The 56,495-nt window shown below is 65.8% G+C and carries 50 protein-coding genes (2 of these 50 cut by a window edge); 30 read left to right on the top strand and 20 right to left on the bottom strand.

Annotated elements, in window-relative coordinates; translation table 11 throughout:
- Positions 1-97: the start of a selenoneine synthase SenA gene (senA, locus tag BM341_RS11865; RefSeq protein WP_089796190.1), read on the bottom strand. It extends 1,268 nt beyond the left edge of the window; 97 of the gene's 1,365 nt are visible here — the first part of the coding sequence; its start codon is at positions 95-97; the stop codon falls past the left edge of the window.
- A 29-nt stretch (positions 98-126) separates the two neighbouring features.
- Between senA and senB the strand changes: the two genes are divergently transcribed.
- The gene (gene senB, locus BM341_RS11860) at positions 127-1,116 is read left to right on the top strand and encodes a selenoneine biosynthesis selenosugar synthase SenB (protein WP_089796346.1); all 990 of its coding nucleotides are present in this window, start codon (positions 127-129) and stop codon (positions 1,114-1,116) included.
- Between the two features lie 30 nt (positions 1,117-1,146).
- Here senB and selD read toward each other — a convergent pair whose 3' ends face one another.
- On the bottom strand, positions 1,147-3,480 hold the full coding sequence (gene selD, locus BM341_RS11855; protein ID WP_089796188.1) for a selenide, water dikinase SelD: 2,334 nt from the start codon (positions 3,478-3,480) through the stop codon (positions 1,147-1,149).
- Between the two features lie 87 nt (positions 3,481-3,567).
- Between selD and egtD the strand changes: the two genes are divergently transcribed.
- Complete coding sequence (egtD, locus tag BM341_RS11850; protein ID WP_089796186.1) at positions 3,568-4,563, top strand: L-histidine N(alpha)-methyltransferase; 996 nt, start codon at positions 3,568-3,570, stop codon at positions 4,561-4,563.
- A gap of 13 nt (positions 4,564-4,576) precedes the next feature.
- Here the strand turns inward: egtD and BM341_RS11845 are convergent, their stop codons facing one another.
- The 4 genes from BM341_RS11845 to BM341_RS19660 all read right to left on the bottom strand — a co-directional run bounded on the left by BM341_RS11845 (position 4,577) and on the right by BM341_RS19660 (position 10,169).
- Positions 4,577-7,678 carry a molybdopterin-dependent oxidoreductase gene (locus BM341_RS11845; protein WP_089796184.1) on the bottom strand — a complete coding sequence of 1,034 codons (3,102 nt, stop codon included), beginning with the start codon at positions 7,676-7,678 and terminating at the stop codon, positions 4,577-4,579.
- A complete protein-coding gene (gene nrfD / locus BM341_RS11840) occupies positions 7,671-8,879 on the bottom strand; it encodes an NrfD/PsrC family molybdoenzyme membrane anchor subunit (protein WP_089796182.1) in 1,209 nt (402 codons plus the stop codon). The genes BM341_RS11845 and nrfD overlap by 8 nt, the downstream gene beginning before the upstream one ends.
- A complete protein-coding gene (gene dsrO, locus BM341_RS11835) occupies positions 8,863-9,639 on the bottom strand; it encodes a sulfate reduction electron transfer complex DsrMKJOP subunit DsrO (RefSeq protein WP_089796180.1) in 777 nt (258 codons plus the stop codon). The genes nrfD and dsrO overlap by 17 nt, the downstream gene beginning before the upstream one ends.
- 251 nt (positions 9,640-9,890) lie before the next feature.
- Complete coding sequence (locus tag BM341_RS19660) at positions 9,891-10,169, bottom strand: XRE family transcriptional regulator (RefSeq protein WP_089796178.1); 279 nt, start codon at positions 10,167-10,169, stop codon at positions 9,891-9,893.
- A 224-nt stretch (positions 10,170-10,393) separates the two neighbouring features.
- Between BM341_RS19660 and lhgO the strand changes: the two genes are divergently transcribed.
- The 4 genes from lhgO (at position 10,394) to BM341_RS11810 (ending at position 15,313) form a co-directional block, all read left to right on the top strand.
- Complete coding sequence (gene lhgO / locus BM341_RS11825; RefSeq protein ID WP_089796176.1) at positions 10,394-11,590, top strand: L-2-hydroxyglutarate oxidase; 1,197 nt, start codon at positions 10,394-10,396, stop codon at positions 11,588-11,590.
- A gap of 206 nt (positions 11,591-11,796) precedes the next feature.
- Positions 11,797-12,756 carry a TAXI family TRAP transporter solute-binding subunit gene (locus tag BM341_RS11820; RefSeq protein ID WP_089796174.1) on the top strand — a complete coding sequence of 320 codons (960 nt, stop codon included), beginning with the start codon at positions 11,797-11,799 and terminating at the stop codon, positions 12,754-12,756.
- 6 nt (positions 12,757-12,762) lie between these two features.
- Positions 12,763-13,281, top strand: coding sequence for a DUF1850 domain-containing protein (locus BM341_RS11815; protein WP_089796172.1), 519 nt, complete (start codon positions 12,763-12,765; stop codon positions 13,279-13,281).
- A gap of 25 nt (positions 13,282-13,306) precedes the next feature.
- A complete protein-coding gene (locus tag BM341_RS11810; RefSeq protein ID WP_089796169.1) occupies positions 13,307-15,313 on the top strand; it encodes a TRAP transporter permease in 2,007 nt (668 codons plus the stop codon).
- 71 nt (positions 15,314-15,384) lie between these two features.
- On the opposite strand, the gene BM341_RS11805 is transcribed toward BM341_RS11810, so the two are convergent.
- Positions 15,385-15,861, bottom strand: a complete 477-nt coding sequence (locus tag BM341_RS11805) for a prolipoprotein diacylglyceryl transferase (protein WP_089796167.1) — start codon at positions 15,859-15,861, stop codon at positions 15,385-15,387.
- A 250-nt stretch (positions 15,862-16,111) separates the two neighbouring features.
- On the opposite strand from BM341_RS11805, the gene purE reads away from it, so the two are divergent.
- The 5 genes from purE (at position 16,112) to BM341_RS11780 (ending at position 20,836) form a co-directional block, all read left to right on the top strand.
- Positions 16,112-16,618 (top strand): 5-(carboxyamino)imidazole ribonucleotide mutase, encoded by a 507-nt coding sequence (purE, locus tag BM341_RS11800; protein ID WP_089796165.1) that lies wholly within the window; start codon positions 16,112-16,114, stop codon positions 16,616-16,618.
- A 24-nt stretch (positions 16,619-16,642) separates the two neighbouring features.
- Positions 16,643-17,755 (top strand): 5-(carboxyamino)imidazole ribonucleotide synthase, encoded by a 1,113-nt coding sequence (locus BM341_RS11795; protein WP_089796163.1) that lies wholly within the window; start codon positions 16,643-16,645, stop codon positions 17,753-17,755.
- A gap of 168 nt (positions 17,756-17,923) precedes the next feature.
- Entirely contained in the window at positions 17,924-19,216 is a 1,293-nt protein-coding gene (locus BM341_RS11790) for a ferredoxin reductase family protein (protein ID WP_089796161.1), read from the top strand.
- The gene (locus BM341_RS11785) at positions 19,213-19,566 is read left to right on the top strand and encodes a cytochrome b5 domain-containing protein (RefSeq protein WP_089796159.1); all 354 of its coding nucleotides are present in this window, start codon (positions 19,213-19,215) and stop codon (positions 19,564-19,566) included. Before BM341_RS11790 ends, BM341_RS11785 begins: the two co-directional genes overlap by 4 nt.
- Before the next feature lie 67 nt (positions 19,567-19,633).
- Positions 19,634-20,836 (top strand): cation:proton antiporter, encoded by a 1,203-nt coding sequence (locus BM341_RS11780; protein WP_217646226.1) that lies wholly within the window; start codon positions 19,634-19,636, stop codon positions 20,834-20,836.
- Positions 20,837-20,875: 39 nt separating this feature from the next.
- Here BM341_RS11780 and BM341_RS11775 read toward each other — a convergent pair whose 3' ends face one another.
- Both BM341_RS11775 and BM341_RS11770 read right to left on the bottom strand, forming a co-directional pair.
- Positions 20,876-22,894 (bottom strand): PhoX family protein, encoded by a 2,019-nt coding sequence (locus tag BM341_RS11775; protein WP_089796342.1) that lies wholly within the window; start codon positions 22,892-22,894, stop codon positions 20,876-20,878.
- 133 nt (positions 22,895-23,027) lie between these two features.
- On the bottom strand, positions 23,028-23,843 hold the full coding sequence (locus BM341_RS11770) for a TraX family protein (protein ID WP_089796157.1): 816 nt from the start codon (positions 23,841-23,843) through the stop codon (positions 23,028-23,030).
- 160 nt (positions 23,844-24,003) lie between these two features.
- On the opposite strand from BM341_RS11770, the gene BM341_RS11765 reads away from it, so the two are divergent.
- The 9 genes from BM341_RS11765 (at position 24,004) to BM341_RS11725 (ending at position 33,891) form a co-directional block, all read left to right on the top strand.
- Positions 24,004-24,963 (top strand): LysR family transcriptional regulator, encoded by a 960-nt coding sequence (locus BM341_RS11765; RefSeq protein ID WP_089796154.1) that lies wholly within the window; start codon positions 24,004-24,006, stop codon positions 24,961-24,963.
- Between the two features lie 183 nt (positions 24,964-25,146).
- Positions 25,147-25,659 (top strand): TRAP transporter small permease subunit, encoded by a 513-nt coding sequence (locus BM341_RS11760; RefSeq protein ID WP_089796340.1) that lies wholly within the window; start codon positions 25,147-25,149, stop codon positions 25,657-25,659.
- Positions 25,656-26,978, top strand: a complete 1,323-nt coding sequence (locus BM341_RS11755; RefSeq protein ID WP_089796152.1) for a TRAP transporter large permease — start codon at positions 25,656-25,658, stop codon at positions 26,976-26,978. The genes BM341_RS11760 and BM341_RS11755 overlap by 4 nt, the downstream gene beginning before the upstream one ends.
- A 110-nt stretch (positions 26,979-27,088) precedes the next feature.
- On the top strand, positions 27,089-28,150 hold the full coding sequence (locus BM341_RS11750) for a TRAP transporter substrate-binding protein (protein ID WP_089796150.1): 1,062 nt from the start codon (positions 27,089-27,091) through the stop codon (positions 28,148-28,150).
- Between the two features lie 102 nt (positions 28,151-28,252).
- The gene (locus tag BM341_RS11745; RefSeq protein ID WP_089796148.1) at positions 28,253-29,632 is read left to right on the top strand and encodes a glutamine synthetase family protein; all 1,380 of its coding nucleotides are present in this window, start codon (positions 28,253-28,255) and stop codon (positions 29,630-29,632) included.
- A 10-nt stretch (positions 29,633-29,642) separates the two neighbouring features.
- Positions 29,643-31,028: an aldehyde dehydrogenase family protein gene (locus BM341_RS11740; RefSeq protein ID WP_089796146.1), complete on the top strand. Its 1,386-nt coding sequence runs from the start codon at positions 29,643-29,645 to the stop codon at positions 31,026-31,028.
- Positions 31,029-31,041: 13 nt separating this feature from the next.
- Complete coding sequence (locus tag BM341_RS11735) at positions 31,042-32,223, top strand: iron-containing alcohol dehydrogenase (RefSeq protein WP_089796144.1); 1,182 nt, start codon at positions 31,042-31,044, stop codon at positions 32,221-32,223.
- A 2-nt stretch (positions 32,224-32,225) separates the two neighbouring features.
- Complete coding sequence (locus tag BM341_RS11730; protein ID WP_089796142.1) at positions 32,226-32,975, top strand: glutamine amidotransferase-related protein; 750 nt, start codon at positions 32,226-32,228, stop codon at positions 32,973-32,975.
- Positions 32,959-33,891, top strand: coding sequence for a prenyltransferase (locus BM341_RS11725; RefSeq protein ID WP_089796141.1), 933 nt, complete (start codon positions 32,959-32,961; stop codon positions 33,889-33,891). Before BM341_RS11730 ends, BM341_RS11725 begins: the two co-directional genes overlap by 17 nt.
- A gap of 63 nt (positions 33,892-33,954) precedes the next feature.
- Here BM341_RS11725 and BM341_RS11720 read toward each other — a convergent pair whose 3' ends face one another.
- The 5 genes from BM341_RS11720 to BM341_RS11700 all read right to left on the bottom strand — a co-directional run bounded on the left by BM341_RS11720 (position 33,955) and on the right by BM341_RS11700 (position 38,238).
- Complete coding sequence (locus BM341_RS11720; protein ID WP_425431998.1) at positions 33,955-34,683, bottom strand: transporter substrate-binding domain-containing protein; 729 nt, start codon at positions 34,681-34,683, stop codon at positions 33,955-33,957.
- 187 nt (positions 34,684-34,870) lie between these two features.
- Positions 34,871-35,602, bottom strand: coding sequence for an ABC transporter permease (locus BM341_RS11715; protein WP_089796136.1), 732 nt, complete (start codon positions 35,600-35,602; stop codon positions 34,871-34,873).
- A complete protein-coding gene (locus tag BM341_RS11710) occupies positions 35,602-36,306 on the bottom strand; it encodes an ABC transporter permease (protein WP_089796134.1) in 705 nt (234 codons plus the stop codon). Before BM341_RS11710 ends, BM341_RS11715 begins: the two co-directional genes overlap by 1 nt.
- Before the next feature lie 19 nt (positions 36,307-36,325).
- A complete protein-coding gene (locus BM341_RS11705) occupies positions 36,326-37,096 on the bottom strand; it encodes an ABC transporter ATP-binding protein (RefSeq protein ID WP_089796132.1) in 771 nt (256 codons plus the stop codon).
- Between the two features lie 128 nt (positions 37,097-37,224).
- Complete coding sequence (locus BM341_RS11700) at positions 37,225-38,238, bottom strand: succinylglutamate desuccinylase (protein WP_089796130.1); 1,014 nt, start codon at positions 38,236-38,238, stop codon at positions 37,225-37,227.
- Positions 38,239-38,469: 231 nt separating this feature from the next.
- On the opposite strand from BM341_RS11700, the gene wrbA reads away from it, so the two are divergent.
- Positions 38,470-39,066, top strand: coding sequence for an NAD(P)H:quinone oxidoreductase (wrbA, locus tag BM341_RS11695; protein ID WP_089796128.1), 597 nt, complete (start codon positions 38,470-38,472; stop codon positions 39,064-39,066).
- 150 nt (positions 39,067-39,216) lie between these two features.
- Here wrbA and BM341_RS11690 read toward each other — a convergent pair whose 3' ends face one another.
- Positions 39,217-40,290 carry a tartrate dehydrogenase gene (locus tag BM341_RS11690; RefSeq protein WP_089796126.1) on the bottom strand — a complete coding sequence of 358 codons (1,074 nt, stop codon included), beginning with the start codon at positions 40,288-40,290 and terminating at the stop codon, positions 39,217-39,219.
- 133 nt (positions 40,291-40,423) lie between these two features.
- On the opposite strand from BM341_RS11690, the gene BM341_RS11685 reads away from it, so the two are divergent.
- Complete coding sequence (locus tag BM341_RS11685) at positions 40,424-41,404, top strand: LysR family transcriptional regulator (protein ID WP_089796124.1); 981 nt, start codon at positions 40,424-40,426, stop codon at positions 41,402-41,404.
- Positions 41,401-42,723 carry a glycosyltransferase gene (locus BM341_RS11680; RefSeq protein WP_089796122.1) on the top strand — a complete coding sequence of 441 codons (1,323 nt, stop codon included), beginning with the start codon at positions 41,401-41,403 and terminating at the stop codon, positions 42,721-42,723. Before BM341_RS11685 ends, BM341_RS11680 begins: the two co-directional genes overlap by 4 nt.
- A gap of 90 nt (positions 42,724-42,813) precedes the next feature.
- Here BM341_RS11680 and BM341_RS11675 read toward each other — a convergent pair whose 3' ends face one another.
- On the bottom strand, positions 42,814-43,764 hold the full coding sequence (locus BM341_RS11675) for an ABC transporter substrate-binding protein (RefSeq protein WP_089796120.1): 951 nt from the start codon (positions 43,762-43,764) through the stop codon (positions 42,814-42,816).
- A gap of 47 nt (positions 43,765-43,811) precedes the next feature.
- Positions 43,812-45,005 carry a TauD/TfdA family dioxygenase gene (locus BM341_RS11670; protein WP_245784261.1) on the bottom strand — a complete coding sequence of 398 codons (1,194 nt, stop codon included), beginning with the start codon at positions 45,003-45,005 and terminating at the stop codon, positions 43,812-43,814.
- Positions 45,006-45,120: 115 nt separating this feature from the next.
- Here BM341_RS11670 and BM341_RS11665 point away from each other — a divergent pair, with 115 nt between their 5' ends.
- The gene (locus tag BM341_RS11665) at positions 45,121-45,996 is read left to right on the top strand and encodes a LysR substrate-binding domain-containing protein (RefSeq protein ID WP_089796118.1); all 876 of its coding nucleotides are present in this window, start codon (positions 45,121-45,123) and stop codon (positions 45,994-45,996) included.
- Here BM341_RS11665 and BM341_RS11660 read toward each other — a convergent pair.
- The 3 genes from BM341_RS11660 to BM341_RS11650 are packed head-to-tail and all read right to left on the bottom strand — an operon-like array spanning position 45,930 to position 49,100.
- Positions 45,930-46,697, bottom strand: coding sequence for a TVP38/TMEM64 family protein (locus BM341_RS11660; RefSeq protein WP_089796116.1), 768 nt, complete (start codon positions 46,695-46,697; stop codon positions 45,930-45,932). The two genes, BM341_RS11665 and BM341_RS11660, sit on opposite strands and share 67 nt — an antisense overlap.
- Positions 46,694-47,509: a M90 family metallopeptidase gene (locus tag BM341_RS11655; protein ID WP_089796114.1), complete on the bottom strand. Its 816-nt coding sequence runs from the start codon at positions 47,507-47,509 to the stop codon at positions 46,694-46,696. The genes BM341_RS11660 and BM341_RS11655 overlap by 4 nt, the downstream gene beginning before the upstream one ends.
- A gap of 4 nt (positions 47,510-47,513) precedes the next feature.
- Entirely contained in the window at positions 47,514-49,100 is a 1,587-nt protein-coding gene (locus tag BM341_RS11650; RefSeq protein ID WP_089796112.1) for a bifunctional GNAT family N-acetyltransferase/carbon-nitrogen hydrolase family protein, read from the bottom strand.
- Between the two features lie 269 nt (positions 49,101-49,369).
- On the opposite strand from BM341_RS11650, the gene BM341_RS11645 reads away from it, so the two are divergent.
- From BM341_RS11645 to BM341_RS11620, 6 genes are all read left to right on the top strand, one after another.
- Positions 49,370-50,566 carry an ABC transporter ATP-binding protein gene (locus BM341_RS11645; RefSeq protein WP_089796337.1) on the top strand — a complete coding sequence of 399 codons (1,197 nt, stop codon included), beginning with the start codon at positions 49,370-49,372 and terminating at the stop codon, positions 50,564-50,566.
- 34 nt (positions 50,567-50,600) lie between these two features.
- Positions 50,601-51,902 (top strand): ABC transporter substrate-binding protein, encoded by a 1,302-nt coding sequence (locus tag BM341_RS11640; RefSeq protein WP_245784260.1) that lies wholly within the window; start codon positions 50,601-50,603, stop codon positions 51,900-51,902.
- Positions 51,903-52,091: 189 nt separating this feature from the next.
- Entirely contained in the window at positions 52,092-52,952 is an 861-nt protein-coding gene (locus BM341_RS11635; protein WP_089796333.1) for a carbohydrate ABC transporter permease, read from the top strand.
- Positions 52,949-53,794, top strand: a complete 846-nt coding sequence (locus BM341_RS11630; protein ID WP_089796109.1) for a carbohydrate ABC transporter permease — start codon at positions 52,949-52,951, stop codon at positions 53,792-53,794. The genes BM341_RS11635 and BM341_RS11630 overlap by 4 nt, the downstream gene beginning before the upstream one ends.
- Before the next feature lie 79 nt (positions 53,795-53,873).
- Positions 53,874-54,341, top strand: coding sequence for a (2Fe-2S)-binding protein (locus BM341_RS11625; RefSeq protein WP_089796107.1), 468 nt, complete (start codon positions 53,874-53,876; stop codon positions 54,339-54,341).
- Positions 54,342-54,361: 20 nt separating this feature from the next.
- Positions 54,362-56,495, top strand: the 5' portion of a protein-coding gene (locus BM341_RS11620; protein ID WP_217646225.1) for a xanthine dehydrogenase family protein molybdopterin-binding subunit. Its footprint extends 176 nt past the window's final position; only the first 2,134 of its 2,310 coding nucleotides appear in the window; it begins with the start codon at positions 54,362-54,364; its stop codon lies off the right edge, out of view.

Below are 56,495 nucleotides of genomic sequence, written 5' to 3'. Positions count from 1 at the left end.
GCGCCAGGCTGCGTTGGCGGGCATCGGTGAGCATGGCCGCCAGATCGTCGGCGGCGCGCGGGGGTGTGGGGGGTGTGCTGAAGGTGGTAGAGAGCATGCCGACCTCGTCGAGGAGAAACGCCAGTGGTGAAAATAGCGCTGATCACCCCGGCGGGTCGAGGCTCGCGTGCCGGCAATCGTGCTACGGCGACGCGCTGGGCAAGGCTGCTGCGCGAGCTAGGCTGCCGGGTGCGGGTGGTCGGCTCCGACGAAGACGCCGATGCGTGCCGCCTCGATGGCAGGCCGCCGGACCTGGTGGTGGCGTTGCACGCCCTGCGCAGCCACGCGGCCATTCGCGCTTGCCGCGAGGCCTTCGCGAACACCCCGCTGGCCGTGGCGCTCACCGGCACCGATATCTACCGCTTCCAGCACAGCCACCCCGAGGCGTTTCTCGAGAGTCTCACGTCGGCCGACGCGCTGGTGGGCCTGCACGACGAGGTGAAAGCGGATATCCCGCCGTGCTTTCATGCGCGTCTGCATGTCGTGCATCAATCGGCATTGCCCTTGCCGCCAGGCGCGCCGGGGCCGATCAAGGGCCACTACGAGGTGCTGGTAGCCGGCCATCTGCGCGAGGAGAAGGACTCGCTGCGTGCCGCACTGGCCGTGCGCGAGCTGCCGGCGGCGTCGCGCCTGCGGGTCATCCAGCTGGGGGGCGTTCACGACGAGACATGGGCTGAAAATGCCCGTGACGAGATGGCGCGCAATCCGCGTTACCGTTGGCTCGGCGACCTGCCCCATTGGCAGGTGCGCCGCTGGATGGCCAGGGCGCGGCTGATGGTGATCAGCTCGCGCATGGAGGGCGGCGCCAACGTGGTTAGCGAGGCCTGCGTGGCAGGGCTGCCGGTGCTGGCCTCCGACATTGCCGGCAACCGCGGCCTGCTCGGCGAGGACTACGCCGGCTACTTTGCGGTGGCCGATACCCAGGCGTTGCGCGAGGGCCTGCTGCGCGCCGAGGCGGAGCCCGCCTTCGTCGAGGGGCTGCGCCGCCAGGTTCAGGCACGAGCACCGCTGTTTCATCCCGATGCCGAACGCGCGGGGTTGGCGCGGGTCATCGCCGCCTGCGGCCTCACCCTTTAACACTATCCACTATCCACTATCCACTATCCACTATCGACTGCCATCGGTCAGGCGGATGGGTTCCAGCGCCTCACCCGAGGCGTGAACCTGACCGATGATCGCCGCCTGGCCGTAGCCGAGAGCGTGCAGGGCGCTCAGGCAGGCCGCCGCGCGCTCGGCGGGGACGCTGGCCAGCAGGCCGCCGGCGGTCTGCGGGTCGAACAGCAGCGGATAACGGGGGTGGTCGACCCACGCCGCCTGATCGTGGATGGCCCGGCGCAGGCGCACGTTAGCCGGCTGCAAGGAGCTGAGAATGCCTGCGGCGACGGTCTCCTCCGCGCCATCGAGAAGCGGCAGGGCGGCGAGGTCGAGTTCGGCATCGACGCCCGAGGGGCGGGTCATCTCGACCAGGTGCCCCAGCAGGCCGAAGCCGGTGAGATCGGTGCAGGCGGTGGCCCCATGCTCGCGCAGGCAGGCCGCGCCCTGGCGATTGGACTGGCACATGTGCGTGAGCGCGGCGTCGATCCAACGCCCCTTGGCGCCCAGCCGGGCGTGGGCGGCGAACAGGGTACCGGTGCCGATGGGCTTGGTGAGGATCAGCGCCTGGCCGGGACGCAGGCCGCCCTTAGTCAGTATGGAATCGGTCAGGGCGCTATCGCCGCCGGCATCGATCAGGCCGTTGACTGCGAACCCGAGTGCCAGCTCCTGGCCCTCGCCGGTGTGTCCGCCGACCAGCGAGCAGCCGGCCTCGTTCAGCACCTCCAGGGCGCCGCGCATCATCTGGTACACCGTATCCTCGACCTTGGCCTCGAGCCCCTGCGGCACGGTGGCCACGGCGGTGGCGGTCTGCGCCTCGGCGCCCATGGCGAAGATGTCACCCAGCGCATGATTGGCCGCGACCTTGCCGAACACATAGGGGTCGTCGATGAAGGCGCGAAAGAAATCAACCGTGTGCACCATGTCCTTGCCCGGCGGGACGCGCACCACCGCAGCGTCGTCCGGGGCGTGCAGACCGACCAGTATCTCTTCGCGCGGGAAGGGCTCAAGCGTCGACAGCGCCCGCGACAGCACCGAGGCGCCGACCTTGGCGCCACAGCCGCCGCAGCGCATGGCGATCGCCGAGATCGCCTGGGCGCTCTCTTCCTCGTCGAGCGCCACCCGGCTGGGTTTCGCCGTCTTGCCCTGGTGCGCTGGCATGGGGAGCAGGTCGTTGAGCTGGGTCGTGAATCGGGCCATGAAGCGCCGGTCGATCCAATCCTTCCAGCGCCAGACCCAGTCGCCGGCCAGATACAGGTCGCCGCGCGAGGCCACGGCAGACTGGTCGCCGGTGCTGATCAGGGCCAGCCAGCGGCGCTGGGGGCGATAGGGCCTGAGTGGCCGGCCGGTGATGGCGGCGCGCAGGTTGTCGGCCAGCGGACGGCCCTGACGCACGGCGAACACGCCGGCCTTCTCGCGGGAATGGTTGACCTGGCTGGCGATATCGCCGGCGGCGAAGATGCCGGGGTCGCTCAGCGACTGCAGGGTGTCGCCGACCTGGATGAAACCGTCGTCGTCCAGCACCAGGCGCGTCTCGCGCAGCCAGGCCGCGCCGCCGGCGTTGGTGACCCAGACGATCTCGTCGGCGTTGTGCCAGTCGCCTGAGGCGCTCTGCAGCCGGCCCGCCTCGACGGCGACCACCTCGGTCGCGGTGTGCAGCTCGACGCGGCGCTCGGTGAGGGTGCGCTGGAAATGCTCGCGCACGCGGGCATTGTGGGTCGGCAGGATCTGGCTGCCCCGAGTGTAGAGCGCGAACACCAGTTCGTCGGGGTCGCGCCCTTGGCGGGCAAGCTCGCCACGCAACCGGGTCTGCATGGCCAGCAGCAGTTCGACCCCGCCCGCGCCACCGCCGACCACCGCCACGCGGGTCCTGCCGGGATGGTGCCTTGGGTGATGGTGCGTAAGTCGCTCGATGAGCGCCTGCCAGCGGTCGTTGAACTGGTGGATGGGCTTGACCGGCACGGCATGCTCGCCGGCGCCCCGCACCGCATCGACCCGCGGCGTCGAGCCGATGTTGATCGATAGCTGGTCGAAGGGCACCGGCGGGCGCGACCGGCACAGCACGGTTCGCGCGTCGTGGTCGATGCCCAAGGCCTCGTCGCTGAAGAAGCGGGCCCCAGCGTACTGGGCGAGTCGACGCAGGTCGATATGCACCTGGTCGTAGGTGTAATGCCCGGCCACATAGCCCGGCAGCATGCCGGAATAGGGCGTGTGGGTGTCGCGGCAGATCAGCGTCAGGCGCACACCGGGTTCGGGCCGCATGGCAAAGCGCTTGAGGACACCGACATGACTGTGACCGCCGCCGACCAGCACGATATCGCGCAATACCGGGGAATCCGGTTGCTGCATGGGAAGACTCTCTCTAGATTGAAGGATCACGCTCAGCAGTGTTCACGAAGACAGTGTTCATGAGGACAGTGCTCACGAGGATACGCCATGACCCAGGCCGTGCGCTTTCACGATCAGCATGTTGACGACGCCGATCCGTCCTTTCTCGATGACGTGATGTCAGGCCTGAGCGCCCGACCCAAGGCATTGTCGCCGAAATACTTCTATGACCGGCGGGGTTCGGCGCTCTTCGAGCGCATCTGCACCCAGCCCGAGTATTACCTGACCCGCACCGAGGAGCAGATTCTCGCCGCGGCCACCGCCGAGATCGCCGAGCTTGCCGGCCCCGAGTCGCTGCTGGTCGAGCTTGGCAGCGGGGCGAGTCGCAAGGTCCGCTTGCTGCTCGAGGCGATGCAGCCGGCGCGCTATCTGGGCGTCGATATCTCACGCGAGTTCCTGCTGGAAAGCACGCGGCGTCTCGCCGCTGATTACCCTTGGCTCGAGGTGCATGCCGTCTGGGCAGACTTTTCACGACGCCTGTCCTTGCCTCAAGGAGTGAGCGGGGGACGTGCGGTGGCTTTCTTCCCCGGGTCGAGCATCGGCAACTTCGAACCGGTGGCGGCCGAGGCCTTCCTGGCCGGGCTGCATCGTCTGCTGCCGAAGGGTAGCGGGCTTTTGATCGGGGTCGACCTGATCAAGCATCGCGACATCCTCGAGGCGGCCTACAACGACGCCGCGGGCGTGACGGCGGCGTTCAACCTGAACCTGCTCAAGCGCCTGCGCGATGAACTCGGCGCCGAACTCGTCCCGGCAGGTTTCCGGCACCTGGCGTTTTATCACGAGGCGGCGTCGCGCATCGAGATGCACCTGGAGAGCCTGCGCGAACAGGCGATCCGCGTCGGAGGGCGGGACTTTATGCTTGCGGCGGGCGAAACGCTGCATACCGAGAATTCGTGCAAGTACAGCGTCGAAGGGTTCCAGGCGCTGGCGCAACGCGCCGGCTTTGCCCCGACGGCGGTGTGGACCGATCCGCAGGCGCTGTTCAGCGTTCATTATTTATTGAGCGAACAGGCGGTCGCATATTCAAGCCGCCTAGTTCGCTGAACAACCCTACCTATCAGGTATCTATACGGGTTACCCGAATTGGCAGACCCTGGCGCACGGCGGCGCCGCTGATAGGCTCCAGCCAAGTGCCGTCCACGCTGCGAGTGGGATCCTTGAAGCCCAGGTCGTTGATGTTGATACCGGCGCGAAGCCACTCGAGATCGGGCTGGGACTCGCCGTCAATCACGTGGGGAGTGGCCCCCAGGTCGCGGTGGCCGTAGCCGTGCTCGATGCCCAGTGCTCCCGGCATCACACCCTCGCCGATCAACGCCAGGCCCACTACGCTGCCGCCGGGGCTCTCGATGCGGATGGTGTCGCCGTGCTGGATGCCGAAGCGCTCGGCGTCCTGGCGGTGCATCATCACCGGGTTGTAGGGCTTGATCATGCGCAGCCGCTCGAGGCCGATGGCGTAGGAGTTCATCAGGTTGGACTTGAACGAGAACGCCAGCAGCGGCCACTCCTCCTCGGTGAACACCTCGCGCATGCTGCGGCCGTCGGCCAGTGGTGGCAGGCCGTGGCAGGGCACGCCGCGGTTGGGCTGGCCACTCTGGGTGTTGATGCTGGTGCCCACCTGCTCGTTGTAGACGCACAGGGTGCGCTTCCAGACGCTGGTGAGGTTCTCGCCCTTGAAGTGGTCCTTGAAGTCCTCGAAGCGCCCGCCGCGGGCGTAGAGGTAGGCCACCGGGCCGCGCTCCTCGGGCTTGAGGGTGCGCTCCAGCCTGGGCAGCAGCGGGGCCAGGCCGGCGTGGGCGATGTCGCTCTCGTCGGCCGCGGGCAGCGCTTCACCCTGCATGGCCACGTTGGCGGCGGCGCTCAGGAAGAAGTCCTCGGCACGGTTGAGCGGGTGCAGGTTGCCGTCGGCGTCGGGGATCGCCTCGTCGCCGAAACCGGCCAGGCCCAGGCGCTTGGCGGTGGCGATGAAGAAGCTCTCCATGGAGACCGGCTCGCCTTCTTCGGTCTTCTGCTGGCGCGGCTCCACCACCGGCCAGCAGGCGGTGGTCATCTTGCCCAGGGTGCCTTTCCAGGCGCCGGTGAAGCCCCACACCTCATACATCACCGAGTCGGGCACGATGTAGTCGGCGTAGCGGTTGGTCTCGTTGAGGAAACCGTCGATGGCCACGAACAGCCCCAGGCGCTTGGGGTCCTTGATCTTCTCGGCGATCAGCGTCTCGAGGCCCGCCTGGCCGTAGATGGGGTTGGCCATGCAGCCGATCAGCGCCTTGATCGGGTAGGGGTAGCCGTCCAGCGCCGAGGGCAGGTGCTCGGTGAGGGTGGGCGGCGCCAGCGAACGCCAGGGGGCGCGGGCCGGGTAGGGATTCTCGCCGGCGGACACCTTGCGCTGGTACTCGGAGGACTTCTCGTAGGGGAAGCGCGAGCGGGAGAGAAAGACCCCCTGAGGGCCGCGCTTGCCGGGGAAGTTGGCCAGGTCGTAGCGGGGACCGGTGCCGACGCCGTTGAACTGGCCGCCGCCAGCGGCGCTGCCGCCCTTGCGGTTGTGGTTGCCGGCCAGCACGTTGAGCATCTGCATGCCGAAGGCGGCGTAGAAGCCGTTGCCGGACATCATGCCGCCATGGGAGTTGGCCACTGCGCGACGGCCGTGGCGGGCGAAGCGGGTGGCCAGGTCGACGATGGTGGCCTCGGGGATGCCGCAGTGTTCGGCATACTCGGCCAGGCTGTACTCGTTGGCGGACTCGCGCAGCAGGGTCATGCTGCTCTTTACCCGCACGCTCTCTCCGTCGGCGAGCTCCACCTCGCGGTCGACGAACAGCTCGGCGGCCATCACCGCGTTGCCCTGTGCCAGTTCTCCGTCGGCCACCACCATGGGCACGTCGGCGTCGCTGCCGGCCTCGGCCTGGCCTAGGTCGCTGGCGCGCAGGAAGCGGCCGCGGCGCGGGTGCTCATCGTTCGTGATCACCAGGTGGCTGGCGTTGGTGTGGGTCGCCTCCCCGGCGGCCTCGGCGGCGGGCTGGCCGGGAAGCTCCAGGAACTCCTTGGCGTAGCCCCCGTTGTCGAGCAGCCACTGGATCATGCCCATGGCCAGGGCGCTGTCGCTGCCCGGGCGGATCGGTACCCAGCGGTTGTGGTCGGCGGCATGCGAGGCCGAGGCGTTGAGGCCCGGGTCGACCACCACGTACTCCAGGCTGCCCTCGGCGCGGGCCTGGGCGATCAGGCGGCCCTGGCGCTTGAAGGGGTTGCCGGCCTGGCTGGGGGCGGTGCCCACGTAGAGGATGAAGCGGGCGTTCTGGATGTCCGGCTTGGTATGGGCGTTCTTGGCCAGATCGTCCATCACCGCGCCGGAGCCCATGCGATAGGCCAAGCCGCAGTAGGAGCCGTGGTGGCCATAGTTGCGGGTGGCGAAGGCGTTCATGGTGAAGCGCTTGAGCAGCGCGGAGCGGCCGTAATCGGTGGCCTCCATCACCATCAGCTGGTTGGCCTTCGGGCCGTACTCGGGGTTCTCGGGGTCGATCAGGGTGTCGTGGTCATGGATGGCGCGCAGGCCGTCCACTGCACCCTCGCCGAACAGGTCGCCGCCCTCGCAGATCTCCTCGATCAGCTGCTCGAAGCTGATCTTCTGCCATTCGCGGCCGCCACGCTCGCCGACCCGCTTGAGGCAGTGAGTGACGCGGAAGGGGCTGTCGATCTGCGCCATCATGGCGTTGCCGCGGGCGCAGGCGGTGGAGCGGTTCTGCTGGCCCTGGTCGCCATAGGCGCTCAGCCCGCGCAGGGCCTCGACCACCGGGGTGCGCATGGGCAGGTGCTCGTCGGCGGAGAGCGGGTGGTAGGGGTTACCGGAGACGCGCAGCACCTGGTCGGTGTCATTGTCGACGCGCACCCGCACCCCACACTTGGTGGTGCAGCCGTAGCAGACGGTGAAGGCCACGCGCTGGTCGGGGTTGAGGGTCAGCTCGCCGCTCTCGGGGTCGACGGTGTACTCCGGCGCCAGGGAGTTGCCGTGGATGCGGTGCTCGGGCTTCTCGCCGGCGCTGCCGGTGACGCCCTTGCCCATCTTGATCAGCGGGTCGGAGTAGCCGGCGGCGAAGGTGGCGGCACCACCGGCGGCGACGGCCCCCTTCATGAAGCGGCGGCGTAAGGAATCGACGGGGGACTTAGCCATGGCTGGGGGCTCCTTCAGTGGTTTCCGCAGCGCTCTGGGCGTCGGGGTGTGCAGGGGCGGAGTTTGCAGGTGAAAGGTCGGCGGCGCTGCCGCCCTGGCGGGCCTGGCGCCACGGCACGAAGAGGTCGATCAGCAGGATGGCGGCTAGCCACAGGCCGAAGGTGCCGACGATGCCGAGGATGCCGGAAGAGCCGGCGGGAATGCCGTAGTGGTGGAAGCCGGCGCTGTGGCGGGCCACGGTCTGCACGTCCATCAGCACCACCCAGCGGAACATCCAGCCGACGTGCAGGGCCACCAGGCCGAGCACCCAGGCCCAGGCATAGAGTGCCGGGCGACGTGAGGCGGGGCGAGTCAGCAGGTAGAGCACGGCGCCGAACAGCACCACGCCGGTGAGGCCGCCCCACAGAGCGGTGCTGCGCCACTCGGCGCTGCCGCGCACGGACTCCATGGCCGCGGCCACCGAGCCGACGCTGGCGTTGATGCCGTCGAGGAACCAGCTGCCGGCGACGAGTCCGGCGACCAGGCAGGCCCCCAGCATCACCTTGAGCATCTGGCGGCTGACCGTGGTGCTGCGTTCACCGGCCACGCGGTTGAGCACCAGGATCAGGCCGGTGGCGGCGATGAAGCCGGTGGCCACGAACATCGGCGGCAGCCACACGGTGTGCCACAGCGGACGGGCCTTGACGATGGCCACCTCGGCGCCGGTATAGAGCATGATGCCGGTGGAGAGGGCCAGGGTACCGAGGCCCACCAGCACCACCAGGGCGCGCGGGGTAGGGGCGTCGCCCAGCGATAGCCAGCGGGCCACGAAACCGGCGATGCCGGGGGCCTGGCGATGGGCCTGCAGCGCCGGGCGCCAGGCGAGCCAGGCCAGCACGATCACGCCGACCACGTAGAGGGGCAACACCAGACTGCCGACGGACATCCAGGAGTGGCTGTTGGCGTAGGCATAGAAGTGCCAGAAGCGCAGCGGCTGGTGCAGGTCGGCGAGCAGCGCCACCGGCGCCACCAGGGTGGTGGTGAGGCAGGCGAGCAGCGCCAGGCGTGCGGTGGGCAGCCAGCGCTGCTTGCCGAACACCAGCGCCGGGGCGGCCAGCCACAGGGTGGCGTAGGACAGCGCGATCATGAAGAAGTACTGCACCGCCCAGGGGTACCAGGCGATGTCGTAGCGCGGGGCGAGCAGCTCAATGGCGGAATTCATAGCCCATCTCCTGGCCGTGGGGATCGAGGACTTCCAGGGCGACCGGCTCGGCGTCGGGGCGAGTCACGAAGCGCTCGTCCATGCCGAGGTAGAAGACCTGGGGCAGGGTGTTCTTTTCCGGCTGCAGCACCATCAGCTCGTCGCGGTGCTCGGCGATCATGCGGCTGATCTGGCTCTCCGGATCACGCATGTCGCCGATGATCCGTGCGCCACCCACGCAGCTCTCCACGCAGGCCGGCAGCAGGCCGGCTTCCAGCCGATGGGCGCAGAAGGTGCACTTGTCGGCGGTCTGGGTACGCTCGTTGATGAAGCGGGCGTCGTAGGGGCAGGCGTTGACGCAGTAGGCGCAGCCCACGCAGCGGTCGCTGTCGACCACCACGATGCCGTCCTGTCGCTGGAAGGTGGCCTCCACCGGGCAAACCGGCACGCAGGGCGGGTTCTCGCAGTGGTTGCACAGGCGCGGCAGCATGAAGGTGGCGACCTCACCGGTCTCCTGGTGCTCCACCTCGTACTGGGAGACGGTGGTGCGGAAGCTGCCCAGCGGGGCGGCGTTCTCGATATGGCACGACACGGTGCAGGCCTGGCAGCCGATGCACTGGCGCAGGTCGATAAGCATGCCGTAGCGCTTGCTGGGATCGCCTTCGCGACGAAGTGGCTGCTGGTTGATGCCGGCGCTGGCAACGCTGGGGAGCGGTATCAGGGCGGCACCCGCGCTGAGGCGGGCCAGCTGGCCGAGAAGGGTGCGGCGAATGGGGTCCATGGCGCCTCCGGTGGCCTGGTTGAGCGGGAATGTTCCGCATGTTGGGGTCAAGGCGATACCGGGAGGCTACCTGCGACCAAGGCCTAGGCGCTTGACATTGATCAAGAGAACGTTAGCAAGCTCTTAATTCTCGCTTAATGTTTCGGCAAGTCGTTGAGGTGCCTAGGGGTCTCGGGATATCAGGCAGGTAAAAAAAACGCCCCGCCGGAAGACCGGCAGGGCGTTTGTTGTTCGAACGATCGGCTGGCGCGCTAGGGTGGAGTAAGCTGCGATTCGATGCTGCGGTAGACGAGGCGTAGCTCGTCGACGGAGAGGTGTTCGAGCCGGCCCGAGAGCAGGTCGCTGATCTTCTGCATTGGCAACCCGGCGCGGCGGGCGATCTCCCTGCTGCCGAGATCCGAGACGGCGATCAGCCGAGTGACGATACGCATGAGGCGTGTACGTTGTTCCAGGTCCCTGACGTCGAGGTCAGGGCTGCTTCGCGGAGGATCGAGGCATTCCGCGTGTGCGGTGTGACGTGCCGTGTTCATGTGGCTCCAGTGAACGATTGCGACACCGACATCATGGTCACTTTAGCGCGGGTTTTCCAGTGGCAATTTGATGATGTTTTACGTCATGGTAGATGCCATCAGCGTGACGTTGAACTGCCGCCCTTCGCGTATGCTGTCGGTGGCGTACTCTAACGCTGTGAAGAGTTTCTTGACGGTCACGCTGATGCCGGCGTGGCAATCGTTCACCGACTGCGGGGCAAGTCATGTACGACTTCATCATCATCGGCGGCGGGATCCTTGGCATGTCCACCGCCATGCAGCTCAAGCAGGCCTACCCGGACCGCCGCATGCTGCTGCTGGAAAAGGAGTCGGGCCCCGCCAGGCACCAGTCCGGCCACAACAGCGGCGTGATACATGCCGGCGTGTACTACGCCCCGGGTAGCCTCAAGGCGCGATTCTGCCTGGCCGGCAACCGGGCCACCCGTGAGTTCTGCGATACCCACAAGATTCCCTACGACATCTGCGGCAAGCTGCTGGTGGCAACGGATGACGAGGAAATGCAACGCATGGAGGCGTTGTGGGAACGCACGGCGGCCAACGGCCTGGAGCGCGAGTGGCTGTCGGCCGGTGCCCTGCGCGAACGCGAGCCCAACATCGTCGGCATCGGCGGCATCCTGGTGCCCTCCAGCGGTATCGTCGATTACGCCGAGGTCACCCGCGCCATGGCCGCCGAATTCGAGCGCATGGGCGGCGAGATCCGCTACGAGTGGTCGGTCACGGCACTGGAGGAGCGCCGTCAGGAAGTGTTGGTGACGACCTCGCAGGGTGAGGTGAGCAGCCGCTATCTGGTCACCTGTTCGGGGCTGATGGCCGATCGGGTGATACACATGCTTGGCCAGAAACCCGGGTTCACCATCTGCCCGTTTCGGGGCGAATATTACCGGTTGCCAGAGCGCCACAATCGTATCGTCAACCATCTCATCTACCCGATTCCCGATCCTTCCATGCCGTTTCTCGGGGTGCATCTGACGCGAATGATCGATGGTTCGGTCACCGTGGGTCCCAATGCGGTGCTGGCGCTCAAGCGCGAGGGCTATCGCAAGCGCGATGTGTCGCTGCTCGACATGTCCCGGATGTTCACCAACCCGGGTATCCTCAAGGTGCTGGGCAAGAACCTGCGCCCCGGGCTCGCCGAGATGCGCCATTCGCTGTCACGCAAGAGTTACCTGGAGCTGGTGCGCAAGTATTGCCCGAGCCTGCAACTCGATGACCTCGAGCCCTATCCGGCGGGGGTGCGTGCCCAGGCGGTGTCGCGCGACGGCAAACTGGTGGACGACTTCCTGTTCGTCAATACGCCGCGCACGGTGAACGTGGGTAACGCACCGTCCCCGGCGGCGACCTCGGCGATTCCCATCGGCGCGCACATCGTCGAAAAGGTCAAGGCGCTGGTCGAGGAATAGGCCGTCCGGGCCGGGCATGCGAGCCGGGCATGGCGGCAGTCGACCATGCGCGGATTGGCGAATATCATTCAAAACGTAGAAATTGCTCGATTGGTCTCTCACGCAGCGACCGTGCTAGTTTCACCTGTAGGCGCTCGATCACTCTCTTGCAAGGAAGCGTCTCCACACCACACAACAAACCTGGTTCCCAGGACCGGAGGAATGCCATGCGAACTCTGAAATATGCTGTTGCCGCCTCACTGCTGGTCACGGCCCCGTTGGCCGCTGCCCAGCAGATCTCTATCGCCACCGGCGGCACCGGCGGGGTCTACTACCCGATCGGCGGCGGTCTGGCAGAGATGATCAACAAGCACATTGAAGGCTATGAGGCCACCGCTGAAGTTACCGGTGCCTCGGTGGAGAACATGGGCCTGATCATGCGCGGCGACGCCGACCTGGCTCTGGTGCTGGCCGACACCGCTTATCAGGCCTATGAGGGCAGCGGGGATTTTGAAGGTCGCCAGGTCGAGAACACACGTGCCCTGGCCTCGGTTTATCCCAACGCCGTGCAGCTGGTCACCCTGGCCGATTCTGACATCGAGTCGCTTTCCGACCTGGAAGGCAAGCGGGTCTCCGTGGGCGCTCCCGGCAGCGGTACCGAGCTCAACGTCCAAGCCCTGCTCGAAGCCAACGGCATCACCTACGACGACTTCGAGCCCCAGCGCCTGAACTTCAACGAGACCGCCGACGCGATCCGCGACGGCGACATTGATGCCGGCTTCTGGAGTGTCGGGCCGCCCACCAGTTCGATCATGAACCTGGCCACCACCCGCGACATCCGCCTGATCGGCCTTTCCGACGAGGAGGTCGAGAACGCCCGGGAAGAGGAGTCGGTGTTCGCGCCCTATACCTTGGAAGAGGGCCTCTACGAGGGCATGGACGAGGATGTCCAGACCATCGGCATACCCAACGTCCTGGTGGTCAACGCCGACATGGACGAGGAGCTGGCCTACCAGTTGACCCAACTGTTGTTCGAGCGCACCGATGAGCTGATCGACGTGCACCCGGCGGCCAATGACACCACCGTGGAGTTCACCATGGAATCCACTCCGGTGCCGCTGCACCCCGGTGCGATCCGCTACTTCGAGGAGGTCGAGGCGGAGATTCCCGACCACCTTCGTCCCTGAGGCGGTATGACTTTACTACGCCTCACGTCAGGGCGGGCCTTGCTGCCCGCCCTGCTGTTTTTTGCAGGACTGCTGGGCAGCGTCCCCGCGGCACCGCTCGAGGCCGATGACGCGACCGTTCTCGAAGTGCTTGACGTCCAGGGCGAGCGCCTGCTGGCGATCCCCATGCCGAAAGGCGCCGGCTGGTGCCTGGAGTGGAACCATTCCGTGGCGGGCTTCGCGGTACTAGACTGCTATCGTCATCGCGACGGCCGGATGGTATTGCAGCGTAGCCATATGCCGGACTTCGCCGCCGGGCTCGATCATATCCCCGGGCGCGGCCGCCAGGTCTCCGACGGCGAGGGCGGCTACTGGATCGAGGACATCGACGAGCCTGTACCGGGCAATGCCTATCGGCTGCGGGTCGGGTCGATGAACGTCGATCACCGCCTGGTCACCGATAGCTCGCGTGTCAGTCTGAGCGCACTGGCAGCCGATCGACGCGTGACCATTCGCCTGGCAGTCCCTTCCTCCTCATCCGATTAAATGACAACCCTGCGAGAAAACCAAGATGAGCGATTCGGGAGTCTCCCCCGTCATTCCCGGCAGCCAGGCGAAGCATCCTCGCCCGGTGTTGTGGTTGATCACCCTGCTGGCGGTAGGGCTGTCGCTGTTCCAGCTCTACTCCGCCGGCATCCAGCCGCTGGGCCTTTTCTACCAGCGCAGCATTCACTTGATGCTGATCATGATGCTGGCTTTCCTGATGTATCCTCTGCTAGGGCCCCACCGGGCCCGCGGCCCGATCAGCGGCCTGATCGACCTGGCGTTCTTCGTCGGTGCGTTGATCACCGGCGGTTATCTGGTGCTCTTTCTCGACGAGATCATCAATCGTGCCGGCTTCTGGAACGAGACCGATATCATGGTCGGCATGATCGCCACGGTGACCGTGCTTGAGGCCGCCCGCCGCTCGGTGGGGCTGGGGATGACGATCATCGGGGTAGTAGCGCTTCTTTATGCGTTGGCCGGACCGCGCGGCGATCTGCCCTGGCTGGGCCAGTTCCTGCCGGGGATACTCGAGCATCGCGGCTACAATCTCGATCGCCTGGTGGGCCAGCTTTATCTCGGGCAGGAGGGGATCTTCGGTTTACCACTGGGGGTCGCAGCGACCTATATCTTCATCTTCGTGCTGTTCGGCGCCTTCCTGGAAATCACCGGGGCCGGCAAGTTCTTCATCGAGCTGGCCTATGCCGCCACCGGCCGTCAGCGCGGGGGGCCGGCCAAGGCGGCGGTCATCGCCTCCGCCGGCATGGGCTCGATCTCGGGCAGCGCCATCGCCAACGTAGTGACCACCGGAGCCTTCACCATCCCCCTGATGAAGCGCCTGGGCTACAAGCCCCATCAGGCCGGCGGTATCGAGGCGGCGGCCTCCACCGGCGGACAGATCATGCCGCCGCTGATGGGCGCCGGTGCCTTCCTTATCGCCGAATACACGCGCATGCCCTATCTCGACGTGGTCAAGGTCAGCATCGTGCCCGCGATGATGTACTTCTCCACCGTCTACCTGTTCGTGCATATCATCGCGCTCAAGGAGGGCATGCAGGGCATGGCACGCTCGGAGCTGCCGCAGATGCGCGATGTGATGCGCTCGGGCTGGCACTTCCTGCTGCCGCTGGCGGTCCTGGTGTGGTTGCTGGCGATGAGCATCTCGCCGACACGGGTGGGCTTCTACGCAATTCTCACCATGCTCGCCGTGGCGGTGCTGCGCTTTGCGGTGTGGTTCTTCTTCATGGCGCCTCGTGAAGGGCAGTCGGTTACCGCCGATTCGTTGCGCGTGGTCGTGCGCAACGGCCTGATCAAGCTGGTGGAGGCGCTGGAGCTGGGCGCGCGCAATGCCGTGGCGGTCTCGATGGCCTGCGCCGTGGCCGGCATCATCGTTGGGGTGGTGGGCCTGACAGGTCTGGGGCTGAAGTTCTCCTCGATGATGATGGCGTTTTCCGGTGGCAACCTGCTGCTCGCGCTGGTGATGGTGCTGCTGGCAAGCCTGGTACTGGGCATGGGCCTACCGGTGACCGCGAGCTATATCGTGCTGATCGTGCTGGTGGGCCCGGCCCTGACGGCCGAGTTCGGGGTGCCGCTGCTGATCGCCCACCTGGTGGTGTTCTGGTACTCGCAGGACTCCAACGTCACGCCGCCTATTGCGCTGGCCGCCTTCGCCGGGGCGGCGATCGCCGGCAGCAAGCCCATGGAAACCGGCTTCCAGGCCTGGAAGTTCGCCAAGGGGCTCTATCTGATCCCGCTGTTCATGGTCTACAACCCGGAGCTGATCATGGGCGGGCCGGTGCCGCTGGTGGCCTGGACCGTGTTGACCGGCTTCCTGGCGCTGGGGGCGTTCGCCGCCTCACTCGAAGGGTACCTGTTCACCCGGATGTCGGCGCCGATACGCCTGGTGCTGCTGCCGGCGATCGTGGCGGTGTTCTACCCCAACCTGATGGTCGAGATCGTGGGGGCGGCGGTGATGGCTCTAGCACTAGCCGGCAACTGGTTGGCCAGCCGGCGCCAGGCGCAGACTGCCGGCTGAGTGCGGTCCTCGAGCAGAAGAAGCCCAGCGGGCATGGCCTGCTGGGCTTCGAGGTCAGGCTGTCCGAGCCCTTACTGCTCGTCGTCGCCGCTGTCTTCGGTCGTTTCCGTGGATGCTTCCGCGTCGTCTGTCATGGGCTCGTCCTCCGCGTCCATGGCGTCGCCTTCTTCGGGCATCTCGTCGGTCTCCGTGGCCTCGGCATTGGCCTCGATGGCGGTGTCGGCCTCGTTCTCAGCCTCGTTCTCGGCCTCAAGAGCGGTATCGGAGGAGTCGGTGCCCGCTTCGGCCTCTTCTTCCAGCATGGATTCCTGGGAGCCCTGGAGGTCCTCGTCCGCGGCCCCTTCGTCCGCGGCCCCTTCGTCGTCGGCCGCCGCCTCGTCCTCCGGCGCCCCGGCCTCGAAGTCGCCGGCCTCGTCGGCCGTGGCCTCGTCGGCCGTGGTCTCGGTGGCCTGGTCGGTGGTGTCTATTGTCTCTTCGTCGGCGTTGTCACAGCCGGCCAGCGCCAGGGTACTGGCGAGTGCAGCGATCAGAATCATGGAACGCGTCATGTTGTGTCTCCTTCCCGGGATAAGGCTCGTGAGGATTCACGAGCGACGTTTCATTGCCCAAGACTAAGGGATAGTCGTCCCGAGAGGGCGCAACAAGGGTGCAAGCGTTGTCGCCTGACAACGACAGCGACAGGCAGTGAGGCTTTCCACGGCCCGCGGGAGGCGGTATGCTGCGCGGTTTTCGGGCGGCTATGCTTGTGTTGTCGGGCCGTCGTTGCGTGTCGCGACATCATCATCGGGAGAGTTGTCCATGCAGTCGTCGCACCAGGCGCCACGGGTTGGCGTGATCATGGGGTCAAAATCCGATTGGCCGGTCATGGAACATGCTGTGGCGATGCTCGAGCAATTGGGCGTGGCCTTCGAGACACGCGTGGTCTCCGCTCATCGCACGCCGGACCTGCTTTTCGATTACGCCAAGGGCGCCGCCGGGCGGGGCCTGCAGGTGATCATCGCCGGGGCCGGCGGGGCGGCCCATCTACCGGGTATGGTGGCATCCCAGACGCCGCTGCCGGTGCTTGGCGTGCCAGTGGAGTCCAAGTCGCTCAAGGGACTCGACTCCCTGCTCTCGATCGCCCAGATGCCCGGGGGGATCGCCGTGGGCACGCTCGCCATCGGCAAACCCGGGGCGACTAACGCCGGCCTGCTGGCCGCCCAGATCATTGCGCTGCAGGATGCCGGGGTGCGTGCCGCGGTCGACGCCTTTCGCGCCGAGCAGACCCGCAAGGTACTCGACAATCCCGACCCCCGGGGCGAGTGATAGCCGAGCGACAGGAGAGACGACATGAACATTGGCATCCTGGGTGCCGGCCAGCTTGGCCGCATGCTGGCACTCGCCGGCTATCCCCTGGCCAACCGCTTTACCTTCCTCGACACCACCGGCCACCCCAGCGCCGGCATCGGTGATGTGATCATCGATACCGACAGGAAGCACCTCGAGGCCTTCCTGGATAAGGTGGATCTCGTCACTTACGAGTTCGAGCACCTGCCGGTCTCGCTGGTGCAGGCCATTGAGGAGGTCAGGCCGGTCTATCCCTCCAGCGAGGCGATCCGTGTCTGCCAGAACCGTGCCGAGGAGAAGGCGCTGTTCGACCGCCTGGGCATCCCCACTCCGGCCTACCGCTTGGTGGAGCATGCCGACGAGCTGGAGGCCGCGGCCCGCGAGCTGGGCTGCCCGGTGGTGGCCAAGTCGGTCACTGAGGGCTATGACGGCAAGGGCCAGGCGGTGCTCAAGGACCCCGGCGAGGCCCATGACGCCTGGCGCGCGATCAACCACCCGCGGCTGGTCGTGGAGGCCTTTGTCGACTTCGTGCGCGAGGTGTCGATCATCGCCGTGCGCGGTCGTGACGGCGAGGTGGTTTTCTATCCGATGGCCGAGAACCAGCACGTGGACGGCATCCTGCGCTACTCCATCGCGCCCCTGCCGGACCTGGACGAGGGGGTCGAGCAGATCGCGGATGGCTACATCCGTGCCCTGCTCGACGAGCTCGACTACGTGGGCGTGCTGACCCTGGAGCTCTTCCAGTGCGCCGATGGCAGCCTGCTGGCCAACGAGATGGCGCCCCGCGTACACAACTCGGGCCACTGGTCGATCGACGGCGCGGTGACCAGCCAGTTCGAGAACCACCTGCGTGCCATCCAAGGGTTACCGCTGGGCGATACCTCGGCGCGCATGCCCACCTGCATGGTCAACGTGATCGGCCGCGAGGGCGACCCCGCGCAGATACTCGCCATCGAGGACGCCCACCTGCATCGCTACGACAAGAGCGAGCGGGCCGGGCGCAAGCTGGGCCACGTCAATCTGTTGGCGCCAACCCACGGCGAGCTGCTGGGGAAGGTACGCGCCTGCGCGGCCCTGTTGCCCGACGCCCCGGCGCCGCGCTTCAGCTTCGAGTAGAAACGGCTCGTCCCCCCTGAATGCCGAAGGCCCCGCATGTTCGGGGCCTTCGGCGTTTCCGGGCCCCATCTGACCGGGATCAAGGAAGCGTTGACTCGTGACGCTTTTCATTGATCCCGGTACTGGCAGGGCAACAAAGTGAGGGGATCACGGTGCAGGGGAGAGGAGATGCGATACCATCCGAGGGCGGGCGATCTTGCCTTGGCGGCGGCCGTGCTGCTGCCGCTGGTGGTAGCCCTGCCACGGCTGGGCTGGCCCGCCAACGAAGCCGGCGACTGGCTGGCCTGGACCGGCCGCGTCACGGGGATCCTGGGGCTCGCCATGTTGCTGCTGGCGGCGGCGATCAGCATCCGGGTGCCGGGTTGGGATCGTCCCTTCGGGGGGCTGGCCCGGCTCTGGCGGTTGCACCACGGGCTGGGCTTTGGCGCCTTCGTGCTGCTAATGGTCCACGCTCTGGCGCTGGCGCTGGCGGCGGTGCCACTGGGGCTGCCGGTGGCGGTGGAGGTGCTCTTCCCGCCGTTTTCTCGGGGTGTCATCTGGCTCGGCTGGCTGGCATGGCTGGCGATGGTGCTCTTCCTCGCCCCCACGTTCGGCTTCTTCGGCCGGCCCCGCTACCAGGCCTGGAAGCGTCTTCACCTAGTGTCAGCCGTTGCCCTACTGCTGGCCCTGGCTCACGCCCTGCCGCTGGCGGGGGAGACCTGGCCCTGGTGGCTGCTGGGGATGGCTGGCCTCGCGGCTATCGCCTGGCGCAAGTTGGGTTCGCGCCAGGCGCGGCTGGCCTACCGCATCGAGGCGGTGGAGCCTCTGGCCCGCGGGGTGGTGGAACTGGTGCTCGCCCCGCAGGGGCGACGGCTGGTCCACGAGCCCGGGCAATTCCTCTACCTGACCCCGTTGGACAAGACGCTGGCGGCCGGTCGCGGCGAGGAGCATCCCTATACCATTACCTCGGCCCCGGCCGATGACCGCCTGCGCATCGGCATCAAGGATCTGGGCGATGCCAGCCACGCCCTGCAGACAGTGACGCCGGGCTCGATAGCGCGGGTCGAGGGCCCCTACGGTGACTTCTATGGTCGTCATCCATCGGGGCGCCACCGGCTCTGGCTTGGCGGGGGCATCGGCATCACGCCCTTCGTCGGCGGCGCCCGCGATTTGGTGGCCCGCGGGGTGGTGGCAGCGCAGGTGTTACTGATCTACCTGACCAACCGTCGGGAGCGGGCCTACTACCTGGACGAGCTTGAGTCGATCGCCGAGCGGCTGGCGGGTTTCTCGGTGGTGGTGCACGACTATCTTGAGAGGGGAGCCCTTGATGTGGCCTTCCTCGTCGAGCACTGCCCCGGCTTCGCCGAGCGGGAGATACACCTCTGTGGCCCGCCGGCCATGAACGCTCATCTGATGCGGCTGCTCACCGGCCAGGGAGTGCCGCGCTCACGCATCCATAGCGAGGTTCTCGATTTCCTGTGAATACCGTTGCCTACACTGCCTTCATCGCTTTCCTTTCCAGCGTGCTGACCCTGGTCTCGGTCAATGCACTTTCCTCGCCGGATGCGGTCGTCCCCAGCGACCCTGAGGGCATCACCCGTGAGGAGCTGGCCCGGCACGATAGCGCCGAGAGCTGCTGGAAGGCCATCCACGGTACGGTCTATGACGTCACCGGTTTCATCGCCGACCATCCGACTCCCGCGGCGGTGATGCTCGAGTGGTGCGGCCGTGATGCCAGCGAGGCCTGGGACAACAAGCGCCCCGGCCGGCCCCACAGCAGCTTCGCCGAGGGCATGCTGGAGCGCTTCCGGGTAGGGCGGCTGGTCGACTAGGCGGTTGCGTCCCCATGCTTGGCTGGGGGCTTTACGCCAGGCCCCAGACCGATGAGGAAACGTCAAGGTGACTCTCCCCGACACACTCTCCTGGCTGCCCGTCGAGCCGAGTTTTGCCGCGGCCAGCCTGGTGATGCTGGGGGTGATCCTCTCCACGAGTATCCTCGCCGACGTGGTAGCCAGCCGAACTCGCCTGCCGCGCATCTCGCTGCTAGTGCTGGTGGGCGTCGGGGTGGCGGTCATCCAGCAATGGGGCCTGAGCCAGCCCGATGCGCGGCCGCTGGATGGCGTGGCCGAGCCGCTGATCCAGGTGGCACTGGTGATGGTGGCCTTCCTGCTCGGCGGCGAGCTGACGCTGGATCGTCTGCGCAGCACCGGCTCGCTGATCCTGATCGTCTCGCTGTCGGTGATCCTGGCCGGGGTGCTGTCCGTCGGCCTCGGCCTGCTGGCGCTGGGATTCCCGCTGGCGGTGGCGGTGTCGCTGGCCGCCATCTCCGTGGCCACCGACCCGGCGGCGGTCAGCGAAACGATCCATGAGAGCGGCGACAGCCGGCTGCGCGCCCGACTACTACTGGGAATCGTCGCGATCGACGACGGTTGGGGCATCCTGGCCTTTGGCCTGGCCATGGCGCTGCTCGGCTGGTGGCTGTCGGGCGATGGGGGAATGGCACTGCTGCATGCGACCTGGGAGTTGGGCGGGGCAATACTGCTGGGAGCCGCGATCGGGCTGCCGGCTGCCTGGCTGACCGGCCGGCTGCGCCCGGGGGAGCCGACCCAGGTCGAGGCCATTGCGCTGATCCTGCTGCTGGCCGGGAGCTCCGCCTGGCTGGGGGTCTCGTCGCTGCTGGCCGCCATGCTCGCTGGGGCCCTGGTGGCCAATCTCTCTAGCCACCACACCCGCTCGTTCAACGAGATAGAGCATATCGAGTGGCCCTTCCTGGTGTTTTTCTTCGTGCTCTCGGGCGCCAGCATCGACCTCTACCACCTGGACGAGGCGCTCGGCCTGACCCTGGCCTACATCCTGCTGCGCCTGGCGGGGCGCTATCTAGGCGGCATGCTCGGCGTTCGCCTCGCCCGGGAGCGCCAGGCCGAGCTGCCGGGGAACCTCGGTCTGGCGCTGACCCCCCAAGCGGGGGTCGCGATGGGTATGGCGTTGCTCGCTGCCGAACGTTTTCCCGAGCACGGCCCGGTGCTGCTCTCGGCGGTGGTGGCCTCGACCGTGGTCTTCGAAGTTCTCGGGCCGCTGCTGGTCAGGCGGGTGCTCGGCTGACGGTCCTTGCGGAGCCTCGATGGTTGTGGACGGCCTGGGTCAAGCACCGATGATGCCACCGTCCTCGCGGGTGATCACCAGAGTGGCCGAGCGTGGAATGGCGTTGTTCCACTCCGGCCAGTGGCTGGCAAGGCGCCCCTCGGCGAAGGCCTCGGCGGTGGTGGTGGCCCCGGGGTGCTGGATATTGACGAACATGCTGCGCTGGTCCGGCGTGATGGCAATACCAGTGATCTCCTGACCCACGGGGCCGGTGAGGAAGCGTCGAATCTCGCCGGTTTCCGGGTCGGCAGCCAGCATCTGGTTGTTGCCGAACACCTCGTGGATACCGGTATTGAGTGTCGACTCACTGATGTCGGTCTGGATCCAGACGCGGCGGTCGGGGTCGATCCAGAGTCCGTCGGGGTTGGCGAGGATGGCGTCCTGGTCCAGCGGCTCTCCGTTTGGATCACGGCTGCCGTGCTGGTCGCCGGCCAGCACGAACAGGTCCCAGGTGAAGCGCTCGGCGGCGTGGGTGCCATCCTCTTGCCAGCAGATGATGTGGCCCAGGTCGTTGCCTGGACGCGGATTGGCAGCATTCACCTCTTCGATTTCGCGTTGCGGGTTCTTGGTCAGGGTGAAATAGACCCGGCCAGTGTGGGGGTCCACGGCGCCCCACTCGGGGCGATCCATCCTGGTGGCCCCAACGGCGTCGGCGGCACTCCGGGTATTGACCAGGATGTCAGCGAGATCAGCAAAGCCGTTCTCCGCGGTCAGGCCGTTGCGGCCAGGCGCCAGGGCCAGCCATTCGCCCTCGCCATCGCCGTGGAAGCGGGCCACATACAGGGTGCCTTCGTCGAGCAGCGACCCATCGGCGCTGGCGGCGTGGTAGGGCCGGCGCGAGACGAACTTGTAGATGTACTCGAAGGCAGCATCGTCACCGGAATAGCAGACCACCGGCTCGCCCTCCACGGCGGGAGCGAAGACCACCCCCTCGTGGGCGAAACGTCCCAGGTGGGTACGCTTGACCGGCACGGAGGCGGGATCCATGGGGTCGATCTCGACCATCCAGCCGAAGGCATGGGGCTCATTACGGTAGTCATCCCGCGCCGAGGCGCCCCGGGCGCTGGCATCGAAGCGCACGAACGCGTCGGCGCCGCCCACGGCGCGATGCCATTGATAGCGACTGGTATCGCGTGTGGCGATGCCATAGCGCGCCTGGCGGCGGTCGATCTCGGTGTCCTGATTGGCAAAGTAGCCAGCCCAGTTCTCCTCGGCGGCCAGGTAGGTCTGCCATGGCGTGGCACCGCTTGCGCAGTTGCTGAGGGTGCCGCGGGTCATGGTGCCGTCGGGGCTGTAACGCGTCTGTACGTGTTCGGTGCTTGCTACCGGGCCGGCCAGGCGAACGGGGGTGAGAGCGGTCACCCGGCGGTTGCGCTCGTCGCGTACGACCTGCCACTGCCCCGCATCGCCCCGGCGGATTCGCACGATGGAGATCCCATGAGCGTTGAGCTCCTTGAGTACCTGGTCGGTGTCGCGGGACCCATCCTGCTGGCAGGGAAAGCCGCTTGAGTCGAGCGCCAGGCCCGCAGCTGCGCCGTGCAGAAAGCGCGGCTCGACGTACTCGTGGTTGAGCACCAGCAGGCCGTCGCCGGCGCTGCCGTCGAGGGGGAAGAAGTGCATGCCGTCATGATGGCTGCCCACCTGCTGGCCCTGCGCCTCGCCACTGCCGTCAGGGGCGAAGGCCGGGTAATCGCCGGTAATCGGGGTCCCCCAGGGGATCAAGTTCTGCACCCGGTAGCCATCGGGCACCACGACGTCGTCGCCGACACTGGTCGGTACCGCCTTGAAGCCGAGAAGCCGTGACGGAGCGACCTGCCCCGCCAGGACCGAGCCGAAGGGCAGGGCAGTGGCCATGGCACCGGCCACCGCTGCGGCCAAGCTGCCGCGTAGCAGGCCGCGACGACTGATGCGCGCATCGAGAACATCGCCGAAGGTATCGTTGGTAGAAGGGTTGCTCAGGGGTTCATCGCCGGCGGCGAGGACCGGGTCGACGTGCCCGGGATGCTGATGCTGGGTCATGGTCATGCCTCGCTGGAGAGAGGAGTGTCATGGCATTCCAGACTGGGCAGGCCAGGTTGCAGCGCTGTGAACGAACGAAGGCGTTTCGATGACGGCCAGGCCGTTGCTAACGACGGCCTGGCGCGCAACGGGATCACACGCCGGCCGCCAACCTCCCGTCAACCCATAGCCAGAGCGCGATCGCGACGAAGTGAGCGGGGTACCAGGCGAGCCACAGTCGGCGTGGCATCGCGGTGGGTACGGCGGGCATGGCCTTGTGGGCGCCGGCAGCCAGCAACAGCATGGCCAGGCAAGTGGCGACGGTGAATGACTTGGCCATGTCGGAGCTGTTCATCAGACCGGCAACGACCAGCACGGGAAGGGCCAGTGCCGCGGCCTGTAGCCGCTCGGGCAGTGACTCGCCGGCCAGATGCAGGCGCTGCATGGCCAGCATGTACAACGGAATCAGCAGCAGCCCATAATGTTCGTACTCGACCCAGAACCCAGCCAGCCACCAGAGGCCCAGTGCCGCCGCGACCTCGGCGACCAGGCGTCCCTGGCCGAGCGTGCCGGTGGCAATCCGCGTCGGCAGGCCCTGCAGCCAACTGCCTCCCGTCAGCCCCAACGACAGCGTGAAGCAGATGTTAAGGATGAGTGCATCGGAGGCGCGCGGCATCAACATGTAGGGCAACTGGGCGACCAGACCGATGACCAGGATGCGGCGGGCGTAGCGCAGCGGGTTTCGAGTATTGAAGAGCCCGTGCCAGGCGACCATGGCGGCGAACAGCGGAAAGGCGATACGGCCGATCGAAGAGCCGGCCCAGCCCATTTCCCAGCTAGCTGGCAGCAGATAACGGCTCAGGTGGTCCGTGGTCATGGTAATCAGGGCGAGCCACTGTCCCCAGCCGGTCCAGGCAGAGGAAGGGCGCGTGCGGTCAACCCCGGCACGGGCGGGTGCCACATCGGTCATCGGAACCTCATTGAGACATTGACGGAAGGGGTCGACCGGCAGACATTGGCTTAAGTTCCCTGTCGCGCCTGAGCGACATAGCCATGAACCCGAGGAACCGCTGCGTTCGGCCGCAAACGCCACGCTCCCAAAGAAGAATAACAACAGACAGGAAGGAAGAATGCGAAACGGTTTCGGGTTCGACCTGCGCAGCATGGAGATCTTCGTCGAAACCCTCGAGCAGGGCAGCCAGAGTGCCGCCGCCCGGCGGCTCGGGCTCAAGCAGTCGTCGGTATCGCAGAGCCTGGCGAATCTCGAGCATGCGCTGGGCGTCGCCCTCTTCAAGCGCCATAGTCGGCCGCTGGAGCCCACCAGCGCCGGGCGCCTGTTCCACGACCGGGCCAGGAGGATGCTCGAGGAGGCCCGGGCCACGCGCCGCGAGCTGCTCTCGGGGGAGGGTGGGCATCTGCATCAGGTGCGCGTGGCGCTGGTCGACTCGCTGGCCACCGCCGTCGGCCAGCCGCTGATCGAGGTCATCCGCCGTCACACCCGCGACTACACCCTGACCACCGGACTCTCGCACATGCATGGCCATGCGCTGCTTACCCGCCACGTGGATATCATCATTTCCGATGATCGCCTGGAGAACTACGACGGCCTGGAGCGCCACGGCGTGCTGGGCGAGCCTTTCGTGCTGGTGGTGCCGGAGGGCTTCGCCGGCCCGCTGGACAATATGCGCTGGCTGGCCCGCCAGCTCGATTTCATGCGCTATACCCCCCAGTCGCTGATCGGTCAGGCAATCGAGCGACACCTGCGGCTGAGCCGGCTGGAGCTGCCGGCGCGCCTGCACCTGGACAACACCTTCGCGTTGTTGCGACTGGTCAGCGCGGGGGTGGGCTGGGCGATCACCACGCCGCTGTGCCTCTACCAGGCCGGCTTGCCCGGCCTGCGCGTCAAGGTGGCGCCGTTGCCCACCGAACCGCTGGCCCGTCAGCTGACCCTGGTCGCGCGCCGCGACGAGCTCGGTGACCTGCCGGCACGGTTGGCCGCCGACAGCCGCCGCCTGCTGGAGCGTCGTTTCGTCGCCGAGATTACCCGCGAACTGCCCTGGCTGGCCGATACCTTGCGTCTTGGCGGCTGATACCGGCAAGTCCTGCCCTCCCATGGCGCGAGCCTTCCGTTGCCTGCCTCGTTGGCGTGCACTATCGGTTTTGTCGATAGTTAAAGCGTCATCAATACTGATGCTTCTTGCGGCAATGCCGATGGACTGCCAAGACTTCAAATAGCTTGTGAATAACGTCGGCCAATGGACAATCACAACATCATGCCGAAAGTCATCGTCTGCTACGTACGCTGGGTGGATGCCTTCAACCGCAAGGTGGGGCGCCTGGTCATGCTGTTGATCTTCGTGATGATGGGGGTGCTGCTCTACGGCTCGCTCTCGCGCAGCCTGTTCAACAGCCCGCTGGTCTGGGGCATCGAAGTCTCCCAGTTTCTCATGGCGGCCTATTACCTGCTGGGTGGCGCCTATTCCCTGCAGATGGATTCCCACGTGCGCATGGATCTCTTCTATACGCGCTGGTCCGACCGTACCCGGGCGCTGGTCGACGTGATGACCATGCTGCTGCTGTTCGTGTTTCTGGGCGCGCTGCTGTTCGGCGGGATCTCCAGCACCGGCTATGCGCTGCGCTACGACGAGACCAGCTACACCACCTGGGGGCCACCGCTGGCGCCGATCAAGATCATCATGACCACCGGCGTCCTGTTGATGCTGCTGCAGTGCCTCTCGACCTTCTTCAAGGACATCGCCCGGATCCGCGGGGTGGTCATCGAATGACCTACCAGACGATAGCCCTGCTGATGTTCTCGACCATGATGCTGTTGCTGCTCACCGGGCAGCGGGTGTTCGGGGTCATCGGCTTCGTCGGGGCCGCATCGGCGCTGCTGCTGTGGGGCACGGGCGGCGTGGAGATGCCCTTCACCGCGGCGATCCAGCTGATGAACTGGTACCCGCTGTTGACCCTGCCGCTGTTCATCTACATGGGCTACATGCTCTCGGAGTCGGGCATCGCCGGCGAGCTCTACGAGATGTTTCACGTCTGGATGGGCTCGCTCAAGGGTGGCTTGGCAGTCGGCACCATCGGCCTGATGGTGGTGGTGTCGGCGATGAACGGCCTGAGCGTGGCGGGCATGGCGATCGGCGCCACCATCGCCCTGCCGGAGCTGCTGCGTCGCGGTTACGACAAGATCATGGTCACCGGGGTGATCCAGGCCGGCAGTTCGCTGGGCATCCTGGTGCCGCCCAGCGTGGTGCTGGTGCTCTACGGCATGATCGCCCGCCAGCCGGTCAGCCAGCTGTGGCTGGCGGGGGCCATCCCCGGGTTGATCCTGGCCGGGCTGTTCGTGCTCTATATCGTCATTCGCTGCCACTTCCAGCCGCACCTGGGGCCGACGCTGCCGCCCGAGGAGCGCAACATGTCGATGGCCGAAAAGCTCAAGCTGCTGCGCGCCGGCCTGCTGCCGCTGCTGATCTTCTTCTTCATGACCGGGCTCTTCCTGATGGGCGTGACCAGCCTGGTGGAGAGCTCGGCGGTGGGGGCGCTGTCGGCGACCCTGGCGGCGCTGGCCAAGGGCCGGCTGAACATGGCGGTGATCGAGAGCACGCTGCGCCAGACGCTGGGCATCAGCTGCATGTTCATGTGGATCATCCTCGCCGCGCTGTGTTTCGGCGCGGTCTTCGATGGCCTGGGGGCGGTGCGCGCCATCGAGGACGTCTTCCTCGATCGTATCGGCATGACGCCCTGGCAGATACTTGTGATGATGCAGCTCTCATACATCCTGCTGGGCATGTTTCTCGACGACACCGCCATGCTGGTGATCGTCGCGCCGCTCTATGTGCCGCTGGTGATCAGCCTGGGGTTCGACCCGATCTGGTACGGGGTGCTCTACACCATCACCGTGCAGATCGCCTACATGACGCCGCCCTTCGGCTACAACCTGTTCCTGATGCGCGCCATGGCGCCGCCGGAGATCTCGCTGGGCGATATCTACCGCAGCGTCTGGCCGTTCGTCGGCATCATGCTGGTGGGGCTGGCGCTGATCACCGCCTTCCCGCAACTGGCGCTCTGGCTGCCGGAGCTCTATCGAGGGTATTGACCACGACACGCATACGAATCCATCGGGACGCCTAGCGTCTTCACGGAGATGGCAGGACGAGAGACGACCTGCCTGGCTGCACAACAACCACAACCGCAGGAGTCGAGATCATGACCAACCGCAATCGCCGCGATTTTCTCAAGAAGGCCGGGGTGGCCACCGCCGCCACGGTCGGGGCCGCCAGCGTCGGCGCGCCCTACGTGCATGCTCAGTCGGGCCCCATCCGCTGGCGCCTGCAGACCTACGCCGGCCCGGCGCTCGCCGAGCATGTCATCAAGCCCTCCATCGATGCCTTCAACAAGGCGGCCAACGGCGAGATGGAGATCGAGCTCTACTACGCCGACCAGCTGGTGCCCACCGGCGAGCTGTTTCGCGCCATGCAGCGCGGCACCATCGATGCCGTGCAGAGCGATGACGACTCCATCAACGCGCCGGTGGACGTCTCGGTGTTCGGCGGCTACTTTCCCTTCGCCTCGCGCTACAGCCTCGACGTGCCGGCACTCTTCCATCATTACGGGCTCAAGGAGATCTGGGAGGAGGCCTACGGCGAGGTCGAGGGCGTGACCTGGCTGGGATCGGGCTCCTGGGACCCCTGCAACTTCGTCACCCGTGATCCGATCCGCAGCATCAAGGACCTGGAGGGCAAGCGAGTCTTCACCTTCCCGACGGCGGGGCGTTTCCTCGAGCGATTCGGCGTGGTGCCGGTGACGCTGCCCTGGGAGGACATCGAGGTCGCCATGCAGACCCGCGAGCTCGACGGCATCGCCTGGGCGGGGATTACCGAGGCCTATACGGTCGGCTGGGCGGATGTCAGCAACTACTACCTGACCAACAACATCTCCGGCGCCTGGTCGGGCTCCTACTTCGCCAACACCGAGCGCTGGGAGGAGCTGCCCGAGCACTTGAAGACGCTGTTCCGCCTCTGCATGGACAGCTCCCACTACTACCGCCAGCACTGGTACTGGTGGGGCGAGGCGCACTACCGCACCACCGGCGGCAAGCTGGAACTGACCTCGATCCCTGAGGAGGAGTGGCAGACCATCGAGGACGAGGCGCTGTCGTTCTGGGACGAGATCGCCCAGGAGAGCGAGCGCAGCGCCAAGCTGGTGCAGATCCTCAAGAACTACCGCCAGACCATGCAGGATGCCGGGCCTCCCTACCGCTATTCCTGAGCCGGTTGACGGGCGGCGCGGCAACAGCCGCCCGCCCCGGGTTGCCGCCGCCATGGCGGCGGTGTCGCGAACCTGGCCGGATAAGCCGGATAAGGAGGTGCCATGAGCCGATTGCAGGCAAGAAAGGTCCAGAGCCACGAGGACGCGCGATGCATCGTCGAGGAGCGCGGGCTCAGCCACGTCAAGGTGGGGATGGTCGACATCGACGGCGTGATGCTCGGCAAGTACATGCACCGTGACAAGTTTTTCCACGCTCTCGAGGAGGGCTTCGCCTTCTGCAACGTGGTGCTGGGCTGGGACAGTAAGGACGAACTCTACGACAACGTCAGCTACACCGGATGGCACACTGGCTACCCGGATGCCACGCTGCGCATCCTGCCGGCAAGCTGCCGTGATGTGCCGGCCGAGGGCGACATGCTGCTGTTTCTCGCCGAGTTTGAGGGTCCCGCCGAGGCGATCTGCCCGCGAGGCCTGCTGAGACGGGTGCTGGCCCGGGCCGAGACGATGGGCTTCACGGCTCGCGCCGCCCTGGAGTACGAGTTCTTCGTCTTTCAGGAAACTCCCGAATCGATCCGCAAGAAGGGCTTTCGCCACCTCAAGCCGCTGACGCCGGACATGATGGGTTATTCAATGCTGAGAAGCTCGGTGCATGGCGAGCTCTATCACGACCTGCTGGCGCTTGCCGAGGCGATGGATTTTCCCATCGAGGGGCTGCACACCGAGACCGGCCCCGGTGTGCTCGAGGCGGCCATCGGCGTGGACGAGGCCCTGGCCGCCGCCGACAAGGGCGTGCTGTTCAAGTCCTTCACCAAGGTATGGGCGCAGCGTCGCGGCCTGATGGCCACCTTCATGGCCAAGTGGTCGCCGGACTATCCCGGCCAGAGCGGCCATATCCATCTGTCGCTGAACCATACCGACAGCGGCGAGTCGGCGTTCTTCGCTGCCGACAAGCCCCACGGGATGAGCGACCTGCAGCGTCACTTCGTGGCCGGCCAGCAACAGCTGATGCCGGAGCTGCTGGCGATGTTCGCGCCCACCATCAACAGCTACACCCGGCTGATCCCCGGTTTCTGGGCGCCCACCGATGCCACCTGGGGCATCGAGAATCGTACCACGGCGCTGCGGGTGATCCCGGGCAGCGCCAAGTCGCAGCGTGTCGAGTACCGTCTGGGCAGCGCCGACGCCAACCCCTACCTGGCCATGGCGGCGGCCATCGCCTCGGGGCTCTACGGGATCGAACACCGGCTGGAGCCGGAGGCGCCGATCGAAGGCAATGCCTACGCCCTCGAGCACCCCGAGCATCAGGCGCTGCCACGCACGCTCTGGGACGCCGCCCAGCGACTCAAGGCCTCGGGGCCCGCGCGCGAGCTGTTCGGGGACGCCTTCGTTGATCACTTCGCGGCGACCCGCGAGTGGGAAGAGAGACAGTTCCGGCGACACATCACGGATTGGGAGTTAGACCGATATTTCGAGATCATCTGAGGAAACGACCATGGCCATACAGAAAACGATCTCTCCGGTGGACGGGTCGGTCTACGTGGAGCGGGAACAGGCCGACGCCGAAGCCATCGAGGCGGCGCTGACGCGGGCGGTGGCGGCGCAGCGCGCCTGGCGCGAGACGGCGTTGGCGGAGCGCGCACGCTTCTGCCTGCGCATGGTCGAGGCGATCGTGGCGCGCCGCGATGCACTGGCCGAGGAACTGACCTGGCAGATGGGGCGCCCCATTGCGGTGGCGGGCGGCGAGATCAGCGGCTTCGAGGAGCGCGCGCGCACCATGGTCGCCCTGGCCGAGGAGGCGCTGGCCCCGCTGCGCCTGGCCGACAAGCCCGGCTTCACCCGCTACATTACCCGCGAGCCGCTGGGTGTGTCGCTGATCGTCGCGCCCTGGAACTTCCCCTTCATGACCGCCGTGAATGCGCTGGTCCCGGCGATCATGGCCGGCAATACGGTGATCCTGAAACACTCGGCGCAGACACCGCTGTGCGCCGAGCGCCTGCAGGAAGCCTTCGACGAGGCGGGTCTGCCCGAGGGCGTCTTCCAGTACCTGCATCTCTCGCATGAGGATACCGAGGCCTTGATCCGTGACCCGCGAATCCACCACGTCTCCTTCACCGGTTCGGTGGCCGGTGGCGAGCGGGTCGAGCGTAATGCCGCCGGGCGCTTCATCGCCACCGGGCTGGAACTCGGCGGCAAGGACCCCGCCTATATTCGTGCCGATGTCGACCTCGACGAAGCCGTGGCGGGCGTGATGGACGGCGCCTTCTTCAACTCCGGCCAGAGCTGCTGCGGGATTGAGCGAATCTACGTTCATCAGGACATCCTCGACGCCTTTGTCGCTCGCGCGGTGACCTGGGCGCGCCAGCTCAGGCTCGGCAACCCCACCGACCCCACGACCACCCTTGGCCCGCTGGTCAAGCCGGCCGCGGCGGACTTCGTGCGCGGCCAGATCGAAGACGCGGTCGCGGCCGGCGCCAAGGCCTGGATCGACCCCGGCGACTATCCGCTCTCCACGCCGGGTAGCGCCTATCTCGCGCCCCAGCTGTTGACGGGGGTCGATCACTCGATGCGGGTAATGTCCGAGGAGAGTTTCGGCCCGGTGGTCGGCATCATGCCGGTGGCCGACGACGAGGAGGCCGTGGCGCTGATGAACGACAGCGACTTCGGCCTGACGGCGGCGGTGTTCACGCGCGACCGGGCGGCTGGCGAGGCCATCGCCAAGCGGCTCGAGGCCGGGACGGTTTTCACCAACCGCTGCGATTATCTCGACCCCGAACTGGCCTGGACCGGCGTCAAGCAGTCGGGGCGCGGTTGTTCGCTGTCGCGGCTCGGCTACGAGACCCTGACGCGGCCCAAGTCCTTCCATCTCAAGCATGCCTGACGGCGGAGGCCCCATGAGCTTCGATCCCGACCACTACCGCATGGGCTGGAATTATCCGGCCCCGATCCTCACCGGCCCCGGGCGTATCCGCGAGTTGCCCGGCCTGTGCCGTGAGCTGGGTATGACCGCGCCGCTGCTGATCACCGACCCCGGCCTTGCCGGCCTGCCGATGGTGCGCGACATTGTCGAGCAGGCAAGTGGCGAGGGGCTCGCCATTGCCGTGTTCAGCGCGATCAAGGGCAACCCCACCGGCAAGAACGTGCTGGACGGCGTGGCGGCGTTCAATCGTGGCGGCCACGACGGCGTGATCGCCTTCGGCGGTGGCTCGGGGCTGGATGCCGCCAAGGCGGTGGCGCTGATGGCCGGCCAGCGCGAGGGGCTGTCGCTGTGGGCGCTCGAGGACGTGGGAGACAACTGGCGACAGGCCGATGCCGAGGCGCTCGTGCCCTGTGTGGCGGTACCGACCACCGCCGGCACCGGCTCCGAGGTGGGGCGGGCCTCGGTGATCACCGACGAGGCTGCCCACGTCAAGCGGATCATCTTTCACCCCAGCATGCTGCCGGCCCGGGTGATACTCGACCCGGAACTGACGGTCGGTCTGCCGCCGGCGATCACCGCGGCCACCGGCATGGATGCGCTATCGCACTGCCTGGAGGCCTGGTGCTCGCCGCGCTACCATCCCATGGCCGAGGGCATCGCCGTGGAGGGTATTCGCCGCGTCCGCGACTTCCTGTCCCGCGCCTTCGCGGATGGCCAGGACCTCGAGGCCCGCATGAACATGCTGGTGGCGTCGAGCATGGGCGCCACCGCCTTCCAGCGGGGGCTGGGGGCGATGCACGCGCTGGCGCACCCGTTGGGCGCGCTCTTCGATGCCCACCACGGCACCCTCAATGCCATCCTGATGCCCTACGTGCTGCGGGCCAACGAGCGTGCCATCGGCGAGCCCATGGTGCGTCTGGGCCGCTATCTCGACTTGCGCCAGCCCGGCACGGCCGCGGTGATCGACTGGGTGCTTTCGCTGCGCGAAGGACAGGGCATACCGCATACGCTTGCCGAGCTTGGCATCGACACCGCCCAGGCCGACAGGGTCGGCCACATGGCGGTAGCCGATCCCTCCTCGGGGACCAACCCCATTGTCTTCAATGACCACCAGTACCGCGATATCTTCGTGGCAGCAGTGGAAGGGCGGGTCTGACCATGCGTATCGGCCTTCTGCAGTGTGACGATGTGGCACCGGAGCTGCGCGAGGCCCACGGCAATTATCCCGAGATGTTCGAGGCGCTCTTTCGTCGCGTCGACCCCTCGCTCGAGTTCCGCGTCTGGCGCTGCCTGGATGGTGAGATTCCCGACGATGTCGAGGCGGTGGATGCCTGGCTGACTACCGGTTCGAAGTTCGGGGTCAACGACGACCTGCCCTGGATCGCCGAGCTGGAAGACTTCGTTCGCGACCTTTGGGAGGCGGGCAAGCCGCTGGTGGGCATCTGCTTTGGGCACCAACTGATGGCTCGGGCGCTGGGCGGGGAGGTAGCCAAGAGCGATCGGGGCTGGGGGGTGGGACTGTCGTTCAATCGCGTGACCGAGCGCGCTGACTGGATGACGCCTTGGCAACCAGGGCTCGACCTGCTGGTCAGCCACCAGGACCAGGTGGAGCGGTTGCCGTCGCAGGCGCGGGTGCTGGCCGGCAGTGAGTTCTGTCCCAGCTACCTGATGCAGCTCGGCGAGCATTTCCTCGGCGTTCAGGGCCATCCCGAGTTCACCAAGGCCTACTCGAGCGATCTGATGGCGCTGCGCGCGGAACTGATCGGGGAGCACCGAGTGCGACAGGGCGAGGCGTCGCTGTCGGCACCGGTCGATGACACCCTGATGGTGCGCTGGATCCTTGGCTTCATGCGCCAGGCCATCAGGCGTCGGAACGGTCCGTCGGGTGGCCATGCCTCGCTCATTTAGCGCCAACAGGCTGGCTGGAAGAGCCACGTCGGCGATTGCCCTAGCGAGAGCCGCTCGTCCCAACTTTCTGGTGTTGGCGCCGCTCTGTGGGTTGCTGGGTGTGCTGTTGGCGGCTCGCCAGCCGGTGATGCTTTCCGGCTATGACATCGTGCTGGTGCTGGTCGGCGGGTTGTTGGCGCATGTGGCCGTCAACCTGCTCAATGAATACGAGGATTTCCGCTCGGGTCTCGACCTGTTGACGCGTCGGACGCCTTTTTCCGGGGGAAGCGGGGCGCTGCCGGAGACGCCCCAGGCGGCCCCCTGGGTGCTGGCGGCCGGGCTGGGAGCACTGGCGTGCGTAATGGCGATCGGGGTCTATTTCCTGTGGCTGCGCGGCTGGTCGATGCTGATTATCGGCCTGGGTGGGGTGGGCCTGGTGCTGGCCTACACCCGCTGGATTACCCGCCGGCCCTGGCTATGCCTGCTGGCGCCGGGCTTGGGCTTCGGTCCGGTAATGGTGCTGGGTACCCTGGTGGCCCTGGGAGGGCAGGTTGATGCGACGGCCATGACCATCGCGGGCGTCTCCCTGTCGTTGGTCAGCGAATTGCTGTTGCTCAACCAGTTTCCCGATCTGGAAGCCGACCGGCGCAGCGGGCGCCGCCACCTGCCCATCGTGCTGGGGCTGAAACTCGCTTCGCGCTTGGCGATGGTGCTGTTGCTGGGCGCCTATGGGTTGATTGCGCTGGGTCAGCTGAGCGGGGCCTTGCCGATGGCGGTCTGGCTGGCTTGGGCAACGTTTCCTGCCGCCCTGTGGGTGGTTTGGCAACTTCCTGACGCCCTGGAGGAGCGACAGTTGATGCTCCGGGTGTTGAGCATCAATGTTGCGACTCTGCTAACGACACTTGCGCTGTTGGGCATCGGGCTGTGGTTGGCATAGCCGCAGCCAGCAACGCAAACGCCCCGGCTGGCCGGGGCGTTGAGGATAATGCTTCGATGAGGTTTACTCCTGCTCGCCGAAATATTCCTCGAAGATCTCGTCGTAGGTGCCGTCTTCCTGCAGGGCGGCCAGTGCCTCGTTGAAGGCATCGGCGAGTTCCTGGTCACGCTGGCGGAAGGCGATGCCGAAGCCCTCGCCGAAATACTCCTTCGGTTCGGTGATCATCTCGCCCACGACCTTGTAGTCGCCGGCCTCGCTGTCGATCAACGTCGACTTGCCGATCGGGAAGTCGAGGAAGACGGCGTCGAGTCGGCCGGAGTCCATGTCGAGCACCATGTCGTCGGCGGTGGCGTAACGATTGACGTCGGCCACGTCGCCGTACATGTCGGTCACGTAGTTGTCCTGCAGGGTCCCGCGCTGCACGCCGATGGTCATGCCTTCCAGCGTCTCCTCGGAGGGCGTGCCGATCTCGACGTCCGCGGGTGCGAACCAGGCGGAGGGCGGCGTGATGTAGGGGTCGGAGAACAATACCTGCTCGCGACGCTGCTCGTTGATGGTCATGGACGACATGATGGCGTCGTACTTGCGCGCCATCAGCCCTGGGATGATGCCGTCCCAGCCCTGCACGACCCATTCGCACTGGATGCCGATCTCGGCACACAGGGCGTTGCCCAGATCGATGTCGAAACCGGTCAGCTCCCCCTCGGGGGTACGATATTCCATCGGCTCGTAGGGCACGTCGACGGCGATGCGGATGTCGCGGACCTCGGCGTTGGCCGTGCCGACGATCATGGCGACGCCGAGCACGCCGAGACTCAGTGTGGTGCGTAATGTCATGGGTGGTTCCCTGTGCTTGTTGGTGGTATCGCCTTGTGAGCGATGACCAGTCCACCATAGTGGATCGTCGGGAAAGGCGGAAGGGCGGATGGCCGCTTTCAAACACTGGTCCCCAACGTGTGTTTTATGCTTGGTCACGGCCTCAGCCGCTGGCCGGCTTGAGGTGCGCGAGCAGGCGTTTTTCCAGGTAGCGGAACAGATACAGGATAGCGAAGGTGAGGCACAGGTAGATGGCCGCCACGAACAGGAAGGCCTCGAAGGGGGCATAGAAACGGGCATAGACGAAGCGGGCCGCGCCAGTCAGGTCCATGATCGTTACGACACTGGCGATGGCGCTGGCGTGGAGCATGAAGATCACCTCGTTACCGTAGGCCGGCAATGCCCGGCGAAAGGCGCTGGGAATGATGATCCGGCGCATCATTAGCCGCTGCGACATGCCGTAGGCGCGGGCCGCCTCGATCTCGCCCTTGGCCGTGGCCTTGATGGCGCCATGGAAGATCTCGGTGGTATAGGCCGCGGTATTGAGGGTGAAGGCGATCAGTGCCGGGACGAAGGGCTTCTCGAGAATCACCCATAGCCAGGTTTCCTGGATGCCCTCGACGAAGACGACCCCGTAATAGATCAGGTAGAGCTGCACCAGCAGCGGTGTGCCGCGAAACACATAGCAGTAAAGGAAGATCGGCAACCTCACCCAGCGCCGCTTCGCGCCGCGACCGATGGCCAGCGGTACCGCCGCGACCAGGCCGAGGACCAGCGACAGGAACACCAGCTGCACGGTGGTGACCAGGCCCTCGCCGTAATACGAGAGGGTCTGCAGGGTGAAGATGCTGTTGTCGGCGAGCCGGCTGTCCAGCCAGGTGATCAGGGCTTCCATCAGTCCGCCTCCGTGTAGCCGACGTTGTAGCGCTTCTGCAGCCGCGCGAAGCCCCATTCCGAGACGCTGGCGATCAGCAGGTAAATGGCCGCGACGATGATCATGAAGGTGAAAGGCTCACGGGTGGCCTTGGAGGCTTCGGTGGCGATGCGCACCATGTCGGATAGCCCGATCACCGAGACCAGCGCGGTGGTCTTGAGCAGCACCATCCAGTTGTTGGAGAGCCCCGGGATAGCATGTCGCATCATCTGCGGGAAGCGGATGCGCCGGAACACCAGCCAGTGGTTCATGCCGTAGGCGCGCCCGGCCTCGATCTGTCCACTGTCCACGGCCAGGAAGGCGCCGCGGAAGGTCTCGCCCATGTAGGCGCCGAAGATCAGGCCTATGGTGATCACCCCGGCGGCGAACTCGTTGACGTTGATGAAGATGTCGATAGCGAACTGGGTGTAGAGCCAGTCGGTGAACTGGTTGATGCCGATCTGGCCGCCGAAGAACATCAGCATCATCAGCACGAGATCGGGCACGCCGCGGATGATAGTGGTATAGAGCGTGCCGATGCGATGGGCCAGCCAGCTGCGCGACATCTTGGCGCTGGCGGTCACCAGTCCCAGCACGATGGCGAGTACCAGCGACAGCAGGGCCAGCTCGATGGTCACCAGGGCCCCTTCCAGCAGTCGCGGGCCGTAGCCGTGCAGGTCAATCATGAGCGTATCCTCCCGGGGATCAATGCTTGGGCGCCAGGAACTGCTTGAGTCGCTCCGAGCGCGGGTTGCCCAGCACCTGATCGGGGGGGCCGGCTTCCTCGACGTGCCCTTGATGCAGGTAGATCACCTGGGTGGAAACGTCGCGGGCGAAGGCCATCTCGTGGGTGACCACGATCATGGTGCGGCCTTCCTCGGCCAGGTCGCGCATGACCTTGAGCACGTCACCGACCAGTTCCGGGTCCAGCGCCGAGGTCGGCTCGTCGAACAGCATCACCTCGGGGTCCATCGCCAGCGCCCGGGCGATGGCGCCGCGCTGCTGCTGGCCGCCCGACATCTGCGCGGGATAGTAATCGGCGTGCGCGGCGAGTCCCACCCGCTCGAGCAGCGCCCGGGCATGCTCGATGGCTTCCTTCTTGGGTTTGCCCAGCACATGCACCGGCGCCTCGATGACGTTTTCCAGCAGCGTCATGTGCGCCCAGAGATTGAAGCTCTGAAAGACCATCGACAGCTTCGCGCGAATGCGCACGACCTGTTTCCAGTCGGCGGGCTCGCGGCCGTGGCGGGTCTGCTTGAAGATAATCGGCTCGCCGTGGACGATCAGCTCGCCCTCGTTGGGCTGCTCGAGCAGGTTCATGCAGCGCAGGAAGGTGCTCTTGCCGGAGCCGGAGGCCCCGATCAGGGTGATCACGTCCCCCTTGCGGGCCTCGAGCGACAGGCCCTTGAGCACTTCGGTGTCGCCGAAGCGCTTGGTGATGTTACGCACTTCCAGCGGGATCGGGGTATCGGCCATGCAACGGGCTCCGGGTGAGATAAGGTCGCCATGGGCGCCTCGCCCTGACAGACGCGGCGCGAAAAAGGAGCGATTCTACCAGTCCGCCCGGCGTTCGGCAGGGTCGGCCTGACGGATGCGGTTCGCCGTTAGTCGTGCACTGAGTCGGTTGGTGCGGCGTCCGGTGGCGGCACGGGGCTGACCAGCAACGCGGCCCGCGCGCCCAGCTCGACATTGGCATTGGGGAAGACCACCCGCAACGGCTGCTGGCCAACGGTAAAGCCATCATCCGCGCTGCCTTCGGCCAGCCGCGTGCCGGGAGCGAATTCAGTGAAGTTGGGCGTGTCGTCGGCAAAGCAGAGCCGGAACGCCTCGCTCTGGCGCATCAGTTCGTGCTCGACGCGAAAGAACGCCATGCCCGACGGGTCGGCCGAGGGTGGCTCGCGGCCGTCGATCAGCGCGCCAAGCAGCCGTCCCATCGGCGCCAGCGAGGGCAGGTCGTTGGCGCCGAAGGGCAGGGCGCGGCCCAGCTCCAGGGTAAATGTCTGGGCGCCATGGTAGTGCTTCGAGTAGTGGGAGAAGGTCCAGCTATGCCGATGCTGGTGCAGCACGGCCTGAATGTCGGCCGCCGCCATCCACCGCCACTGCTGTAGCGGCGTCGGAGTCTCGCCGTAGGGTTCGACCACGAAGCGCGGATAGCGGCTGTCGCGGATCGCCGTATGCAGATCGTAATGCAGCTTCTCGCGGTCCGGGTGGCGGGCGAAGAAGGCGTCGACCTCGGACATCAGCTCGCGGGCACGGTCCGGTTCCATGCCGGCCTCGTCGAGTTCGCGTCGGAACAGCCGGTTGAGATTGGTGGTGACATAGCGCGTCCCGTGGCGTATCGCCTCGAGGTTACCCAGTATCACCAGCACCGGGGCGCCCAGCCGCGACAGCCCCGCCTCGAGCCGCGCCAGGCAATCGCCGAGCAGCTCGATGGGTGCAGTCTCGTTGCCGTGAATACCGACCGAGAGCACGACCGCCCGGGCCTGCGGGCCTACGGCGTCCGGTATCAGTTTGAGTACGCCGGGCGCGGTCAGTCGAAAGTGGCCGCCCGGCAGAGCGCCCGTCTGCGCCTTCGGCCCTTTATCCTCCAGGGCAAGCGTCAGCCACCGGTCAAGCATCACATGACTCCTGAAAATGTCCTTTCTCGAAACAAGGCAAGGCGCCACCATGATGCCCTCCCCAAGTATTTTGTGAAACGCATATAGCATCGCCTCAGTCGGAAGGAACATGCCAATGAATCGATTCCATCGATCGGCAAGGACGAAATCCTTCGCTTTTCTACACGCCTGTGTCGCCTACACTGGAGGCGTTCTTTCATCACTACGGTGATCACCCACAAGGAGGCAGTCATGACCAAGGTTCTCGTGCTTTATCATTCCATGTACGGTCATATCGATACCCTGGCCAAGGCAGTGGCCGATGGTGCACGCAAGGTCGATGGCGTTGAGGTCACCCTCAAGCGGGTGCCCGAAACCATGAATGATGAGGCCTTCGCCAAGGCCGGCGGCCAGCAGTTCGATACGCCCGAGGCCAGCCCGCAGGAACTCGCCGACTATGACGCGGTGATCTTCGGGACGCCCACGCGTTTCGGTAACATGTCGGGTCAGATGCGCACCTTCCTCGACCAGACCGGTAGCCTCTGGGTCAATGGCTCGCTGCTGGGCAAGGTGGCCAGCGTCTTCACCTCGACCGGCACCGGTAGCGGCAACGAGACCACCATCACCTCGTTCTGGAACACCCTGGCGCACCACGGCATGGTGATCGTGCCGATCGGCTACGGCGCGAAGGAGCTGTTCGATATCTCGCAGGTCAGCGGCGGGTCGGCCTATGGCGCCTCGACCCTGGCCGGCGGCGACGGCTCGCGCCAACCCGATGGTCGCGAGCTGTCGATTTGTCACTTCCAAGGCGAACACGTGGCGCGGATCGCCGCGCGACTCGCCTCCTGAGCGTGAGCGCCGCGCTCGTCGCTAGATGAGCTTTCGATCATTGAACCGACAAGCGGTATATGACGTGTGACACGTAGCATGTAAAAGGCCCGACCGGTTTTTCCGGCCGGGCCTTCATGTGTTGCTTGTCGTCACGCAAGGCGCTCGCGATCAGCCGGCGATGCGCTCGGCGATAGCCTTGCCCAGGCTCTCGGTGGTGCCCTTGCCGCCGGCATCGGCGGTGAGTACCGACGGGTCGGCCTCGGCGAGTACCGCCTCGAAGGCGTCGACGATTGCCTGGCCGGCCTCGTGGTGGCCGAGGTGCTCGAGCATCATCGCACCGGACCAGATCTGGCCGATGGGGTTGGCGATGCCCTTGCCGGCGATATCCGGCGCGCTGCCATGCACTGGCTCGAACAGGCTGGGGAACTTGCCCTCGGGATTGATGTTGGCCGAGGGTGCCACGCCGATGGTGCCGGTACAGGCCGGCCCCAGGTCGGAGAGGATGTCGCCGAACAGGTTGCTGGCCACGACCACGTCGAACCAGTCCGGGTGCATGACGAAGTTGGCGGTCAGGATGTCGATATGGAACTGGTCGACGCTGACGTCCGGGTAACTACCGGACATCGCCTTCACGCGCTCGTCCCACCAGGGCATGGTGATGGAGATGCCGTTGGACTTGGTGGCCGAGGTGAGCTTCTTCCGCGGACGGGTCTGGGCCAGGTCAAAGGCGTACTTGAGCACCCGGTCGACGCCGGTGCGGGTCATCACGGTTTCCTGGATGACCACCTCGCGGTCGGTGCCCTCGAACATCTTGCCGCCGATGCTGGAGTATTCGCCTTCGGTGTTCTCGCGTACCACGTAGAAGTCGATGTCACCGGGCTTGCGGTTCGCCAGCGGGCTCTTGATCCCCGGCAACAGCTTGCAGGGGCGCAGGTTGACGTATTGGTCGAACTGGCGGCGAAACTGCAGCAGCGAGCCCCACAGCGAGATGTGATCGGGCACCTTGTCGGGCCAGCCCACGGCGCCGTAGAAGATGGCATCGAAGTCCTTGAGCTGGTCGAACCAGTCGTCGGGCAGCATCTTGCCGTGCTCGAGATAGTAGTCGCAGCAGGCGAAGTCGAAGTGCTCCAGGCTCAGGTCGATGTTGAAGCGCTTGGCGGCGGCTTGTAGCGCGCGTACCCCTTCGGGCATGACTTCGGTGCCGATACCGTCACCGGCAATCACGGCGATCTTGTGCGTCATGGTGTGCTCCTGTTCTGTATTCTTCGGTGGGGTAGTGGTTCGGTCTGGCATCGTCTCCCTCAGTCTAGCCCTTCTATGAAGATGGATAATGGGCCTATAATTCAATTGATTATTGACCGAAAGTGGAGAGTGGGTGGCCTATCTCGATGACCTGGCGTTCTTCCAGCGTCTGGCCCATGCCGGCAGCCTGACCGCGACCGCTCGCGAGCTGGGATTGTCGCTGTCGGCGGTGAGCAAGCGCCTCAAGCAGCTCGAGGCGCGCCTGGGCGTGGAGCTGGCCAGCCGTACCACGCGCCGCCTGACGCTCACCGCCGAGGGCGAGCGCTACTTCACACGTGGCGCCACCATTCTCGAGGAACTCAGTGAGCTGGAAGAAACGCTGGGTGACCATCAGACGGAGCTTTCGGGGCCGCTGCGGGTGAATGCCAGCTTCGGCTTCGGCCGGCGGCATGTGGCGCCGCTGCTCTCGGCGTTCTGCACCCGCCACCCGGGGATCGAGGCGGTGCTCGAGCTCAGCAATTTTCCGCTCAGCCTCGGCGATCAGGCGTACGACATCGGCATTCGCGTGGGCGAGCCGCCGGACTCGCGGCTGGTCGCCCGGCGCATTCTTACCAATCGTCGCGTGCTGTGTGCCGCCCCACGCTACCTGGCGAGCATGCCGCCGCTCGAGTCGCCCGCGGCGCTTGGCGGTCAAGCCTGTCTGCTGCTTCGCGAAAACGACAGCGACTTCGCGGTCTGGCGCTTCCATCGTCGCGACGCGCCCCAGCGGGAGCAGGCGGTGAAGGTTTCGGGGCCGCTCGCCAGCAACGATGGCGAGGTGATCATGCAGATGGCCCTGGATGGACACGGCATCGCCCTACGCTCGTGGTGGGACGTGCATGAGCATCTCGCCCGGGGCGACCTGGTCGAGCTGCTGCCAGCGTGGCAGGGCGTGCGGGCCGACTTCCATGCCGTCTACCAGCAGCGTCGCCATGTGCCGTCTCGACTCCGGGCCTTTGTGGCCTATCTTGAACAGGAGATGGCCAGTCGTGTGCCGCCGCTGCAAAATAGCCCGGTTTCAGGTTTCGGAGAGCCACTGACAAGGAGTGTCGCCGTGAAGGATGACGCATCGTGAACGTGCTGATGTTCACCAACACCTACCTGCCCATTGTCGGCGGGGTCAGCGAGTCGGTACAGCGGCTGAAGCAGCGCTTGCAGGAGATGGGCCATCGGGTGCTGCTCGTCGCGCCGCGACTCGAAGGCCAGCCACGTGAGGAAACTGACGTGGTGCGCGTGGTGGCGGTGCAGCATTTCAATGGCAGCGACTTCTCGCTGCCGGTCCCGATTCCCGGCCAGCTCTATGACAATATCGAGGCTTTCGAGCCGGATATCGTGCACTCGCACCACCCTTTCCTGCTGGGCGATACCGCCGCCCGCGCCGCGGAAACCTACGGGCTGCCGCTGGTGTTCACCCATCACACTCTCTACGAGCACTACACCCACTATGTGCCTGGGGACTCGCCGCGCATGCAGCGATTCGCGATCGCCCTGGCGACCCAGTACACCTGGCTGTGCGACGAGGTGATCGCCCCCAGCGAGAGCATTCGCGACCTGCTGCTCGAGCGCAACGCCAATCCCGCACTCAGTGTGGTGCCCAGCGGTGTGAACACGACGCGTTTTGCCGCAGGCGAGGGGAAACGCTGGCGAGGGTCGCTGGGCATTCCCGCCGGGGCCTACGTGATCGGCCACCTCGGCCGGCTGGCCCAGGAGAAGAATCTGGCGTTTCTGGCCGAGGCGGTGTGTCGCGCCCTGGTCGCGCTACCCGAGGCCCACTTTCTGGTCGTCGGGGAGGGCGAGGCCCGCCAGACCATGCGGGATATCGCCGAGACCCACGGCGTGGCCGCGCGATGTCACTTCACGGGGCGTCTGCAGGGCCAGGCACTGATCGATGCCTACCACGCCATGGACGTCTTCGCCTTCGCTTCGCACAGCGAGACCCAGGGCATGGTGGTGGCCGAGGCCATGGCGACGGGGTTGCCGGTGGTCGCGGTGTCAGCCCCGGGAGTGCGCGAAGTGGTACGCGATGGCGTTAACGGCCGCCTGTTGGCCGCGGACGATGTCGGTCAGATGGCCGAGGCGTTGATCGAGCTTGCCGAGACGGCGCGGCGCGACCCCTTGCGCCAGGAGGCGCGGGTAACCGCGGCGCGTTTCGATGAAGCCCGCTGCGCCGAGCGGTGCGTCGCGATCTATCGGCGGGCGATCGCCCGAGGTGGCCCATTCACCCACGCCGACGACGGTGGCTGGGAGCGTGTTCGGGGCCGTCTGGGGGCCGAATGGCAGATGCTCTGCTACCGCGGACGGCTGTTGCGCCACCTGGTGCAGGAGGAGTGGGAGCAGGAGCGTCCCTCGTGGTGGCCCGGCCATCACGACGAAGCCGAGCTGCCCCCGAAATGACGTTACCCTGACGCGACTGGCCCGGCACTCCCTCGATAGGGGTGCCGGGCCAAGGTCGTCATGGCGATCGATATACCGGGGCGGTGAGCCTTAACGGGTCAGGCCGGCCTGGATGATCGGCCAGGCGGCCTCGCCGTCACGGTGGGTGACACCCTCGATCATCGCCTCGACGCGTTCGGCGTTCTGGTTGATCCAGTCCTGCGCTACCTCGTCAGCATCGCGCTCCTCCTGACCGAATTCGCGGATCATCCAGCTCTGTTCTTCGGCGCTGAAGGTGAACTGCTCGAAGAAGGCCACCAAGTTGGGGTTGGCCTCGGCATAGTCGCCGCGCATCAGGGTCAGCACCTCGCTTTCGCCATTGTTCTCGCCGAACAGGTCCTTGGAGTCCTCGAGATAGCGCATCGGCAGGGCGAGGTTCATCCAGTGCGGGGTCCAGCCGACCCAGACGATCGGCTCCTCGCGGGAAATGGCGTCCTGCGCTGCGCTGAGCATGCCCACGGTGCTGGTATCCACCAGGCTCCAGTCGCCCAGCCCCCAGGCGTCCTCGTCGATGGCGGCGTTGAGAATCTCGCTGGCCGCCGAGCCGGCGCCGAAGCTGTGGATCTCGCCATCGAGCATCTCGCGGTTCTCGTCGAGGTCGGCGAAGCTCTGGATGCCCTGGTCATAGAGAGTCTCGGGCACGGCCAGCGTCATCTGGGCGCCGTCGACGTTATTGGCCACGTTGACGATGGCGCCGCTTTCCTCGCGCGGGGCGAGCATGTCGCGCTGCGCGGGCATCCAGCCGCCGAGAAAGACGTCGATATCGCCGCTTTCCATACCCTGATAAATCACCTGCAGGCCGAGTTCCTGGCTGCTGGTGGCGTAGCCCAGGGGCTCGAGCAGTTGCTCGGCGATCTGGGTCTTGACCTTGATGCCGGGCCAGGAGGGCACGCCGAAGTCCAGGGTGGCGTCATCGGCCTGGGTGGTGCCGACAAGCCCCAGGGCGAGGGGCAGCGCCAATGTGGTGCGGGCCAGTAATGGGCGATTCAGGGATACGCTCATGAAGAGTCCTTGTTTTGTGAAGATCATGTGATGGTGTTGCAAGCGGCTTAGTCCTCTCGCGCCAGCACCCGCAGCCGCGATTCGAGCATGTCGCGGTCGAGGTAGGTGCCCTGCAGATGGCGGGCGCCGGTGCTGGGGTCGAAGGCGGCTCGGCCATGCAGCACGCGACGGTTATCGAAGGCGATCATCTGTCCCGGCGCCAGGTTGAACTCCAGCTGGTGACGCGGCTCGTGGAGCAGCTGCCAGAAGCGGTAGTAGGCACGGTACCAAGCTTCGATCGTCTGCGTAGGCAGGCGCAGGGTGTCGCGAATCCAGTTGTTGAAGCGAATCTCCACCACCTTGCCATCGTCATCGCATTCGATGATGGGCGCTCGCACGCCGATATCCTGGGTCTCGTCCTGGAAGCGGAAGTCGATCGACGTCTCGCTGAGCAGGCGGAAGGTCTCGGGATTCTCGCGGCGCAGCACCTCGGCGACCTGGAAGCCATCGGCAAACAGCGACCCACCGCCCTCGGCGCCATTCTCCAGGCAGTAGAGCAGCTGGATGTCGGGCGGCTGGCGCCAGTTGGGCAGGTCGGTATGCAGCGCCAGGCCGATCGCGGTATAGGCGGCATTGTTGGGGTTGGGCTTGGAGCGCACATCGAAGCGCGCGCCGAAGTTGGTCGAGCGCAGCGGGCCGATGCGCTTGGCCAGGCGGCTGACTTCCTCGTCGGCGAGCGGCCCGTTGTCGAGCAGGACCAGGCCATCGCGCAGCAGCGCGGTCAGCCAGGCGCGCTCGCCCTCGACACCGGCGACGAAGTCGCCATGGGCGACGCGCTGCGGAAAGAAGTCGTCGCGCCAGGGGAGACGCTCGGGGGTCACGTTGCGGTTGGGTTCTCCGGGGCGGCGCTGGTGCAGCCAGCCACCATCGAAGCGGCTCGTGTGGCCATCGGCCCAGTTCACCATCAGATGGCCGTCCGTAACCTGCACCTCGGGTGCAATGTCGATCCCCTCGATGGGGAAGACCAGCCGCTCGAAGGTCTGGGCATGGCGACAGGCCGGGCAGGCGCAGTGGTCGCGCAGCCAGATCGGCGGGAACTCGGCCTGTTGGCCGTCCTGCCACTCGAGCACGACCCGATGGCCGTCTACCCTGGCCTCGCGCAGCTGCGGCGCTGCCTCGTAGGGGGTTAGTTCACGCATGTCCACCGGCGGTGCCGGGGCGATATCCATGGTGGCGATATCGGAAACGGTGTCCTGGCTCATGCGCAACTCCTGATAAGCGATCGGTAAAGCGACTTCAGGATGGCGGTTGGCCAGGCGAGTCACAAACGATTAATCTGGCCCCTATGCCCAAGCTCAGCTTATCGTAGGCTTTTTCATGTCATCGCTACCCCCCTTGTTATGGCTTCAGGCTTTCGAGGCCTCGGCGCGCACCCTGAGCTTTACCGCGGCGGGGCGCGAGCTCGGCGTGACCCAGGCGGCGATTAGTCAGCGCATTCGCCTGCTCGAGGACCGGCTGGGACAGAAACTCTTCGTGCGCCACCCGCGCAGCCTCTCGTTGACGCCGGCCGGGCAGGCCTGGCTGCCAAGCATCCTCGACGGCTTCGCGCGTATCGGCGAGGGCACGCAGGAGGTCTTCGGCAGCGCCGCGGAGCGCACGGTGACGCTGCGCGCGACGCCAGTGATGCAGCAGAACTGGCTGGCGCCGCGGTTGATCGCGTTTCATCGCGCGCACCCGGCCCTCGCCGTGCGCCTGGTCAGCGCGATCTGGCCGGACGACTTCGGCCCCGAAGGCGCCGATATCGAGCTTCGCTATGGATTGGGTAACTGGTCCGGCGTCGAGGGAGTCTGCCTGGGCGACGAAAGCCTGCTGCCGGTATGCAGCCCGTCACTGGCCTCGACGCTTCACGAACCGGCCGATCTTGCCGACCATACGCTTCTGCACGCGGCGGGCTTCGCCGTGGGCTGGCCGACCTGGCTGGAACTGGCGGGCGTGGCGGGCCTGGATGAGCGCGGCCCGGCGTTGACCTGCGACAATCAGGTGATGACACTGGCACTCGCCAGCCAAGGTGGCGGTGTCGCGCTGACGCATCGACGCCTCTTCGCAAGCCGCGATGATCTGGTGGCGCCGTTCACGCTTAGTGTGCCGAGCGCTGAGCGCTTCTGGATGGTGCGTCCCGCCCGACGTCAGTCGCGTGAGGAGTCGTCGCTGCTCTGGGACTGGCTCGTCGACGGGTTGTCGGAAGACGCCTGAGAGGGCTGGGCCGAGCGGACTTGCTTGCGGGAGGCTCGTCGCCGCGATAAGACCCTGAGGCCGATCAGCAGGCCGATGCCCAGCGCCAGGCCGCCCAACGACCACAGCAACTCCCCGCGGTTCTCGGCGGTGACCAGCTCCCCGAGCTGGCTGCCGAGCAGGGTCACGGCGACAAGGCCGGGCAGGATGCCCAGCAACGAGCCGAGCATGTAATCGCGAAAGCGCAGGTGAAAGGCGCCGGCCATCATGTTGGTGAGGGTGAAGGGCGCCAGCGGCAGCAGATTGATCAGTGTCATGGTGCGGATGCTGCGCTTGGCCAGGTAGCGCGACATGCCCTTGAGGTGGCGGCCGCCATAGTGCATCAGGGCGTCGCGGCCGAGCCGGCGACCTACCCAGTAGGACACCATGGACGAGGTCAGAGTGCCCAGCGTGGCATAGACAAGGCCCCAGGTCGGCCCGAAGATCAGGCCGGTGACGGCGACCATCAGGCTCAGCGGGAACATCACCAGCAGGGCCGCGGCGTAGATTCCCATCACCACCACAAAGGCCAGCGGCGAGTCGCGCCAGGCCAGCGTGCCCGCGGCCAGGCGCTTGAGGGCGGCAACCGTCAGCAGGTCCTGCATAGCGAGCCACTGCCATAGCCCGCCCATTACCAGCAGCGCGCCCAGCAGCAGGGCGGGAATCACCCAGCGGCGTCTCATGGGACGATACCGGAGGACGGCTCGAGCCGCGCTAGTGGGTCCTGGCGGAAGTAGCGCGCGAGCAGGGCGTAGAGGTCAGGATAGGCCTCATGGAGCAGATCCGGTGCGGTGAAGAACACCTCGCAGCAGACCGCAAAGCACTCTCCCGGGTGCGTGGCGGCGTAATCGTCGATCGGGGTCGACTCGCCGCGCGCAACTCTTGCCTGAAGATCCTCCCAGACGCCCATGAACACCCGGTGCCACTCCGCCGGGGCGATCTCGCGCGGCAGCGGCGGAAAACCGTCGATATCCAGCGAGTTGCCCATGTCGAGCTTGTGCGCGAGTTCATGGATCACCACGTTGAAACCGTCGTTGCCGCCGCTGTCCATCAGGTCGGGAAAGGCCACGACCACCGGCCCTTGGTGGGAGGTTTCGCCGGCCCGCTCGTCGACGTATTCATGCATGACGCCGGCCTCATCCATTTCCTCGACCTGGCGGGTGAAGGCGCCGGGGAGGATCAAGATTTCGCGAAGTCCGCTGAACGCCTCCTCATGCTCGGCGTCATTCCAGCCCAGCGTCAGCAGGCAGGCTTGCGCCGCCAGGCCCAGCCGGGCGGGCGGGTCGAAGGGGGTGCTCGCGGCGAGCTCGGGATGCAGGGAGAGCCGCTTTGCGTGCAGGAACTGCCAGGCACGCTGGCCTAGCCGCGCGGCCTCGTCCTCATCCAGCGCGGCCAGCAGCGGCAGGCGCGCCCGCGCCTCGGCCCAGTGGTGTTGCGGAAACGGATGACGAGCGGCGAAGCGCGCCGCCCGCCAGCGTCGCAGGCGCTCGAGCATCGGTTCAATTCTCGTCCTGCTTGGCCCCGGATGGCAGGCCCCCGGATTTCCATGACCAGTCGCGCCAGCGCAGATCGAACAGGTCCTTGCGGCGGTCCTTGAGATTGGTCACCGAGCCTTCGCTGCGCACCACGGTCAGCCGGGTGAGATCCAGGTCCGAGAACATGATCATCTCGGTATTGGGCGTGGTCTCGGCGAGCACCGCGTCGTGGGGAAAGGCGAAATCCGAGGGCGAGAACACCGAGGACTGGGCGTACTGGATGTCGAGATTCTTGATCGAGGGCACGTTGCCGACGCTGCCGCACAGCACCACGTAGCACTCGTTCTCGATGGCGCGCGCCTGGGCGCAGTGGCGAACGCGCAGATAACCGTTCTTGGTGTCGGTCCAGAAGGGCACGAAGAGAATGTCCATGTCCTGGTCGGCCAGCAACCTAGAGAGTTCAGGGAATTCCACGTCGTAGCAGATCTGGATGCCCACGCGTCCGGCATCGGTCTGGAACACCAGCAGCTCGTCGCCGCCCTCGATCACCCAATCGCGGCGCTCCTGAGGCGTGATGTGCAGCTTGGCCTGGCGCTCGATGGAGCCGTCTCGATGACACAGGTAGGCGATGTTGTAGAGCTTGCCGTCGTCGTCTTCCTCGATCATCGAGCCGGCGATGATGTTGATATTGTAGGCCACCGCCATGCGCGACAGCTCGGTCTTGAAGCGTGCGGTGAAACCGGACAGGAAACGGATCGCCGCGAGCTGGTCGAGTTGCGCGGCGCGGTCCTGCAGGCCCATCAGCGGGGCGTTGAACAGCTCCGGAAACACCGCGAAGTCGCTCTGATAGCTCGACAGCGCGTCGACGAAGTATTCGATCTGCTCGAGCACCGCCTCGACTGAGGGGAGTTCGCGCATCTGCCATTGCACGGCGCCGACGCGCACCTGGGTGCGGCGCGTTTCCAGCACCCGCTCGGCGGGCTCGAATAGGATGTTGTTCCACTCCAGCAGAGTGGCGAAGCCCTGGGACTTCTCGTCTTCCGGCAGGTACTTGCGCAGCAGGCGCTTGACCAGGAAGTCGTTGGCCAGCTGGAAGGAGAGAATCGGGTCGTGAATCTCCTTGCGCGACACCTTGTCGATGTACTCGGCCGGCGTGAGTTCGGCCGAGTACTCGTGATACTGGGGGATGCGCCCGCCGGCGAGTATCGCCCTCAGGTTCATGGAGCGGCACAGCTCCTTGCGCGCCTCGTAGAGACGCCGCCCCAAGCGATAGCCGCGGTAATCCGGGTGGATCAAGACATCCAGCCCGTACATGGCGTCGCCGTTCTCTTCGTTGAGGATGGTCTCGCTCTTGCCGATCAGGTCATCGTAGGTGTGGGGGTTGGAGAAGGTGTCGTAATCGACCAGCGCGGTCAGGGCCACGCCGACGATGGTCTCGTCATCCTCGATGATGACCTGGCCATCGGGGAACTCCTTGATCAGCTTGTCGATGGTGGGCTTGGGCCAGCACCCGCCGATATCGTGATAGACCTTGTCCATCAGCAACTTGAGTTGGGGGTAGTCATCCGGCGTCAGGTTGCGCAGATTCAGATGCAGATCGTCGAGTGACATGGCGCCTCGCTTCCCAGGAAGAGAAAAGCGCAGTTTAGCATGTGTGCCGCGAGAGATTGGGCTGTCCTCCGGTTGACACATCTCCGCCATGCCGATGTCATCGTCATGTCATCCATTGGTTCGAGGATGTCTGCAGGACTCCGAAACACGGCTACGCTCATCAGAGAGAGTGCAATAACGGATGGGCCATGCCACACCATGACAAGCCACACCAAGACAAGCCACAACAACAGGTGCACCACGGGTCGCAGGAAGACATGCAGGAAGTCATGCAAAACGACAAGCGCATCCGCCTGGTTACCGTTACCAAGCGCTGGGACGATCCCCCCGCCGTGGACGGCATTTCCTTCGACGTCGCGCCCGGCCAGTTCGTGATCCTGCTCGGCCCCTCGGGGTGCGGCAAGTCGACCACGCTGCGCATGGTCGCCGGGCTCGAGCAGGCCAGCAGCGGGCGCATCCATATCGGTGAGCGCGACGTGACCGACCTGCCGCCGGGCGATCGCGGCATCAGCATGGTCTTTCAATCCTACGCGCTGTTTCCTCATCTCAGCGTGGCCGACAACATTGTCTTTGGCCTGCGCAGCCGCAAGGTGCCCAAGCCGGAGCGTCGCCAGCGCCTGGAACGCGTCGCGCAACTCGTCGACCTCGAGGCTTTCCTAGATCGCAAGCCCGCCCAGCTCTCCGGGGGCCAGCGTCAGCGGGTGGCGCTGGCGCGGGCAATCATCTCCGAGCATCCCATCTGCCTGATGGACGAGCCGCTTTCCAACCTCGATGCCCGCTTGCGCGGCGAGATGCGCCGCGAGATCAAGGCGCTGCAGGAGCGCCTGGGCATGACGGTGATCTACGTCACCCACGACCAGGTCGAAGCCATGAGCATGGGCGACCGGGTAATCCTGATGCAGGACGGTCGCATCGTGCAGGACGACACGCCCGATGCGCTCTACGACCGGCCGGCCTCGGCGTTCGCGGCGAGCTTCATCGGCAGCCCGGCGATGAACTTGGTGCGCCTGGCGGCGGGTGCTGATGGCGCCATCATCGAGGGCGAGCCCCGGGTCATGATCGCCGAGCATGCGGCAGTCGGCGGGATGCTGGGCATTCGGCCCGAGGATATCGCGGTGACGACACCAGCCTCGCCGGGCGTGCCGGCGGAGGTCATCGACGCCGAGTACCTGGGCGCCGACACCATTCTGCGCCTGGCCGTAGGCAGCCAGGTCATGCGTGCCCGGCTCGCCGGCAAGCCGGTCGTGACCAAGGGCTCGGCGTGCCGGCTTGCCTGGCCACTGGACAAGTCCCACCTGTTCGCCGCCGATGGCAAGCGCCGCGATGACTTGACGCGCTTTCCCGTCGCCCGGGGCGATAGCGAGCAGGCCAGCGAAGGCGCGCGGCTGGCCGCCTCGCGCGCCCTGCATCCGGCGAACCGTATCGCCGATCGCGCATCCGACCACCCCCCAGGCAGTCCTCGATAACTCAGGTAGGTCTCGATAACCCAGGAGTCGTTCCATGCGTTTTTTGAAACCCAATGTTCCCATGCGCTTTAGCCTAGTGGCCGCCGGCCTGTTGAGTGCCGGGCAGGCGCTCGCACAGACCGGTGACGAGCCGGTCGAGCTGACCATGTACTATCCGGTCGCCGTCGGCGGGGCCCTGACCGATGTGGTCGACGATCTGGTCGAGGACTTCGAGGCCGAACATCCCGATATCGATGTCGAGGCCATCTATGCCGGCAACTATGACGACACCCGGGTGCGCGCCATGTCGGCCATCGAGGCCGGCGATGCCCCGCAGCTGTCGGTGATGTTTTCCATCGATCTTTTTGATCTGATCGAGCAGGACGCCATCGTTGCCTTCGACGACCTGGTCGAGACCGAGGAGGAGCAGGCCTGGCTCGACAGCTTCTACCCCGGGCTGATGGAAAACGGCCAGCTCGACGGCCAGACCTACGGCATTCCCTTCCAGCGCTCGACCATCGTGCTGTACTGGAACAAGGACGCCTTCGAGGTGGCCGGCCTTGACCCCGAGCAGCCGCCCGAGACCTGGGAAGAGATGGCCGAGATGGGAGCGGCTGTGCGCGAGGCCTCCGGCGGCGAGCAGTGGGGGGTGATGGTGCCTTCCACCGGTTACCCTTACTGGATGTTCCAGGCCTTCGCCTTCCAGAACGGCCATCGGCTGATGAGCGAGGACGGCACCGAGGTCTATTTCGATGACCCAGCGGCGGTCGAGGCGCTCGAATACTGGGTGTCGCTGGCCGACGAGCACGCGGCGATGCCCGACGGCACCATCGAATGGGGCACGCTGCGCCAGAATTTCCTCGAGCAGTCCACGGCGATGATATGGCACAGCACCGGCAACCTGACCGCGGTGCGCAATGATGCCGATTTCGACTTCGGCGTGGCGATGCTGCCCATGAAGACCCAGCGCGGCAGCCCCACTGGTGGCGGCAATTTCTATCTGTTCAAGGACACCACCGAGGAAGAGCAGCAAGCCGCCATGACCTTCATTCGCTGGATGACCTCGCCGGAGCGCGCCGCCGCCTGGTCGATCGAGACCGGCTACATGGGCGTGAGCCCTGAGGCCTACGAGACCGAGGCGCTGCAGCGCTACGTCGAGGAGTTCCCTCCCGCGGCGGTGGCGCGCGACCAGCTCGAGCATGGCACCGCCGAGCTCGCCACTTATCAAGGCGGTCGGGTGCGCCGGGCGCTGGACAACGCCGTGCAGGCGGCGCTGACCGGCCAGATGACACCCGAGGAGGCCCTGACGCAGGCTCAGCGCGAGGCGGATGCGGCACTGCGCCGTTATGCGCGCTAACGCTGAGGCCAGACTCTGGAGGAGATGCAGACGGGGGCGCCGGGGACAAAGGTCAGAGAGGAGGCGCTGTGAATCCCTCCTTGGACGCTACATTTGCCATCCTTGGCAAATGACCTCCTCACTGACCTGTACCCGGCTCGTTCACAGCACAGGAGGCAAGCCCTAGTGATTCAAAACGCCGACCGACGCATGCAGATCTACGGCGCGCTGTTGCTGTTGCCGGCGGCGGTGCTGCTGGCCACCTTCGCCTACTTGCCGACCGTCGCCACCCTGGTCAACAGTCTGTTCCTGCCCGGCTTTCGCGGTGAGCCCGCTACGTTCGTGGGGCTCGAGAACTACCAACTGCTGATCGAGGACGACACCTTCTGGCAGGTGGCGCGCAACAACTTGCTCTACGCGCTGGGCACGATTCCGACCTCCATCGCCCTGGCGCTGGGCATGGCGCTGCTCGTCAACGCTCGCCTACCGGGACGGGGCTTCGTGCGCATGGCTTATTTCACGCCTACCATCCTGCCGATGATTGCCGCGGCCAATATCTGGATGTTCTTTTACGCGCCGCAGATCGGCCTGTTCAACGCCCTGCTCGGTTGGCTGGGACTGCCGGGCGTCAACTGGCTCGGCGATCCCGGCGTGGCGCTTGGCTCGGTGATCGTGATGACGGTGTGGAAGGAGGCGGGCTTCTTCATGATCTTCTACCTGGCGGCGCTACAGAGCATCCCGCCGGAACTCGAGGAGGCCTCGAACCTGGAAGGCACCAGCCGCTGGAGCTTCTTCTGGCGGGTCACCTTCCCGCTGTTGATGCCGACCACGCTGTTCGTGCTGATCAATGCGCTGATCAACGCGGTGCGCGTGGTCGATCATCTGTTCATCCTGACCAAGGGCGGCCCCAATAACGCCACCAATCTGCTGCTCTACTACGTCTACGAGAACGCCTTCTCGTTCTTCGACCGCACCTACGCCGCCACCATCACCGTGGTGATCCTGCTGGTGCTGGCCGTGGTGGCCACGGTGAAGTTCACCGTGCTCGACCGCAGGACGCATTATCAATGAACACTTCCATTGCCTCTGCGGCGCGGCCGAGTCGCCGATTCTCGTTGCCGCGTCTGGAAACCGTGGCCGCCTGGCTGCTGGCGATCGTCTGGATCTTCCCGCTGCTCTACGCCTTCTGGGCGGCCTTTCACCCGTCGGAATTCATGGTGCGTTTTGACTTGCTGGCACCGCTGACGCTGGAAAACTTCGCCGATGCCTGGGAGCAGGCGCCCTTTGCCCGCTACTACCTCAATACCTTCGCGCTGGTCACCGGGGTGGTGTTGGCGCAGTTCGTGGTCTGTACCCTGGCCGGCTTCGCCTTCGCACGCTTCCCCGTCCCTGGAAAGGACATCCTGTTCATGCTGGTGCTGATCCAGCTGTTCGTTTTTCCAGAGGTGCTGATCGTCGAGAACTACCGCATCGCAAGCGGCCTGGGGCTGGTCGATACCATCACCGGCATCGGCCTGCCCTATGTGGCCAGTGCCTTCGGTATCTTCCTGTTGCGCCAGACCTTCAAGACGATCCCCCGCGAGCTCGAGGACGCCGCCCGAATCGAGGGCTGTGGCTGGATGGCAATCCTGCTCAAGGTCTACGTGCCGCTGGCCAAACCCACCTACCTGGCCTATGGCCTGGTATCGATCAGCCACCACTGGAACAACTTCCTTTGGCCGCTGGTGGTCACCAACTCGGTGGAGAGCCGCCCGCTTACCGTGGGTCTCGGCGTCTTCTCGGCACCGGAAACCGGCGTCAACTGGGCCACCGTCAGCGCCGCGACGCTACTCAGCATTGCGCCGCTGCTGGTCGCCTTCCTGCTCTTCCAGCGCCAGTTCGTGCAGTCGTTCCTCAGGGCGGGGATACGCTAGTTGCGAAATAGCCACGAGTGGTTAAGGTCAATATCGGGGCGTTTTTCTGCGCCGGCCCCCATCACCGAGGAGAGACATCATGGCCACCCTGACCATCAACGGCCGAGAGCATGAGCTCGACGTGCCGGACGACATGCCGTTGCTCTGGGCACTTCGCGACGTGGCGGGCCTGACCGGCACCAAGTTCGGTTGCGGCATCGCCGAGTGCGGTGCTTGTACCGTGCACCTGGACGGCGAGGCTACGCGGTCCTGCGTGACGCCGGTCTCCGCCGTGCAGGGACGCCAGGTAACCACCATCGAGGCGATGGCCGACGATGCCGTCGGCAAGAAAGTCCAGCAGGCCTGGCTTGATCTGGGGGTTGCCCAGTGCGGGTACTGCCAGGGAGGGCAGATCATGAATGCCACGGCGCTGCTGAAGAAAAGCCCGAAACCGGAAACCCAGGAAATAGTCGACGCCATGGCCGGCAACTTGTGTCGGTGTGGCACCTACAATCGCATCCTGTCGGCCATTGAACGGGTCGCGGACCAGGAGGTGGCCAGCTCATGAACCAATCAGTCGATTCGCTGTTGCTCGCCAATGTCAGCCGCCGTGGTCTGCTGAAAGGACTTGCCGGGGGCTCGGCACTCTTGCTGGCAGCCCGCTGGGATCTGGGGCTCGCCAATGAACAGGCCCAGTTTGGTGCCGGCGCCATGCCCGGTGGCTGGGTGGACAACCCGAATGTGTTTATCCACATCGAATCCGACGGCGTGGTCACCATTGTTAATAACCGTGCCGAGATGGGGCAGGGTATACGTACGAGCCTGGTCATGGTGGCTGCCGATGAGCTGGGTGCGGACTGGGAACAGGTTCAGGCGCAGCAGGCGAACGCGGACCAGGACAAGTACGGTAACCAGAATACCGATGGCTCCCGCAGCATGCGCCACTGGTACGACCCCATGCGCCGTGCAGCGGCCGCCGCCCGGCTGATGCTTGAGCAGGCCGCGGCCGATCAATGGGATGTGCCGATACATGAGGTGCGGGCCGAGATCCACAAGGTGGTACATCCAGCCACAGGCCGTGAAATCGGCTTCGGGGACCTCGCAAAGGCAGCAAGCGAGCTGGACGTTCCAGTTCGCGATGCGCTGGTTCTGAAGTCCGATAGCGAGCTGCGCTTTATCGGCAAGGAATCCGGTCTGATCAACGGCGAACTGAAGTCCGCGCACCCCAAGGCCATCGATGGCGAAGACATTGTTACCGGCAAGGCGGTTTTTGGCGCCGATGTGGATCTGGAGGACACCCTCTATGCGGTAGTGGCCCGTCCGCCTGTTTATGGTGCCAAGGTCAAAAGTGTCGATGACAAGGAAGCGTTAAAAGTCACCGGTGTAAAAAAGACAATTCGCATAGAGGGCACTGGCCAGCCCGCCGCGTTCAGCCCGCTCGGTGGCGTTGCCGTGGTGGCTTCCAACACCTGGGCCGCCCTGGAGGGCCGCAAGGCCCTTAAGATCGAGTGGGACTTGGCTTCGGCCGGAGACAATGCCAACTACACCTCCGATGCTTACCGGGAGTCCCTGGAAAAGGCGGCGCAATCGCCTGGCAAGGTCATCCGCCAGTCCGGTGATGTCGAGGCCGCGCTGGAAGAGGCTGACAAGCGGGTGACAGCGACCTATTACATGCCTCATATGGCACATGCCACCATTGAACCGCCAGTGGCAGTGGTAAGGATCAAGGATGGCAAGGCCGAGGCCTGGGCGCCGATCCAGAATCCGAGGGCGACCCGCGAGGGCATTGCGGGACTGCTGGAGATGGACGAGGAAAACGTTATCGTTCATCAAACGCTTCTTGGCGGCGGCTTCGGCCGCAAGGCGAAACCGGATTTTGTGCTCGAAGCAGCCCGAGTGGCGAAGGAATTCGAGGGACAGCCCGTCAAGCTGCAGTGGTCCCGGGAAGACGATATCCAGCATGCCTACTTCCACGCCGTATCCGTCGATCATCTGGAAGCGGGCCTGGACGGAGAGGGCAAGGCGACCAGTTGGCGCCACCGGACGCTGTCTCCTAGCATCGCCTCGCTCTTTGCCGCAGACCCCAAGCATAAGGGGGAATTCGAACTGGGTATGGGCTTCAATACCATGCCATTCAGTATTCCCGCTATTCGTCTGGAAAACCCGCCCGCCCCGGCCCATGTCCGTATCGGTTGGTTCCGTTCAGTGTACAACCTGCCCCATGCCTGGGCGATCCAGAGCTTTGCCCATGAAATGGCCGTGGCGGCCGGCAGGGACCACCGGGACTATGTGCTGGAACTGCTGGGGCCGGACCGGGAAGTTCATAATTTGACCTTTGGTGATGGCTGGAATTACGGCGAGGATCCGGATCTGTATCCAATCGATGTGGCCCGCATGCGCCGCGTCATTGAGCGCGCTACCGACGAGGCCGGCTGGGGGCGCGAAACCGGGAAGGGGCGAGGTCTGGGGCTGGCCTTTCATCACAGCTTCGTCTCCTACACCGCCATCGTCTTTGACGTCGAGGTGGACGATGAGGGCGAACTGACCATTCACCGCGCGGACATCGCCTTCGACTGTGGGCCCCAAGCCAATCCGGAGCGAATCCGGTCGCAGATGGAGGGTTCCTGCGTGATGGGCATTGGTATTGCCCTGCAAAGCGAGGTGACCTTCAAGGATGGCGTTGCCCAGCAGGGTAACTTTGACAAGTACCTGATTCCGCGTA

Source organism: Halomonas korlensis, from assembly GCF_900116705.1.
GTDB classification, from domain to species: domain Bacteria; phylum Pseudomonadota; class Gammaproteobacteria; order Pseudomonadales; family Halomonadaceae; genus Halomonas; species Halomonas korlensis.
Note: the sequence above shows the minus strand (reverse complement) of the source record. Positions and strands in the feature narration are given on the sequence as shown.

What these genes read in the sequence shown, in the direction of transcription:
- BM341_RS19660 (WP_089796178.1), bottom strand. Translation starts at nt 10,169, where the DNA reads ATGAACACGGCACGTCACACCGCACACGCGGAATGCCTCGATCCTCCG.
- BM341_RS11640 (WP_245784260.1), top strand. Translation starts at nt 50,601, where the DNA reads ATGCGTTTTTTGAAACCCAATGTTCCCATGCGCTTTAGCCTAGTGGCC.
- BM341_RS11655 (WP_089796114.1), bottom strand. Translation starts at nt 47,509, where the DNA reads ATGCTCGAGCGCCTGCGACGCTGGCGGGCGGCGCGCTTCGCCGCTCGT.
- wrbA (WP_089796128.1), top strand. Translation starts at nt 38,470, where the DNA reads ATGACCAAGGTTCTCGTGCTTTATCATTCCATGTACGGTCATATCGAT.
- BM341_RS11690 (WP_089796126.1), bottom strand. Translation starts at nt 40,290, where the DNA reads ATGACGCACAAGATCGCCGTGATTGCCGGTGACGGTATCGGCACCGAA.
- BM341_RS11720 (WP_425431998.1), bottom strand. Translation starts at nt 34,683, where the DNA reads ATGATCGTCGGCACGGCCAACGCCGAGGTCCGCGACATCCGCATCGCC.
- BM341_RS11705 (WP_089796132.1), bottom strand. Translation starts at nt 37,096, where the DNA reads ATGGCCGATACCCCGATCCCGCTGGAAGTGCGTAACATCACCAAGCGC.
- BM341_RS11735 (WP_089796144.1), top strand. Translation starts at nt 31,042, where the DNA reads ATGAGCTTCGATCCCGACCACTACCGCATGGGCTGGAATTATCCGGCC.
- BM341_RS11765 (WP_089796154.1), top strand. Translation starts at nt 24,004, where the DNA reads ATGCGAAACGGTTTCGGGTTCGACCTGCGCAGCATGGAGATCTTCGTC.
- BM341_RS11715 (WP_089796136.1), bottom strand. Translation starts at nt 35,602, where the DNA reads ATGGAAGCCCTGATCACCTGGCTGGACAGCCGGCTCGCCGACAACAGC.
- selD (WP_089796188.1), bottom strand. Translation starts at nt 3,480, where the DNA reads ATGCAGCAACCGGATTCCCCGGTATTGCGCGATATCGTGCTGGTCGGC.
- BM341_RS11750 (WP_089796150.1), top strand. Translation starts at nt 27,089, where the DNA reads ATGACCAACCGCAATCGCCGCGATTTTCTCAAGAAGGCCGGGGTGGCC.
- BM341_RS11805 (WP_089796167.1), bottom strand. Translation starts at nt 15,861, where the DNA reads ATGACGCGTTCCATGATTCTGATCGCTGCACTCGCCAGTACCCTGGCG.
- BM341_RS11710 (WP_089796134.1), bottom strand. Translation starts at nt 36,306, where the DNA reads ATGATTGACCTGCACGGCTACGGCCCGCGACTGCTGGAAGGGGCCCTG.
- BM341_RS11650 (WP_089796112.1), bottom strand. Translation starts at nt 49,100, where the DNA reads ATGTCACTCGACGATCTGCATCTGAATCTGCGCAACCTGACGCCGGAT.
- BM341_RS11660 (WP_089796116.1), bottom strand. Translation starts at nt 46,697, where the DNA reads ATGAGACGCCGCTGGGTGATTCCCGCCCTGCTGCTGGGCGCGCTGCTG.
- BM341_RS11670 (WP_245784261.1), bottom strand. Translation starts at nt 45,005, where the DNA reads ATGAGCCAGGACACCGTTTCCGATATCGCCACCATGGATATCGCCCCG.
- BM341_RS11810 (WP_089796169.1), top strand. Translation starts at nt 13,307, where the DNA reads ATGAGCGATTCGGGAGTCTCCCCCGTCATTCCCGGCAGCCAGGCGAAG.
- BM341_RS11630 (WP_089796109.1), top strand. Translation starts at nt 52,949, where the DNA reads ATGAACACTTCCATTGCCTCTGCGGCGCGGCCGAGTCGCCGATTCTCG.
- BM341_RS11745 (WP_089796148.1), top strand. Translation starts at nt 28,253, where the DNA reads ATGAGCCGATTGCAGGCAAGAAAGGTCCAGAGCCACGAGGACGCGCGA.
- BM341_RS11775 (WP_089796342.1), bottom strand. Translation starts at nt 22,894, where the DNA reads ATGACCCAGCATCAGCATCCCGGGCACGTCGACCCGGTCCTCGCCGCC.
- BM341_RS11795 (WP_089796163.1), top strand. Translation starts at nt 16,643, where the DNA reads ATGAACATTGGCATCCTGGGTGCCGGCCAGCTTGGCCGCATGCTGGCA.
- lhgO (WP_089796176.1), top strand. Translation starts at nt 10,394, where the DNA reads ATGTACGACTTCATCATCATCGGCGGCGGGATCCTTGGCATGTCCACC.
- dsrO (WP_089796180.1), bottom strand. Translation starts at nt 9,639, where the DNA reads ATGGACCCCATTCGCCGCACCCTTCTCGGCCAGCTGGCCCGCCTCAGC.
- BM341_RS11675 (WP_089796120.1), bottom strand. Translation starts at nt 43,764, where the DNA reads ATGAGCGTATCCCTGAATCGCCCATTACTGGCCCGCACCACATTGGCG.
- BM341_RS11770 (WP_089796157.1), bottom strand. Translation starts at nt 23,843, where the DNA reads ATGACCGATGTGGCACCCGCCCGTGCCGGGGTTGACCGCACGCGCCCT.
- BM341_RS11755 (WP_089796152.1), top strand. Translation starts at nt 25,656, where the DNA reads ATGACCTACCAGACGATAGCCCTGCTGATGTTCTCGACCATGATGCTG.
- BM341_RS11725 (WP_089796141.1), top strand. Translation starts at nt 32,959, where the DNA reads ATGCCTCGCTCATTTAGCGCCAACAGGCTGGCTGGAAGAGCCACGTCG.
- BM341_RS11665 (WP_089796118.1), top strand. Translation starts at nt 45,121, where the DNA reads ATGTCATCGCTACCCCCCTTGTTATGGCTTCAGGCTTTCGAGGCCTCG.
- BM341_RS11845 (WP_089796184.1), bottom strand. Translation starts at nt 7,678, where the DNA reads ATGGCTAAGTCCCCCGTCGATTCCTTACGCCGCCGCTTCATGAAGGGG.
- BM341_RS11790 (WP_089796161.1), top strand. Translation starts at nt 17,924, where the DNA reads ATGCGATACCATCCGAGGGCGGGCGATCTTGCCTTGGCGGCGGCCGTG.
- purE (WP_089796165.1), top strand. Translation starts at nt 16,112, where the DNA reads ATGCAGTCGTCGCACCAGGCGCCACGGGTTGGCGTGATCATGGGGTCA.
- BM341_RS11635 (WP_089796333.1), top strand. Translation starts at nt 52,092, where the DNA reads ATGCAGATCTACGGCGCGCTGTTGCTGTTGCCGGCGGCGGTGCTGCTG.
- egtD (WP_089796186.1), top strand. Translation starts at nt 3,568, where the DNA reads ATGACCCAGGCCGTGCGCTTTCACGATCAGCATGTTGACGACGCCGAT.
- BM341_RS11700 (WP_089796130.1), bottom strand. Translation starts at nt 38,238, where the DNA reads ATGCTTGACCGGTGGCTGACGCTTGCCCTGGAGGATAAAGGGCCGAAG.
- BM341_RS11740 (WP_089796146.1), top strand. Translation starts at nt 29,643, where the DNA reads ATGGCCATACAGAAAACGATCTCTCCGGTGGACGGGTCGGTCTACGTG.
- BM341_RS11625 (WP_089796107.1), top strand. Translation starts at nt 53,874, where the DNA reads ATGGCCACCCTGACCATCAACGGCCGAGAGCATGAGCTCGACGTGCCG.
- BM341_RS11820 (WP_089796174.1), top strand. Translation starts at nt 11,797, where the DNA reads ATGCGAACTCTGAAATATGCTGTTGCCGCCTCACTGCTGGTCACGGCC.
- BM341_RS11730 (WP_089796142.1), top strand. Translation starts at nt 32,226, where the DNA reads ATGCGTATCGGCCTTCTGCAGTGTGACGATGTGGCACCGGAGCTGCGC.
- nrfD (WP_089796182.1), bottom strand. Translation starts at nt 8,879, where the DNA reads ATGAATTCCGCCATTGAGCTGCTCGCCCCGCGCTACGACATCGCCTGG.
- BM341_RS11760 (WP_089796340.1), top strand. Translation starts at nt 25,147, where the DNA reads ATGCCGAAAGTCATCGTCTGCTACGTACGCTGGGTGGATGCCTTCAAC.
- BM341_RS11815 (WP_089796172.1), top strand. Translation starts at nt 12,763, where the DNA reads ATGACTTTACTACGCCTCACGTCAGGGCGGGCCTTGCTGCCCGCCCTG.
- BM341_RS11645 (WP_089796337.1), top strand. Translation starts at nt 49,370, where the DNA reads ATGCAAAACGACAAGCGCATCCGCCTGGTTACCGTTACCAAGCGCTGG.